This is a genomic window from Pseudoxanthomonas daejeonensis (genome assembly GCF_010093205.1).
In the GTDB taxonomy this organism is placed as follows: domain Bacteria; phylum Pseudomonadota; class Gammaproteobacteria; order Xanthomonadales; family Xanthomonadaceae; genus Pseudoxanthomonas; species Pseudoxanthomonas daejeonensis.
The window spans coordinates 55,381-110,580 of record NZ_PDWN01000014.1; the positions used below are offsets into that span (position 1 = coordinate 55,381).

Annotated in this window: 39 protein-coding genes, 1 pseudogene and 1 riboswitch (1 of these 41 only partly in view); of the genes and pseudogenes, 14 read left to right on the top strand and 26 right to left on the bottom strand. The window is 69.8% G+C overall.

Translation table 11 applies throughout. The features are described 5' to 3' along the window. The 3 genes in view from minD to CSC65_RS13655 are tightly spaced (at most 60 nt apart) and all read left to right on the top strand, a layout consistent with a single transcriptional unit that may run on beyond the window. Nucleotides 1-216, top strand: partial view of a septum site-determining protein MinD gene (gene minD / locus CSC65_RS13645; RefSeq protein ID WP_162411129.1) — the 3' portion only. It extends 594 nt beyond the left edge of the window; the window shows 216 of its 810 coding nt (coding positions 595-810); its start codon lies off the left edge, out of view; it ends in the stop codon at nt 214-216. Nucleotides 217-218: 2 nt separating this feature from the next. Beyond that, nucleotides 219-473 (top strand): cell division topological specificity factor MinE, encoded by a 255-nt coding sequence (minE, locus tag CSC65_RS13650; RefSeq protein ID WP_162411130.1) that lies wholly within the window; start codon nt 219-221, stop codon nt 471-473. A gap of 60 nt (nt 474-533) precedes the next feature. After that, a complete protein-coding gene (locus tag CSC65_RS13655) occupies nt 534-1,010 on the top strand; it encodes a hypothetical protein (protein WP_162411131.1) in 477 nt (158 codons plus the stop codon). A gap of 147 nt (nt 1,011-1,157) precedes the next feature. On the opposite strand, the gene CSC65_RS13660 is transcribed toward CSC65_RS13655, so the two are convergent. Beyond that, on the bottom strand, nt 1,158-2,444 hold the full coding sequence (locus CSC65_RS13660) for a sensor histidine kinase (RefSeq protein WP_238390406.1): 1,287 nt from the start codon (nt 2,442-2,444) through the stop codon (nt 1,158-1,160). After that, nucleotides 2,437-3,144, bottom strand: coding sequence for a response regulator transcription factor (locus CSC65_RS13665; protein ID WP_162411133.1), 708 nt, complete (start codon nt 3,142-3,144; stop codon nt 2,437-2,439). Before CSC65_RS13665 ends, CSC65_RS13660 begins: the two co-directional genes overlap by 8 nt. 198 nt (nt 3,145-3,342) lie before the next feature. Between CSC65_RS13665 and CSC65_RS13670 the strand changes: the two genes are divergently transcribed. The 3 genes from CSC65_RS13670 to CSC65_RS13680 all read left to right on the top strand — a co-directional run bounded on the left by CSC65_RS13670 (nt 3,343) and on the right by CSC65_RS13680 (nt 7,859). Continuing rightward, nucleotides 3,343-4,113, top strand: coding sequence for a phosphatase PAP2 family protein (locus tag CSC65_RS13670; RefSeq protein WP_162411134.1), 771 nt, complete (start codon nt 3,343-3,345; stop codon nt 4,111-4,113). Then, a complete protein-coding gene (locus tag CSC65_RS13675) occupies nt 4,110-5,765 on the top strand; it encodes a phosphoethanolamine transferase (RefSeq protein ID WP_162411135.1) in 1,656 nt (551 codons plus the stop codon). The genes CSC65_RS13670 and CSC65_RS13675 overlap by 4 nt, the downstream gene beginning before the upstream one ends. A gap of 84 nt (nt 5,766-5,849) precedes the next feature. Next, nucleotides 5,850-7,859, top strand: coding sequence for a M2 family metallopeptidase (locus CSC65_RS13680; RefSeq protein ID WP_162411136.1), 2,010 nt, complete (start codon nt 5,850-5,852; stop codon nt 7,857-7,859). A 231-nt stretch (nt 7,860-8,090) separates the two neighbouring features. Here the strand turns inward: CSC65_RS13680 and CSC65_RS13685 are convergent, their stop codons facing one another. Further along, entirely contained in the window at nt 8,091-8,516 is a 426-nt protein-coding gene (locus CSC65_RS13685) for a hypothetical protein (RefSeq protein WP_162411137.1), read from the bottom strand. 21 nt (nt 8,517-8,537) lie between these two features. Further along, nucleotides 8,538-9,770, bottom strand: a complete 1,233-nt coding sequence (locus CSC65_RS13690) for a multidrug effflux MFS transporter (RefSeq protein ID WP_425501370.1) — start codon at nt 9,768-9,770, stop codon at nt 8,538-8,540. A gap of 336 nt (nt 9,771-10,106) precedes the next feature. After that, nucleotides 10,107-10,226, top strand: a riboswitch (glycine riboswitch). Between the two features lie 46 nt (nt 10,227-10,272). Here CSC65_RS13690 and gcvP point away from each other — a divergent pair. Both gcvP and CSC65_RS13700 read left to right on the top strand, forming a co-directional pair. Beyond that, nucleotides 10,273-13,149: an aminomethyl-transferring glycine dehydrogenase gene (gcvP, locus tag CSC65_RS13695; protein WP_162411139.1), complete on the top strand. Its 2,877-nt coding sequence runs from the start codon at nt 10,273-10,275 to the stop codon at nt 13,147-13,149. Nucleotides 13,150-13,369: 220 nt separating this feature from the next. Next, nucleotides 13,370-14,923: a S1 family serine peptidase gene (locus CSC65_RS13700; RefSeq protein WP_162411140.1), complete on the top strand. Its 1,554-nt coding sequence runs from the start codon at nt 13,370-13,372 to the stop codon at nt 14,921-14,923. 93 nt (nt 14,924-15,016) lie between these two features. Here the strand turns inward: CSC65_RS13700 and CSC65_RS13705 are convergent, their stop codons facing one another. Together CSC65_RS13705 and CSC65_RS13710 are read right to left on the bottom strand one after the other, a co-directional pair. Next, on the bottom strand, nt 15,017-15,277 hold the full coding sequence (locus CSC65_RS13705) for a hypothetical protein (RefSeq protein WP_162411141.1): 261 nt from the start codon (nt 15,275-15,277) through the stop codon (nt 15,017-15,019). A gap of 138 nt (nt 15,278-15,415) precedes the next feature. Then, a complete protein-coding gene (locus CSC65_RS13710; protein WP_162411142.1) occupies nt 15,416-17,380 on the bottom strand; it encodes a TIR domain-containing protein in 1,965 nt (654 codons plus the stop codon). A 221-nt stretch (nt 17,381-17,601) separates the two neighbouring features. On the opposite strand from CSC65_RS13710, the gene CSC65_RS13715 reads away from it, so the two are divergent. The 3 genes from CSC65_RS13715 (at nt 17,602) to CSC65_RS13725 (ending at nt 21,671) form a co-directional block, all read left to right on the top strand. Next, entirely contained in the window at nt 17,602-18,549 is a 948-nt protein-coding gene (locus tag CSC65_RS13715; protein ID WP_162411143.1) for an aminotransferase class IV, read from the top strand. Continuing rightward, entirely contained in the window at nt 18,546-19,295 is a 750-nt protein-coding gene (locus CSC65_RS13720; RefSeq protein WP_162411144.1) for a sulfotransferase, read from the top strand. Before CSC65_RS13715 ends, CSC65_RS13720 begins: the two co-directional genes overlap by 4 nt. 204 nt (nt 19,296-19,499) lie before the next feature. Next, nucleotides 19,500-21,671 carry a catalase gene (locus tag CSC65_RS13725; protein WP_162411145.1) on the top strand — a complete coding sequence of 724 codons (2,172 nt, stop codon included), beginning with the start codon at nt 19,500-19,502 and terminating at the stop codon, nt 21,669-21,671. A gap of 78 nt (nt 21,672-21,749) precedes the next feature. Here CSC65_RS13725 and CSC65_RS13730 read toward each other — a convergent pair whose 3' ends face one another. Further along, complete coding sequence (locus CSC65_RS13730) at nt 21,750-23,114, bottom strand: amino acid permease (RefSeq protein ID WP_162411146.1); 1,365 nt, start codon at nt 23,112-23,114, stop codon at nt 21,750-21,752. Between the two features lie 189 nt (nt 23,115-23,303). On the opposite strand from CSC65_RS13730, the gene CSC65_RS13735 reads away from it, so the two are divergent. After that, nucleotides 23,304-23,867: a HupB gene (locus tag CSC65_RS13735; RefSeq protein WP_162411147.1), complete on the top strand. Its 564-nt coding sequence runs from the start codon at nt 23,304-23,306 to the stop codon at nt 23,865-23,867. A 48-nt stretch (nt 23,868-23,915) separates the two neighbouring features. Here the strand turns inward: CSC65_RS13735 and CSC65_RS13740 are convergent, their stop codons facing one another. From CSC65_RS13740 to CSC65_RS13795, 12 genes and pseudogenes are all read right to left on the bottom strand, one after another. Continuing rightward, on the bottom strand, nt 23,916-24,527 hold the full coding sequence (locus CSC65_RS13740; RefSeq protein WP_162411148.1) for a GIY-YIG nuclease family protein: 612 nt from the start codon (nt 24,525-24,527) through the stop codon (nt 23,916-23,918). Nucleotides 24,528-24,742: 215 nt separating this feature from the next. Then, nucleotides 24,743-25,321 (bottom strand): annotated as a pseudogene (locus CSC65_RS13745) (alpha-ketoglutarate-dependent dioxygenase AlkB family protein); the annotation flags it as partial. Between the two features lie 2 nt (nt 25,322-25,323). Next, nucleotides 25,324-28,635, bottom strand: coding sequence for an error-prone DNA polymerase (locus tag CSC65_RS13750; RefSeq protein WP_162411150.1), 3,312 nt, complete (start codon nt 28,633-28,635; stop codon nt 25,324-25,326). Then, nucleotides 28,632-30,098 (bottom strand): Y-family DNA polymerase, encoded by a 1,467-nt coding sequence (locus CSC65_RS13755; protein WP_162411151.1) that lies wholly within the window; start codon nt 30,096-30,098, stop codon nt 28,632-28,634. Before CSC65_RS13755 ends, CSC65_RS13750 begins: the two co-directional genes overlap by 4 nt. A gap of 9 nt (nt 30,099-30,107) precedes the next feature. Next, nucleotides 30,108-30,740: a translesion DNA synthesis-associated protein ImuA gene (imuA, locus tag CSC65_RS13760; protein ID WP_162411152.1), complete on the bottom strand. Its 633-nt coding sequence runs from the start codon at nt 30,738-30,740 to the stop codon at nt 30,108-30,110. 1 nt (nt 30,741) lies between these two features. Continuing rightward, nucleotides 30,742-31,398: a transcriptional repressor LexA gene (gene lexA, locus CSC65_RS13765; protein WP_162411153.1), complete on the bottom strand. Its 657-nt coding sequence runs from the start codon at nt 31,396-31,398 to the stop codon at nt 30,742-30,744. Between the two features lie 300 nt (nt 31,399-31,698). Beyond that, nucleotides 31,699-33,108, bottom strand: coding sequence for a glycoside hydrolase family 30 protein (locus CSC65_RS13770; RefSeq protein WP_238390409.1), 1,410 nt, complete (start codon nt 33,106-33,108; stop codon nt 31,699-31,701). 122 nt (nt 33,109-33,230) lie between these two features. Continuing rightward, nucleotides 33,231-35,570, bottom strand: coding sequence for a patatin-like phospholipase family protein (locus CSC65_RS13775; protein WP_162411154.1), 2,340 nt, complete (start codon nt 35,568-35,570; stop codon nt 33,231-33,233). Between the two features lie 253 nt (nt 35,571-35,823). Continuing rightward, nucleotides 35,824-36,357, bottom strand: a complete 534-nt coding sequence (locus CSC65_RS13780) for a DUF4199 domain-containing protein (protein ID WP_162411155.1) — start codon at nt 36,355-36,357, stop codon at nt 35,824-35,826. Between the two features lie 206 nt (nt 36,358-36,563). After that, a complete protein-coding gene (locus tag CSC65_RS16300) occupies nt 36,564-37,019 on the bottom strand; it encodes a helix-turn-helix transcriptional regulator (RefSeq protein ID WP_162411156.1) in 456 nt (151 codons plus the stop codon). A 115-nt stretch (nt 37,020-37,134) separates the two neighbouring features. After that, nucleotides 37,135-37,392, bottom strand: a complete 258-nt coding sequence (locus CSC65_RS13790; RefSeq protein ID WP_162411078.1) for a hypothetical protein — start codon at nt 37,390-37,392, stop codon at nt 37,135-37,137. Beyond that, the gene (locus CSC65_RS13795; protein WP_162411157.1) at nt 37,389-46,124 is read right to left on the bottom strand and encodes a glycoside hydrolase family 94 protein; all 8,736 of its coding nucleotides are present in this window, start codon (nt 46,122-46,124) and stop codon (nt 37,389-37,391) included. Before CSC65_RS13795 ends, CSC65_RS13790 begins: the two co-directional genes overlap by 4 nt. A 293-nt stretch (nt 46,125-46,417) precedes the next feature. Between CSC65_RS13795 and CSC65_RS13800 the strand changes: the two genes are divergently transcribed. Then, the gene (locus CSC65_RS13800; protein WP_052630207.1) at nt 46,418-46,627 is read left to right on the top strand and encodes a cold-shock protein; all 210 of its coding nucleotides are present in this window, start codon (nt 46,418-46,420) and stop codon (nt 46,625-46,627) included. Between the two features lie 114 nt (nt 46,628-46,741). Here the strand turns inward: CSC65_RS13800 and CSC65_RS13805 are convergent, their stop codons facing one another. Together CSC65_RS13805 and CSC65_RS13810 are read right to left on the bottom strand one after the other, a co-directional pair. Next, nucleotides 46,742-47,062, bottom strand: a complete 321-nt coding sequence (locus tag CSC65_RS13805) for a YkgJ family cysteine cluster protein (protein ID WP_162411158.1) — start codon at nt 47,060-47,062, stop codon at nt 46,742-46,744. Then, a complete protein-coding gene (locus CSC65_RS13810; RefSeq protein ID WP_162411159.1) occupies nt 47,059-47,727 on the bottom strand; it encodes a class I SAM-dependent methyltransferase in 669 nt (222 codons plus the stop codon). Before CSC65_RS13810 ends, CSC65_RS13805 begins: the two co-directional genes overlap by 4 nt. Nucleotides 47,728-48,051: 324 nt before the next feature. Here CSC65_RS13810 and CSC65_RS13815 point away from each other — a divergent pair, with 324 nt between their 5' ends. Next, complete coding sequence (locus CSC65_RS13815; RefSeq protein WP_162411160.1) at nt 48,052-48,654, top strand: ferritin family protein; 603 nt, start codon at nt 48,052-48,054, stop codon at nt 48,652-48,654. Between the two features lie 309 nt (nt 48,655-48,963). Here CSC65_RS13815 and CSC65_RS13820 read toward each other — a convergent pair whose 3' ends face one another. The 5 genes from CSC65_RS13820 to CSC65_RS13840 form a co-directional block, all read right to left on the bottom strand. Then, nucleotides 48,964-50,661: an ATP-binding protein gene (locus tag CSC65_RS13820; RefSeq protein ID WP_162411161.1), complete on the bottom strand. Its 1,698-nt coding sequence runs from the start codon at nt 50,659-50,661 to the stop codon at nt 48,964-48,966. Next, nucleotides 50,648-52,165: an ATPase domain-containing protein gene (locus tag CSC65_RS13825; protein WP_162411162.1), complete on the bottom strand. Its 1,518-nt coding sequence runs from the start codon at nt 52,163-52,165 to the stop codon at nt 50,648-50,650. Before CSC65_RS13825 ends, CSC65_RS13820 begins: the two co-directional genes overlap by 14 nt. A 238-nt stretch (nt 52,166-52,403) precedes the next feature. Continuing rightward, on the bottom strand, nt 52,404-52,712 hold the full coding sequence (locus CSC65_RS13830) for a hypothetical protein (protein ID WP_162411170.1): 309 nt from the start codon (nt 52,710-52,712) through the stop codon (nt 52,404-52,406). Nucleotides 52,713-52,739: 27 nt separating this feature from the next. Beyond that, the gene (locus CSC65_RS13835) at nt 52,740-53,138 is read right to left on the bottom strand and encodes a hypothetical protein (RefSeq protein WP_238390407.1); all 399 of its coding nucleotides are present in this window, start codon (nt 53,136-53,138) and stop codon (nt 52,740-52,742) included. Between the two features lie 202 nt (nt 53,139-53,340). Beyond that, on the bottom strand, nt 53,341-55,200 hold a 1,860-nt coding region (locus tag CSC65_RS13840), incomplete at its 5' end, for an autotransporter outer membrane beta-barrel domain-containing protein (RefSeq protein WP_162411163.1).

Sequence of the window (55,200 nt, forward strand, 5' to 3'; positions counted from 1 at the left end):
GAGGAGGTGCTGGGCCTGAAGGCCGTCGGCGTCATCCCCGAGTCCTCGGACGTGCTCAACGCCTCCAACAAGGGCGAGCCGGTGATCCTGGAGTCCGAATCGGAGGCCGGCCAGGCCTATGACGATGCGGTCGCCCGCCTGCTCGGCGAAGAACGGCCGATGCGCTTCATCACGCTGGAGAAGAAAGGTTTCTTCAGCAAGCTGTTCGGAGGTTGAGCATGGGACTGTTCGATTTCCTGAAGGCCAAGAAGGACACCGCGGCGACGGCGAAGAACCGGCTGCAGATCATCATCGCGCAGGAGCGCAGCAGCCGCGGCGCGCCGGATTACCTGCCACTGCTGCGGCGCGAGCTGCTGGAAGTGATCAAGAAGTACGTCAATGTCGACGTGGACGCGGTCAAGGTCGACGTGATCAAGGACGGCGACCACGACGTGCTCGACATTTCGGTGGCGCTGCCCGAAGGCCAGGGCTGACGCGACGGCGCGCATTCCGGTGCGCGCCAGTCATTGCCCGCCGCCGGACCGCTCCGCCCGATGGACCCCGCGCCCCCGCCCGGCATCCTGTGCCTGCGCGACATCGCGCTGGCCGATGCCACCGCGCTGCTCGACGGTCACGGATTGACCCTGGTGGCGGTGGAGGACGGCGCGCCGATCCCGGGCAGCTACTGGGGCGAACCGGAAGCCGGGATCATCGGCAGCACGGTCCATGTGCGCGGCGACACGCCGGTGCACTCGATGCTGCACGAGGCCTGCCACCTGATCGTGCTGCCGCCCGAACGCCGGGCCGCGGTGCACACCGACGCGACCGATTCGGTCGCCGAGGAAGACGCCACCTGTTACCTGCAGATCGTCCTGGCCGACACGCTGCCCGGCGTGGGCAGCGCGCGGCTGATGGCCGACATGGATGCATGGGGATACACGTACCGCTTGGGATCGACGCGGGCGTGGTTCGAGGGTGATGCCGAAGACGCGCGGCGGTGGCTGGTCGAACGCGGGCTACTGCCGGCCTGAGCGTCGCATGGCGGCCGTTCCGCCGCGCGTGGCGACGCGCCAATCCTGGACAGCGCCTGCGTTCCGCAGCACCGCGGTTCGCGAAGCCGGCGAAAGCCGCCTGCCGGGACCTGCCGCACGCGCGGCCCCTCGTGCCGCCAACCCGGACTAGCCTGCCGGCGCCCCGCCCAGGTCGAGAACCGCCCGGGTTCCCTGCGGCTGGCGCGAGGAGATGTGCAGCTTCCAGCCCAGGTGTTCGCAAAGCCGCGCGATGAGTTCCAGGCCGATGCCATCGGCCGCCCCGCCAGGGGACTGGCGTGCAAGGCGCGCGTGGATGGCGCTGATTTCCTCCGGACCCATGCCATGTCCCGGATCCTCGATGGTCGCCACCCCCGCCGGCGACAGCGACACCGTGACCACACCGCTGTCGCTGTTCTCGATCGCGTTGCGCAAAAGGTTGCCGATCGCCGCCCCCACCACGCCGGGGGGCGCCACGATCGTGCAGGGACTCACCTGGCCGTACTCGATCGCCAGCTGCTTGTCCCCGAGCAGGTGGCGATGGTCGTCCACGATGGCGGCCAGCAGGCTGTCCAGTTCGATCTTCTCCGACATCGCGGCCAGGCGCGCCGGATCGCGCGCCAGCACCAGCAGCAACTGGAACAGCTGCTCCACGCCCTGGAGCGTGTGCAGCACGCGCCGCATCTGCTGTCCCGCCCGCGGCGGCAGGCCCGGCTGTTCGAGCGCCAGCTCCGTCGCGCCTGCGATCACCGCCATCGGCGTACGCAGCTCATGGCTTGCCGAGGTGATGAACGCGCGTTCGCGCTCCACGAAATGCGCATTGCGCTCCAGGTAATCGTTGAGCGCACCGGCGATCACGTACAGCTCCGAGCTGGCGCCGCGCGGGACCTCGATCCGCTGCCTCGGCGCACCGGGCCGCAACTGGCCGATGTCGGCGGCCAGCGCCGCCAGCGGCCGTACGATGCGTCCGACGCCAAGCCAGGCGGCGAGCCCGGTCACCACGATCAGGACCAGGCTGCCCAGCAGCGCCGAGCGCTCGGCGAAGGATTCCAGCTCATGGAAATCCTCGATATCCAGCACCAGCGCCAACCGCCCCATCCTCTCCGATGGACGCACCATGACTACGCTCAACCGGTCCCCGACCACCACGTTGTCGTGCAGCCCGTCATGCAGTCCGCGCAAACTGGCCGGAACCCCGGAGGCATCGTCCAGCCGGTAAAGCCTGAGCGTGTCCGAGTCCTGCCAGCGATAGTCGGGGTCGCGCGCGCTGTGCTCCTCGATGGCGGCCAGCTCCGATCGCAGCAGCGAGCGCCAGGCCGCATGCTCGGCGTGCTCGTGCACATTCGTGCCGATCGCGAACACGAGCAGCGAGACCACGCTGCTGAAGACCAGCAGCCACAGCACCATCCGCCGCCGCAAAGACATCGGGCTACGCATCCGCTGCTCCGCCATCGGATGCCGCATCGACGATGGCCAGGCGATACCCGACGCGCGGCAAGGTGTGGATCAGCTTGGCCTCGAACGGTCCGTCGACCACCCGGCGCAGCTCGTAGACGTGCGAACGCAGCAGGTCGCCCTGCGGCGGCTCGTCGCCCCACAACGCGAACTCCAGTTCGCCGCGCGCGACGGCGGCGGGACTGGCGCGCATCAGCACTTCCAGTACCTTGCGGCACGCGGGATAGAGGTGCAGGAGCTGGCCGTCGCGACGCGCCTCGAGCGTGGCAAGGTCCAGCACCAGCCCACCGACCTCCAGCACCTTCCTCTGTTGCCGGCCCCGGGCGCGCGTCAGCAATGCCTCCAGGCGGATTTCCAGTTCCGGAAGCGCGAACGGCTTGGTCAGGTAATCGTCGGCGCCGGCCCGGAAACCAGCGATCTTGTCGGGCAGTTCGTCGCGCGCGGTCAGCATGACCGCCGGAAGTTCGGAGTGGTGCTGTTCGCGCAACAGGCGGAGCACCTCCGGCCCCTCCATGCGCGGCAGCATCCAGTCCACCACCATCGCGTCGTAATGCTGCGTGGCGGCCAGGTGCAGGCCGGTCACGCCGTCGGGAGCCACGTCGAGCACGTGACCGCGCGCCTCGAAATAATCGAACAGGTTCGCGACCAGCTGTCGGTTGTCCTCGATGACCAGCAGCCGCATGTGCGGAACGCTCCCGGGTGGCGAAGGGCCATCTTACCGCCGCAGCCGTCGGAATCCGGTCGGAATGCCGGGGGTCGACAGGAGTCCTCGCGCCTTCGCTGAACCGCCACCTGGCCGTTAACCGGAACGGAACACTGCTCCGACTGCTGTCCGACAGCGGCAGCCACAGCATGGCCGCACCTTTCCAGACCAGTACCCATGAGTACTTCGTTGCCCGTGCTGCGCTTCCGCGACGATGCCAGCGCCTTCCCGCCCGGCTTCTTCTCCCGCCATCTGCTGGTCCCGCTGGCCCTCGCCCTGCTCTGCAGCGCTGCACTCAGGCAGGCAGGCGGCGATCTCTGGCTGGCCGACGCGATCTTCGACCTGGAAGGCGGTCGCTGGATCCTGCGCGAACACTGGTTCACCAGCGGCGTCATCCATCAAGGTGGAAAGTGGGCCAGCGCGCTGGGCGCCCTGCTGGTCCTGGGTGCATACGCGTTCGCGGCGCGCCGCCACGACTGGCGGCACCTGCGGCAGCCGTTGCTGTACCTGGCGCTGGCCACTGCACTCGGTGCCGGCTCGGTATCGCTGCTGAAATCGCTCACGCACGTCGCCTGCCCCTGGGACCTGGCGCGTTACGGAGGACCGCAGGCGACGGCGGCGCCCCTGTACGCCACGCGCGAGGCGGCAGGTGCGGCGGGCCACTGCTTCCCTGCCGGCCACGCCAGTGCGGGCTATGCATGGGTGGCGCTCTATTTCGCCGCATTGCTGTGGCGGCCACGGTGGCGCTGGCATGGCCTGGCGATCGGCGTCGCCACGGGCCTGCTGTTCGGCGCGGGCCAGCAGTTGCGCGGGGCGCACTTCCTGTCCCATGACCTGTGGACCCTGGTCGTGTGCTGGACGATGTCGCTGGCCCTGTACTGCGTGTTCGTCCGAGACCAGCCGCATCCGGTGATGTCGCCGGCCAGCCCCCCTGGAACCACGCCATGAGCACCCGGATCCAGCGCCGGCCCGCACGGCAGGCACTTTCGGGCCTGCGGCACTGGCGCCCGCAACTGTCGACCGAGCACGCGATCCTGGGCGCGGCGCTGTTCTTCAGCCTGGCCTGCAACGGGTTGTTCTGGCGCAGTGCCCTGGTCGTCCATCCGGGCAACCTGCGCCTTGCACTCGCCCTGTTCGGCACCCTCACCGGCTTGCACTGCCTGCTGATGGGGCTGGTGGTGTGGCGCTGGAACGCCAAGCCCGTCCTGGGCGCACTGGTGATCGTGTCCCTGCTGGCCGCGCACTACATGGGCCGCTACCACCTGTACCTGGACGTGGACATGCTGCGCAACGTGCTGGCCACCGACCGCAGGGAATCGGGAGAACTGCTTACGCCTGCCCTGCTGCTGCCCCTGCTGCAGGCCACGATCCCCCTCGCCCTGCTGTGGCGCATCCGGCTGCGCCCCGCTCCGCTCGCACGTGCCGTGCTGCGCCGCTCCGCCTTTCTCCTCGGGGCGCTCGTGGTCACCGCCGGCAGCGCGCTGCTCGCGCAGCAGGACCTGTCGGCGCTGCTGCGCAACCAGCGCGAAGTACGCTACCTGGCCACGCCGGCCAACGTCCTGGTCGGGCTGCCGCGCGCGCTGCAGGGGGACAGTCCGCTCCGGCACGCGCCGAAGCTGCCGATCGGAACCGATGCCCACGCCGTGCCGCGCGAAGCGGGCGGAAAGCCGCGACTGCTCGTGCTCGTCGTCGGCGAAACCGCGCGTGCGGCCAACTGGGGACTGGACGGCTACGCGCGCCAGACCACGCCGGAACTGGACCGCATGGGCGTGGTCAACTTCCCGGACATGCATGCGTGCGGCACGGCGACGGAAGTCTCGCTGCCGTGCATGTTCTCGCCCTGGGGCCGGCACGATTACGACGAGGACAGGATCCGCGGCCACCAGTCGCTGCTGCACGTGCTGGAAACGGCGGGCATCACGACCCTGTGGCGCGACAACCAGTCAGGCTGCAAGGGCGTGTGCGAGGGCCTGGCGGTGCAGCGCCTGGATGCCGGCGACGATCCGGCGCTGTGCCCGGGCGGACGCTGCCTGGATGGGATCCTGCTGGACGACCTGCCCGCCCAGGCGCGGGCGCGCCCGGGCGACCGGGTCATCGTGCTGCACCAGCTCGGCAACCACGGGCCCAGCTACTTCGAGCGCTATCCCAGGCAGTTCCGCCACTACACGCCGACCTGCGACACCCCCGAGCTGGGCGACTGCAGCCGCGAGCAGATCGTCAACAGCTACGACAACGCGCTGCTCTACACCGACCACCTGCTGGCCCGCTCCATCGAGCAGCTCGGTCGGATGGACGACTACGATACGGCGATGATCTACCTGTCCGACCACGGCGAGTCGCTGGGCGAGAAGGGGCTTTACCTGCACGGCGTGCCCTACGCGATCGCGCCGGACGAGCAGACCCGGGTTCCGATGGCGATGTGGTTCTCCTCGGGCTTCGCCGCCAACCGCAAGCTCGACGTGGCATGCCTGCGCGCGCGCGCGGAGCGTGCCGCCGACCACGACAACCTGTTCTCCTCGGTGCTGGGCCTGATGCAGGTGGATACCGCGCTGTACGACCGGAGCCGGGACCTGTTCGCCGGCTGCGTGCCCGCGGGCTGACCCGGCAACGCCCCCCCTTTCGCGCTTGCGGCGACCGCCGGCAGCCACTAGCCTGCCGGCACTGCATACCTCCGGGGAACCTTCGTGAAACAACGCCACCTGCTGCTCCCGCTCGCGATCGCCGCGTGCGTGCTTTCGCTGTCCGCCTGCAAGAAGGAAGCCTCGCCCGAAGGCGCACCGACCGCCGCGACCCCGGCCAGCTCCGGCGAGACCGCCGACGAGTTCGTCGCCCGGATCAACGCCGAATACAAGACCGCCCTGCCGGAGATCAGCGCGGCGCAGTGGCTGTCGCAGACCTACATCACCGAGGACAGCCAGCGGGTGGCGGCCAAGGCCAACGAGCGCGCGCTGACCCAGCTCAACGTGTGGATCGAGGAAGCCAGGAAGTTCGAAGGCCAGCCGATGTCGGAGGACAGCAAGCGCACCCTGGAGCTGCTGAAGCTCATGAGCGCCATGCCCGCGCCCAAGGATCCGGCCAAGCTGGCCGAGCTGACCACCATCGCGGCCAAGATGGAGGGCGCGTACGGCGCCGGCAGCTACTGCACGGGCGAGGGCGAGGCGAAGAAGTGCCGCCAGCTCGGCGAGCTCGAGGACGTGCTGCGTTCCAGCCGCGACTACGACGCCCAGCTCGACGCCTGGCAGGGCTGGCACTCCACCGCCATGCCGATGCGACACGACTACGCGCGCTTCGTCGAACTGGTCAATGAAGGCGCCAAGGAACAGGGCTACGCCGACGCTGGCGCGATGTGGCGCAGCGGCTACGACATGGCCCCCGACGCCTTCGCCGCCGAAACCGATCGACTGTGGGACCAGGTGCGACCGCTGTACGAGCAGTTGCACTGCTTCGCGCGTGACCGCCTGCAGCAGACCTACGGCGTGGAGAAGGGCCAGGTCGGCGCCGGGCTGGTGCCTGCGCACCTGACCGGCAACATGTGGCAGCAGGACTGGGGCAACCTGTGGGACATCCTGCAGCCCTACCCGGGCGCCGGCAGCCTGGACATCACCAGTTCCCTGGAGAAGCAGTACCAGCAGGACCTGGGCGCGGCGCTGTACAAGCGCGGCCCCGGTGCCGATGCCAAGGCCCGCTTCGAGGCCGAGCGCGAAGCGCAGCTGCAGGTCGCCAAGCAGATGACCGAGCGGGCGCAGGATTTCTACGTGTCGCTGGGCATGCCCAAGCTGCCTGAGAGCTACTGGGCCAAGACCCAGTTCATCAAGCCGCTGGACCGCGACGTGGTCTGCCACGCCAGCGCCTGGGACCTGGACATGGCCGGCGACGTGCGCACCAAGATGTGCATCAAGCCCAACGAGGAAGACTTCACCACCATCTACCACGAGCTGGGCCACATCTATTACGACCTGGCCTACAACCCGCAGCCGCCGCTGTTCCAGGGCGGTGCCAACGATGGTTTCCACGAGGCCATCGGCGACACCATCGTGCTGGCGATGACCCCGAAGTACCTGGAGTCGATCGGCCTGGTCGGCGCGCAGCAGCAGAGCCAGGAGGCGCTGATCAACGCGCAGATGCGCATGGCCCTGGCCAAGGTCGCGTTCCTGCCGTTCGGCCTGATGATCGACCGCTGGCGTTGGGGCGTATTCGACGGTTCGATCGCCCCGGACCACTACAACCAGGCCTGGTGGGACCTCAAGGCCAAGTACCAGGGCGTTGCGCCGGCCGGCGCGCGCGGCGAGGAGTTCTTCGATCCGGGCGCCAAGTACCACGTGCCGGGCAACACCCCGTACACGCGCTATTTCCTCTCGCACGTGCTGCAGTTCCAGTTCTACAAGTCGCTGTGCGAAGCCGCCGGCCAGACCGGCCCGCTGTACGAATGCACCTTCTACGGCAACCCGGAAGCGGGCAGGAAGTTCCAGGCCATGCTCGCCCATGGCTCCAGCCAGCCGTGGCAGGCCACGCTGAAGGAACTGACCGGCAGCGAGCAGATCGACGGCGGCGCGGTGCTGGAGTACTTCGCCCCGCTGCAGGAATGGCTCAAGCAGCAGAACCAGGGCAAGCAGTGCGGCTGGCAGGCGACGGCGGCCATCCCCGCGGCTCCGCAGGCGCCGGCGGCGCCGGAAGCGCCGGCCAAGAAAGGCTGAGCCAGGGCGTCACCCGTGGAAACGACGAGGCCGGCATTGCCGGCCTCGTTTTTTGCGGCTGGCGGGCTGCTCCTGTAGGAGCGGGCATGACCGCGACACCGAGGTGGCCGGAGTCGCGGGGACATCGCCCGTGCAGACGGCGTCGGTGCGCGGTCATGCCGCTCCTACACAGAAACCATGCTGCGACCTGCCATTGCAGGCCCCGCCCACTCGTGTACGAAAGAAGATCCTTCAGTGCGCCGGTGATGCCGGCGCGTCGTCTCCGGTCACCGGCTGCGCCGCGGCCATCTCATCTTCCAGCTGCTTCTCGTAATCGGCCAACGACTTGCCCTGGGTGGCGGCCTCGAGTTCGGCGTCGTCGCGCAACGCATCGGAGTAGACCAGTTTCACCGGCATGCCCTGCTCGTCATGCAGGCGTTGCGCGCGCCGGATCAGCATCAGCATCTGCGCCGCGCTGTCGCTGCTGCCGACGATGCGCCCGTCCATGCCCAGCACCCATACCCCGGACTGGCGCACGACGCCGGCCAGAAGGTTGCCATCGCGGTCGCGCAGTTCGGCATGCGGCTCGATCGGCTGTGCTTCGCCGCGCGACTGGTTGCGCTCGCGCAGTTCCTTGCGCTTGCGTGCATCGCGCTTGGCCTTGGACTGGATCGACATCGAGGTACTCCGTGGGGAAGGTCAGAGCTGTTCGCCCGGTTCCAGCGTAGGCGAGGATGGCGGCGGCGGGAACCGCGCCGAGACCCGTGCCTCCCAGCGCCAGAACAGCCAGCCCAGCAAGGTGAACCCGGCCATGCCCAGCGCCAGGTGAAGGCCATGGTGGCTGAGCAGCGGGGACAGCACGCCGGCAACGGCCGCGTTGAGCGCCAACTGGGTGAAGGCCTGCAGCGAGGACGCCGATCCGCGCTGGCGCGGATACATGTCGAGGATCGCCAGGGTCAGCACCGGGAACACCAGAGCCACGCCGAACGCGGCCAGGCTCATCGGCATCACCGCCCAGGGCAGCGCCAGTCCGCTGGCGAAGGCGGTGTAGAGGACATTCCCCAGTGCCGCCGCGCCCATGCAGGCATAACCGACGCCGACCTGGTACTGCGGCTGCCAGCGCCCGGCCACGCGCCCGGAGACGAACGCGCCCAGGGTCATGCCGCCGATGGTCGGGATGAACAGCCAGGCGAACTGCTGCTCGCCCAGCCCCAGCAGGTCCATCACGAACGCCGGCGCCGAGGCGATGTACAGGAACAGCCCGGCGAAACCGAAGGCACCGGCGGCGGCCAGGCGCTGGAAGCGTGGATTGATCGCGATGGCCACGTAGTCGCGCGCCAGCCGGCCCGGACGCAGCGGCATGCGCGACTGCGGCGGATGGGTTTCCGGCAGCCACAGCGCGGTGCTGGCCAGCAGCAGCACCGAGAACGCGGCCAGGAACCAGAAGATCAGCGGCCAGCGCCCGGCGCCCAGCATCCAGCCGCCGATGATCGGCGCGATCGCCGGGGCGATGCCGAAGACCATCGACACATGGCTCATCAGCCGCTGTGCGTCGCTGCCATGGAGCACGTCGCGGATCACCGCGCGGCCGACGATCAGCCCCACGCCCGCCGACAGGCCCTGCAGCGCGCGGAATGCCAGCAGCGTGGCCAGGTCGCGCGACAGCGCGCAGCCGACCGAGGCGACGATGAACACCGACAGCCCCGCCAGGATCACCCGGCGCCGGCCGATCGCATCGGACAGCGGCCCGTGGACGATGCTCATCAGCGCGTAGGCGGCCAGGTAGACGCTGATCGTCTGCTGCATCGCCAGCTTGTCGGCGCCGAACTGCGCGGCCATCTGCGGGAAGGCCGGGAAGATCGTGTCGATCGAGAACGGGCCGAACATCGCCAGCCCGCCCAGCAACAGGGCCAGGCGGCGGTTGGAGGGCATGGGGCGCCCGATCATGGCCACACCGCCCCCCGCCCGCGGCGGGCAGGCACGACGACACCCGCCCCGGGCCATGCGGCCGGTGCCTGCGGGGGCGGTACGGTGGAGTCCTGCATGCGGTCCCTCGGCAGATTCCCGCCACCCGGGCGGGCCGGCGCCGGCGATGGCCCCCGGGCGGACCGGTGGCGGCGCTGAATACGGCGCCATGGTAAGCCATCGTCCCGAGCCGGCGGGCGACGGTGGGGCGTATAATTCCGGCATACGGTGGGAGAAGCGGGGCGACCCGCTGCCGAAGGCGCAAACGCCCGTAATCGCTCAGGCTCCCATACCACCGTACCGAACACACACTCTGGAGAGACCGGCCACCCGCGAGGGTCGCGCCGGCGCCGAAGGGGCACGAAGCCGCGACCTCGTCCGCGCAGCTTCCAAACTCTCAGGCAAAAGGACAGAGGGGCACCCTGTCGCGCGACCGCGCGGCATCCCTGCCCCTGTCCGGACCGCCTCCATGTCCCAGAACGCTTCCTCCCTGCGCGAACTCGAGCAGCACGACGCCTTTGTCGGCCGTCATATCGGCCCCAACGACGCCGAGATCGCCACGATGCTCGAATCCGTCGGCCATGCCTCGCTCGAGGCGCTGACCGACGCGATCGTTCCTTCCAGCATCAAGTCCGCCGCGCCGCTGGCGCTGCCCGACAGCCTCACCGAGGAAGAAGCGCTGGCCCGGATCCGCGCCATCGCGCTGAAGAACCAGGTGTTCCGCCACTTCATCGGCCAGGGTTACCACGGCACGCACACGCCCAAGGTCATCCTGCGCAACATCCTCGAGAACCCGGCCTGGTACACCGCCTACACCCCGTACCAGGCGGAGATCTCGCAGGGCCGCATGGAAGCGCTGATCAACTTCCAGACGATGTGCGCCGACCTGACCGGCATGGAGATCGCCAACGCCTCCCTGCTGGACGAAGCCACCGCCGCCGCCGAAGCGATGACCCTGGCCAAGCGTTCGGCCAAGTCGAAATCCGACACCTTCTTCGTCCACGATGCGGTGCATCCGCAGACCCTGGAAGTGCTGCGCACGCGCGCCGAGCCGCTGGGGATCGTCCTGCGCGTGGGCACGCCGCAGGAGGCGCTGGAGGCCGAATCCTTCGGCGTGCTGCTGCAGTACCCGGATACGTTCGGGCACATCGGCGACCACAAGGCGCTGGCCGAAGCCGTGCACGCGCGCGGCGGCCTGGTCGCCGTGGCCACCGACCTGCTCGCCCTGACCCTGATCGCCGCGCCCGGCGAATGGGGCGCCGACATCGTGGTCGGCAACTCGCAGCGCTTCGGCGTTCCGTTCGGCTTCGGTGGCCCGCATGCGGCGTTCATGGCCTGCCGCGACGCCTACAAGCGCTCGATGCCGGGTCGCCTGATCGGTGTGTCCGTCGATGCGGCCGGCAACGCGGCCTATCGCCTGACCCTGCAAACGCGCGAGCAGCACATCCGCCGCGAGAAGGCGACCTCCAACATCTGCACCGCGCAGGTTCTGCTGGCGGTGATGGCTTCGATGTACGCCGTGTACCACGGCCCGGACGGCCTCAAGCGCATCGCCACGCGCACCCATCGCCTCGCGGCGATCCTGGCCGCGGCGCTGCGCGCGGCCGGCGTGCAGGTTGGCGAGCGCTTCTTCGACACCCTGCACGTCAAGGATGTCGACGCGACCGCGATCCATGCCAAGGCGCGCCAGGCCGGCATCAACCTGCGCGAGATCGACAGCGAGGCCGTCGGCATCAGCCTGGACGAGACCACCACCCGCGCCGACGTCGTCGCGCTGGCGGCGCTGTTCGGCGCCACGGCCGACGTGGACGCACTGGACGCGGCCACCGCCGACGCGCTTCCGCCCGCGCTGCTGCGGAGCAGCGCGTTCCTGCAGCATCCGGTGTTCAACACCCACCACAGCGAACACGAGCTGCTGCGCTACATGCGCGCCCTCGCCGACAAGGACCTGGCGATGGATCGCACCATGATCCCGCTGGGCAGCTGCACGATGAAGCTCAACGCCACCGCCGAGATGATCCCGGTGACCTGGCCCGAGTTCGGCGCGATCCATCCGCTGGCCCCCGCCGCGCAGACCGTCGGCTACCGCCAGCTGATCGGCGAACTGGAAGCGATGCTGGCCGAATGCACCGGCTACGACGCGGTAAGCCTGCAGCCCAATTCCGGCGCGCAGGGCGAGTATGCCGGCCTGCTGGCAATCCGCGCCTACCACCGCTCGCGTGGCGAAGGCCATCGCGACATCTGCCTGATCCCGGATTCGGCGCACGGCACCAACCCGGCCTCGGCGCAGATGTGCGGCATGAAGGTCGTGGTCACCAAGACAGATGCCAACGGCAACGTCGATGTCGAGGACATCCGCGTCAATGCCGAGAAGTACAGCGACCGCCTGGCCGCGATCATGATGACCTACCCGTCCACGCATGGCGTGTTCGAGGAGGAAGTGGTCGAGATCTGCGAGATCATCCACAAGCACGGCGGCCAGGTGTACACCGACGGCGCCAACATGAATGCCCTGGTCGGCGTGGCCAAGCCTGGCAAGTGGGGATCGGACGTCTCCCACCTCAACCTGCACAAGACCTTCTGCATTCCGCACGGTGGCGGCGGCCCCGGCGTGGGTCCGTGCGCGGTGAAGTCGCACCTGGCCCCGTTCCTGCCGCGCACGCTCGGCGGCGAAGGCGACGTCGGCATGGTCAGCGCGGCCAGCTTCGGCAGCGCCTCGATCCTGCCGATCAGCTGGATGTACGTGACCATGATGGGCGCGGGCGGCCTGCGCAAGGCGACCCAGGTCGCGCTGCTCAATGCCAATTACATCGCCAGGCGCCTGGCCCCGCACTTCAAGACGCTGTACACCGGGCGGAATGGTCTTGTCGCGCACGAGTGCATCCTCGACGTGCGGCCGCTGGAAAAGACCAGCGGCATCGGCGCCGAGGACATCGCCAAGCGCCTGATCGACTTCGGCTTCCATGCCCCGACCCTGAGCTTCCCGGTCGCCGGCACGCTGATGGTCGAACCGACCGAGAGCGAGTCGCTGCACGAGCTCGACCGTTTCATCGACGCGATGATCCAGATCCGCGACGAGATCCGCGCGATCGAAGACGGCCGCCTGGACCGCGAGGACAATCCGCTCAAGCACGCCCCGCACACCGCGGTGCAGGTGTCGGGCAGCGAGTGGACCCACGCCTACCCGCGCGAACTGGCCGCCTTCCCGCTGCCGTCGCTGAAACTGCAGAAGTACTGGCCGCCGGTCGCGCGCGTGGACAACGTCTACGGCGACAAGAACGTGTTCTGCGCCTGCATCCCGATCAGTGAGTTCGCCGAAGCCGAGGCTTCCAGCGACGCCGGCTGACGCGGCACGCGACGTCGATGCGTCGAGCAGGGGCCCCGCGATGCGGGGCCTTTGCTTTCCCAGGCACCGGCACTCACCCGCGCATCGGGCAGGGTAAGAAAAACGCATGTTGCAACGGGCGGCGGCCACGCTCTCCGAAGCCATCGCTTTTCGTCCGGATGGGCTTGACTCCCCCTTGGCCGCGGCGCCCAATCGGCGCACTCCCGGGGAGGATGTCGCAATGCTCAGGCCCATGCATGCCGGCAGCCGACTGCTGGTCACCGGTCTGGTGACCGCGCTGCTCGGCGTCCCGTATCCCGCAAGTGCGGTGTCGCCACTGTCGACTCTTTACTTCTCCGCTTCCGTCCAGGACGAGGACGACGAAGGGATCGAAGAGGAGGAAGAGGTCCAGGACGAGGAAGACGCGCAAGAAGAGCAGGACGAGGAAGACGCGCAAGAAGAGCAGGTCGAGGAAGACGCGGAAGAGGAGGCCGTCGAAGAAGAGGCGGAAGAAGAATCCGTCGCGGAGGAAGACGATGCCGCGGACGCCGAAGACGAGGCGCAGGAAGAGCTTCCCTTCGTGGACGAAGAAGACGACGCCCAGGACGACGCGACCGCCGCCACGGATGAGGAAGACGCCGATACCGATACCGTCGCTGGAGAAGACGGAGCTGACGACGTCGACGACGAAACCCTGGCCTACGAGGCCGACGAGGCACCGGGTGACGACTACGAGGACGACGCGTCGTGGGCGACCACCTGGGCTTCCGTGGAGAGCAACGAAGCCGACGACGCCATCCCGGTGGACCACGGTCGCTACGGCCGCGACACGATCTGGGAAGTCGTCGAGATCGACAGCGCGGACCGAGGCGACGAGGACTCCGTCGGCAGCGGTTCGCTGCTGTCGGTGCGTTCGGGCAAGCAGGCGCCACGCGGCAAGGGCAAGCCCCGTCGTGCGCAGCGCGATCCGGGCGACGACGACGTCCCCTACTCGTTCGGTGGCCTTCCCGTCGCCGCGCTGTCGGTGCCGTGGCAGGCGCAGATCTTCTATCCCGCCGCGCCGGCGAAGCCCGGCGACACGCGCGCCGCATGGCAGCGCCAGCACTACTGCGGCGGCGCGCTGATCGCCCCGGACTGGGTGGTGACGGCCGCGCACTGCATCACCCAGCAGATGGTCGACCTGGGCTTCAAGGTGCGACTGGGCATGCAGGATCTCTCCAAGGGCGATGGCGTCACCTACAGGATCGACCGCATCGTGCGCCATTCGCAGTACAACGCCGAAAGCAACGACGTGAACCATCCGCCCAACATGTACGCCAACGACATCGCCCTGGTCAGGATCGTGCCCGAGACCGGTGCCGCACGCGTCGATCCCAGGCGCATCCGCCAGATCCCGATCAACCGCAAGCCGCTGGCCGGCGGCGTGCCGGTATCGGCGACCGGCTGGGGCGTGACCGGCGACGGCAGCGCCGATGCGATCAACGCGGTGATGCTGCGCGTGGACCTGCAGGCGATGCCCAACGCGGTCTGCCAGAAGCGTCCCGGTTACAGTCCGCAGAAGATCCAGGACGCGGTCTTCTGCGCGGCCAACCCGGTGCAGTCGACCTGCCGCGGCGACAGTGGCGGTCCGGTGGTGCTGACCAACGGCAGCCCGACCCTGGTCGGCCTGGTCAGCTGGGGCAAGCGCAAGTGCGCAAGCGACGGCCGGCCCGGCGTCTACACACGGGTGGACCGCTACGCGCAGTGGATCGACCAGGCGATGAAACTGCCTCCGGGCAAGAACAGCCTGCCCTGATCCACGGACCGGCGGGCAGGCGCCCCGCCGGGTTCAACGCGGGCCGGTGGGTGCGCAGCGCACCTTCCCGGCCCGCCACCTCCACGCCGGATATCAGTTCGGCGCGACCTTGTCGCCGCCCGAATGCGGCGTGTCTTCCTCTTCCGCGGTTGCGTCGGCCGGCGCGGTGGCCGGTGCGGCCGGATCGGTCACCGGCGCAGTCGCCGGCGCCGGCTCGACCTCGGCAGGTTCGGCGACCACCGGCGGAGTTTCCACGGCAGGAGCGGCCGGCTCCGGCGGTTTGCAGGCGGACAACGCGCCACCCGCCAGGACAGCAAGCAGAAGCAGCGACCACTTCGAGTCCACGATCTTCATGACGTACCCCTTGGTGACGAGAGTCCAGACCGGTACAGCCCCGTTTGCGGCGCCACGCAGTGCGTGATGCGCATCGCATTCTTGCACTAATGGATTCACCGCTGCCATAGCGGGAACGGACGACGCGAACGCGCCCGCTCAGGCCTCGAAACCGATCCCGTCCAGCAGCGCACGCATCCGGGAATCGCCGCGCAGCGGATCCAGGAACGGATCGTTGCGCGCATATACCAGCCCGGAGTCGCCCAGCTCCCGCGCCTTGAGCAGGCGCCCGATGGCGGCCTCGACATCGCCCCACTGCGCGAACACCTGCGCCTGCTGGTAGAGCACCCGGTCGCCCAGCTCGGTGACCAGCCGGTCCATCGCCTTGCGCGCCGCTCCACTGTCGCCGTCGAGGTGTTCCACGATCGCCAGCCCGGCCAGCTGGAAATCGCCGACCGGCTCGCTGGCGTACTCGTCGCGGGCCTGCGCCAGCTGGTCCAGGTTGACCAGCGCATCGCCGATGGCCGCATGCGCGCGCGACATGTGCGAGTTCATCTGCAGGGCCTGCCGCAGCGGCGCGATGGATTCGGCGAAGCGGCGCGCGGCGTACTCGATGGAACCGGCGGCACGGTGGATCAGCGGATTGAGGCGATCGCGCGCCAGCGCGTGCTGGATCGCCTCGGCGGCTTCGGCGGCGCGACCGGTCCGCGCGCAGTACTGCGCCCAGCGCGCCTGCACCGTCGCCTCGCCGGCGCCGAGCACGGCCGATTTTTCGAAAGGCGCCCGCGCCGCGCGCGCATCCAGGCGGCCCTGGAACAGCACGAACCCCAGGGTGGAATGGCCATCGGCGAAGGCCGGCGCCAGTTCCACCGCGCTTCCGGCGGCGGCCACGGCCTGCGCGTAGAGGTCGGCATGCTCCTCGACCGCGGCGTACTGGTTGGCGATCGCGGTCAGCGAACGCGCGCGTGCGGCATGGGCCGCCGCATAGCCCGGATCCAGCGCGATGGCCATGTCGAACTGCGCCAGCGCCGCCCGTTCGGAAGCTTCGTCCGCGCTCAGGTCGTAGAGCGAACGGCCGCGCAGGTAGGCATCGAATGCGGCCAGGTGCGCAGTGCCACCGGAGGCCGCGCGCTCGTCCTCGGGCGTGCCCGGCGTGGCAACCTGCACGGCCAGCGCCGAGGCGACCGTGTTGGCGATCTCGCTCTGGACGGCGAACACATCGTCGATGCGCCGCTCGAAGATCTGCGTCCACGTACTGAAACCGGTGCGTCCATCGATGAGATCGGCCGCCACGCGCACCTCTTCGCCCGACCAGCGCACGCTGCCATCGAGCAGGTACGCCACGCCCAGTTGCTCGGCGATGCGGATCGCATCCTCGTCGCTGTCGCGGAACTTCCCCGACGAGGTCTGCGCCATCACTTTCAGCCCCTGGTTGCGGGCCAGGGTCGCGCGCACTTCTTCGGACAGGCCATCGGAGAAATAAGCCTGGTCGGGATCCCCACTGAGGTTCTCGAACGGCAGCACGGCCACGCTGCTGCCCAGCGCCTTCGCCGTGTCGAACCAGCCACGGCGCCAGCCCAGCAGCCCGACGGCGGCCGCGGCCACGGCGACACCGCCGCCGACCAGCAGGCCTCGGCGCGTGGCATCGGGCCTCGACGCCGGCACCGGGGCCAGCGATGGACGCGGCAGGGCCTCGCGACCGGCCAGCGGCAGCACGGCGCGCAGGACGGCATGCAGCGACGCTTCGCTGATGGCGGCCCCCTCGGGTCCGCCCAGGGTGATCGACTGGTACTGGCGGAAGCCCAGCGGCGGCTCGGTTCCGTCGATCGACAACGGCACCAGCTTCTTCAGGTCGCGTCCGCGCGCGGCCTCGTCCAGCACCCAGTCCGACCGGATCGAATGGCGGGACCAGAGCACGATCACCGCATCGCAAGCGGCCAGGGCGTCTTCGATCGACTTGGCGAAAGCCGCACCGCCCTCGATCAGGGTGTCCCACCACACATCCAGGCCGGCCTGTTCGAGCGCCTGCGCCAGGTGGCGCGCCTGGGCCTGGTCGGAACGGGAATAGCTGAGGAACACGGTCGGGCGCGCGCGCTCCTGCTCGATTCCTTCCCCGCTGGACATGTCGTTGCCGCCGCCCCAGGAAGCGGCCAGCTTACTCCTACGCCGTCGCGCGGGGGCATTCCGGAACGGCCGGGAAATGCACGCCCCGACAGGGCATCCGCCCGCACCCGTAGCCGCTGGCCGTTCCATCGGACCGCCGCCGATCACGGACCCGTACGACAACCGCAAGCGCCTGCGGCTACCATCGAACGGACGCAAAGGCACGCCACAGGAGCGCACGCATGACACAGGGCACCCAGCATTCGGCCGAGGACGCGCGAAACGCCGACGTCCGCATCTACGTCAACGGAGCGCTGAAGCACCGCAGCGAGGCGATGGTGTCGGTGTTCGACAGCGGCTTCGTGCTCGGCGATGGCGTATGGGAAGGCTTCCGCGTCGTGGGCGGGCACCCGGCGTTCCTCGATGCCCACCTGGACCGCCTGTACGAGGGCGCAAGGGCGATCATGCTCGACATCGGCCTGGACCGCGCCGGGCTGACCCGCGCGATCTACGACACGCTCGACGCCAATGGCATGCACGGCGATGGCGTGCATGTGCGGCTGATGGTCAGTCGCGGGGTCAAGAGCACGCCCTACCAGGATCCGCGCGTCACCATCGGCCCGGCCACGGTGGTGATCATCCCCGAGTACAAGACCGCATCGGCCGCTTCCACGCGCCGCGGACTGTCGCTGTACACCGTGCACGTGCGCCGTGGCTTCCCCGACGTGCAGGATCCCAAGCTCAACTCGCACAGCAAGCTCAACTGCATCACCGCCTGTATCCAGGCCTATGGCGCCGGCGCGGACGAGGCACTGATGCTCGACCCGCACGGCTTCGTCGCCACCTGCAACTCGACCCACTTCTTCATCGTGCGCAAGGGCGAGGTCTGGACCTCGACCGGCCAGTACTGCCTGGGCGGCATCACCCGCGCCAACGTGATCGCGCTGTGCCGCGCCAACGACATCCCGGTGTTCGAGAAATCCTTCAGCCTCACCGACGTGTACGGCGCCGACGAGGCCTTCGTCACCGGCACGTTCGCCGGCGTGGTCCCGGTGCGCACGGTCGACCATCGCGACATCGGCTGGGAGCCGCCAGGAGAGGATGCCCGTGGTCCGATGGTGCAGAAGCTGCAGGCGCTGTACCAGGCGCTGGTCGCCAGCGACGTCGCCGCGCGCGGACCGCGCACATGAGCGCGGCGCCGGTACGGGTGGCGATGTGGTCGGGCCCGCGCAACATCTCCACGGCGATGATGCGCGCCTGGGAGAACCGCGGAGACTGCGCGGTCAGCGACGAACCGCTGTACGCGCACTACCTGGATCACACCGGCCTGGACCATCCGGCGCGCGATGAAGTCATCGCCGACGGCGACACCGACTGGCGACGCGTGGTCGATGCCCTGCTCGGCCCGGCGCCCGGCGGTGCCGCGGTCTGGTACCAGAAGCACATGACCCACCACCTGCTGCCGCACATGGACCACGACTGGATCGCCGGCTTGCGCAACGTGCTGCTGATCCGGGATCCGCGCCAGGTGGTCGCTTCCTACGTCAAGTCGCGCGCCACCGTCACCGCCGCGGACATCGGCCTGCCGCAGCAGGTCGCGTTGTACGACGAACTGGCGGCGCGCGGCGCGGCGCCACCGGTGATCGATGCGGGTGATTTCCTGCACGCCCCCGAAGCGCACCTTCGGGCCCTGTGCGACTGGCTGGGCATCGCCTTCACTCCGCGCATGCTGTCCTGGCCGAAGGGGCCTCGCGCCAGCGACGGCATCTGGGCGCCGCACTGGTACGCCCAGGTCTGGGACTCCACCGGTTTCGCGACACCACTGGAACGGGACGACGAACTGGCCGGAGTCGCCGCGCAGGTCGCCGGAGAGTGCCGTGGCCACTACGAGCGCCTGCATGCGCTGCGCCTGCACGTGGATGCCGCGCCACGCTGACCGGCCGCCATGCGTTGACCGCCGCTGCGCCGGCGAGCGCCCGGGAGCTGCACCGCATTCGATCACGCCCACCAGGGGCACCCTTGCGTGGCACGTGCAGGACGTACCGACAAGCGCGTGTGCCATGCTTCGGCACGCCCACCCAGACACCGCCTTGACGCCGCACTGGGGACTATGGGGGCCCCGCGTCGCAGAGGTGATCCCATGGCCAGCCGCAAGACTCCCACCGCCACGGCCCCGGGCCGCAAGCCCGACCGCAGCCCCACGCCGGCCAAGCCCAAGGCGGCGGGAACCACCGGCCGCAAGGCCGGCCCGGATCCGGATGCCGGTGGTCCGCGCGGCGATGGCGACGAACTGCAGCAGCAGGCCGGCGGAACGCATCCGCCGCTGACCACCAACCAGGGCGTGGTCGTCGCCGACAACCAGAACTCGCTCAAGGCGACCCCGAAAGGTCCAACGCTGCTGGAGGATTTCATCCTCCGCGAGAAGATCACCCATTTCGACCACGAACGCATTCCCGAGCGCATCGTGCACGCGCGTGGCTCGGCCGCGCACGGCTATTTCGAGCTGACGAAATCCCTGAAGCGCTACACCACCGCCAGCCTGTTCACCGAGGTGGGCAAGCGGACGCCGGTGTTCACCCGCTTCTCGACCGTGGCCGGCGGCGCCGGTTCGGTCGACACGCCGCGCGACGTGCGCGGGTTCGCGGTGAAGTTCTATACCGACCAGGGCAACTTCGACCTGGTCGGCAACAACATCCCGGTGTTCTTCATCCAGGACGCGATGAAATTCCCGGACGTGGTCCACTCGGTGAAGATGGAACCTGACCGCGCCTTCCCGCAGGCGGCCAGCGCGCACGACACGTTCTGGGACTTCATCTCGCTGACCCCCGAATCGATGCACATGATCATGTGGGCGATGAGCGACCGCACCATCCCCCGCTCGCTGCGCATGATCGAGGGCTTCGGCGTGCACAGCTTCCGGCTGCTCGACAAGGCCGGGCGCAGCACCTTCGTCAAGTTCCACTGGCGACCCCGGCTGGGCATCCAGTCCACGATCTGGGACGAGGCGTTGAAGCTGCAGGCGGCCGACAACGATTTCCACCGGCGCGACCTGTTCGAGTCGATCCAGGCAGGCGCCTACCCGGAGTGGGACCTGGCGGTGCAGCTGTTCACCGAAGAGGACGCCGAGGCCTTCCCGTTCGACCACCTCGATCCGACCAAGCTGGTGCCCGAGTCGCTGGTGCCGCTGCAGGTGATCGGCCGCATGGTGCTGGACCGCTGGCCGGACAACTTCTTCGCCGAGACCGAACAGGTCGCGTTCTGCCCGGCCAACCTGGTGCCGGGCATCGACTTCTCCAACGACCCGCTGCTTCAGGGCCGGCTGTTCTCCTACCTGGACACCCAGCTCATCCGCCTGGGCGGCCCCAACTTCCACCAGATCCCGGTCAACCAGCCCCGTTGCCCGTTCGCCAACCACCAGCGCGACGGCCACATGCAGATGCAGGTGCACCGGGGGCGGGTCAACTACGAACCCAGCTCGCTGCAGGAGGACAGCCCGCGCGCCGACCGGCGCGCGGGTTTCCAGAGCCACGCCACGCAGCCCGACGACGGCGCCAAGGGCCGCATCCGCCCGGAAAGCTTCGCCGACCACTACAGCCAGGCGCGGATGTTCTTCACCAGCCTGGAGGCGCCCGAGCAGGCGCACCTGGCATCGGCGCTGGTCTTCGAGCTTTCCAAGGTGGAAACGCCGAAGGTGCGCGAACGCATGGTCGGGCACCTGCGCAACATCGACGACGGACTCGCGCAGCGCGTGGCCGATGGCCTGGGCCTGGACGCACTGCCGCCGCAGCCGCCGTGCGCGGTCCCGGCCCAGCGCATGCCCGCCGCGCCGGAGGTGCGGATCATCGGCCGCATGAAGCAGACCCTGGAAGGCCGCTGCGTCGGCATCCTGTTCGACGAGGGATCGGACGCGACCGTGCTGCGTGCCCTCGTGCGCGCGGCAGAGGGCGCCGGCGCGATGGTGAAGCTGGTCGCTCCGCGACTCGGGGGCGCGGTCCTTTCGGATGGACGCCGCCAGGCCGCCGACGGCCAGCTGGCAGGCACGCCTTCGGTGCTGTTCGACGCGGTGGCCGTGGTGCTGTCGGCGGAGGCCGGCGCGAAGCTGTCGCGCGAGGCGGCAGCGGTGGATTTCGTTCGCGATGCGTTCGGCCACCTCAAGGCCATCGCCGCCGATGCCGGTGCGCAGGCGGTGCTCAAGGCCGGCGGCATCGGCAAGGATGGCGGCGTGCTTGAAGCGACCGATACCCGGGCGTTCGTCGATGCCGCCGCGACGCGCCAGTGGGCGCGCGAGACGAAGGTGCGCACCTTGGCGTGATCGGGGACGGGTGCGGCGATTGCCGCACCCGTCCATGCCTGGCGACGCAGGTTCGGCCGCCACGCGATGTGGCGGCGGCTATCGCCCGCGTCGGGCCAAGGCGCTGCCTGCGGCAATCAACGCGGTCAGTGCCACCATCGACAGGAACTGCGCTCGCGTCTGTGGACCGGCCAGCAGCAGGACGAAGATCACGACGAGGATCGCCAGCGCCATCAGCGTCAGCACGGGGAAGCCGGCCATGCGGAACGGCAGCCGGGTCCCGGCCCGGTCGGCGCGACGACGCAGGATCAGTTGCGACAGCAATGCGATGGTCCAGACCAGCAGGCAGGTCGAGCCGACGATGTTGAGCAGCGTCGGCAGCACCCGTTCGGGAAACATCAGTTCCAGGCCGGCGGCGACGAAGCCGAACAGCACGCTGGCCAGCACCGCGGCCACCGGCACCAGGCGCGCGTCGGTACGACCCAGCAGCGCAGGCGCCTCGCCGCGCTGGCCCAGCGACTGGATCATGCGTGAGGCGCCATAGAGGTTGGCGTTGAGCGCCGACAGCAGCGCGATCACCGCCACCAGCGTGATCGCGGCGGCGGCACCCGGGATGTTCGCTATCTGCAGCACGGCCGCGAAGGGCGACTTCAGCGCAGGGCTGGTCCACGGCACCACGGCGACGATCACGCTCAGCGAGCCCAGGTAGAAGACCACGATGCGCCAGGCCACGGTGCGGATCGCGCGGGCGACGCTGCGCTCCGGATCCTCGGTCTCGGCCGCGGCCACGGCCACGATCTCGGTACCGCCGAACGCGAACACCACCACCAGCAGGGCCGCGCCGATCCCGGCCAGGCCGGCCGGAGCAAAGCCGCCATGCGCGGTGAAGTTGGACAGGCCGGGGGAAGCCACGTCCGGAAGCCAGCCCAGCAGCAGCGCGACGCCGACCAGGATGAAGGCGATGATCGCCGCGACCTTGATGATCGCGAACCAGAATTCGAACTCGCCGAAGTTGCGTACGCCCAGCAGGTTGATCACGGTGAACGCCGCCATGAACAGCAGCGCCAGCGCCGGCACCGACAACCCGGGCCACAGGCTGGCGAGCAACCCCGCCGCGCCCACCGCTTCGGCGGCGATCACGATCACCAGCTGCACCCACCACAGCCAGCCCACGGTCGCGCCGGCGGTGGCACCCATCGCATCGGCGGCATACACCGAGAACGCACCGCGGTTCGGGCGCGCGGCGGCCATCTCGCCCAGCGCGTGCATCACGATGATCACCAGTGCGCCGGCCACCACGTAGGACAGCAGCACCGCCGGGCCGGCCAGCTGCACGCCCACCCCGGACCCCAGGAACAGTCCGGCGCCGATCGCGCTGCCCAGGCCCATCATGACCAGCTGGCGCGGCTTGAGCGTGTGCGTGTTGCGCCCGGTGTCGGAGGTGCTGGAACGGTCGGCGGACATCACGCGGCTACTCGCTGAAAGACGGCACACGATACAGGCACGACGCCTGGATCCGCAGCCCGGCGACGGGCCAGCCCGGGCGCTCCCCTGGCCTGCCCCCTCGGCAACCCTGCCCGGATTTTTCACGACCGCCTTACCGCGCGTTGCGTTAGCTGGGCCTGCACGATGGGTGCACCCCGGAGACCCCCCATGCCCCGTGGAGACAAGTCCAGCTACACCGGCAAGCAGCAACGCCAGGCCGAACATATCGAGGACAGCGAGAAGGAGCAGGGCCGCAGCCAGGAAGATGCCGAACGCATCGCCTGGGCAACCGTGAACAAGCAGGATGGCGGCGGCAAGCAATCGGGCAGTGGCCGCAAGACCGCGACGAAGAAGGCTGCGAAGAAGGCCACGAAGAAGGCTGCAAGCAAGGTCGCGCCCCGGAAGGCCACCCGCAAAGCCGCGAAGAAGGCGACGAAGAAGGCGACAAAGAAGACGGCAAGGAAGGCGACGACGAAAGCGGCCAGGAAAACGACCGGGACGGCAACCCGATCACCGGCGAAGACGGCGACCCGCAAGACTGCAGAGAAGACCGCGAAGAAGGCAGCCAAGACTACGAGTGCAACAAAGAAGGTCGCCCGCAAAGCGGCCACGAAAGGCACCAAGGCCACGAAGAAGTCCGCGACCGGTAAGGCGCCGCGCAAGGCAGCGAAGAAGACCGCGAGCCGGAGCACATCGGCGCGCAAGACCCCCGCCCGCAAGGCTGCGCGCTGAAGCCCGCGCCCCGCACTCTGAGACCGTCAGCGCTTCGCACCAACGCCTTTACCTTCCGTCGACGCGAAAGAACCAGTCGCGAACCGCCGGCGGAAGGCGCGCCTCGACCGGGATGTGCAGCGCGACGCAGGCATCGAGCGCATCGCGCACCCGTCGTTGCGCGAAGGTCGGACCAGCCCGGTTCTCCAGCTCGTCCACCGAAAGCTGGGCCAGGGTCCATTCGTGCAGCCGGTCGGCACGATCGAGCAGCGCGGCCCGCAGCCAGCCCTCGAGCGGATGCACGCGATAGCCACGCCCGTGCAGGGCCGCCACGCGCGCCTCCACTGCGGCTTCCGCACCGCGGAACCACTCGGTATGGCCGCCGGCGCCGGTGGCGATGGCCAGCGGCGCCGGCGCGTTGTGCTCGCCCAGTCCGCCGCGCAGTTCCAGCTCCAGGTCGCGGGCATCGCGCGTGGATTCGGCTTCGACCAGCGTTCCGCGCTCCAGGTCGAAGAATTCGAACCAGCGCGGATGCAGCGCGTTGATGCGCGCAAGCGGATCGTTCGAGAACCCGATCTTGCAGTGATCTTCCCAGCGACAGGGGAACACATAGGCGAAACAGCGGCCGTCGGTCGGGACGGCACCGGCCCGGTCGCCCCCCGCTGCTGCGCGCGCGCTCACGGGATCGACGAGAGCGGCGCAACGCCCCGTCCTCATTGCCCGCCGACCCTGGAGGGCGGCGCGGCCGAGGGCGTCCCTGCGTCCAACCTCTGTGCATCGGCCTCCTGCCGCCCCTGCCCCGCCGATGCGGGCCGCTGGCGGTGCAGCGCCTGCGCCGGGGTGAAGCTGCGACGCATCTCCCCGTTTTCCGGACGCGCCTGCAGGTGCGGCGACATCGCCGGACGCGCCCGGTACACCGCGCTCATCCGTGGCGCCGCCGGCCTCGCCGTCTTGGGGATGCCGTGTTCGTGGGTGACCTGGCTGGCATGGCTCATCACCAGCAGGCTGCCCGGTTCCAGGTCGATCCCGAGCGCACGCCCGCCGGCCTTGGCGCGGATGTTCATCCGGCGCGGGGCGCCCAGGGACACCAGCGCGATCGGCTGTCCCGGCACCAGCATGTGCAGCTTGTCGTTGTGCATGGCGACGCTGTCGTGGCCGTCGCGATAGAGATTCAGCCCCACCGAGTTGTAACCGCCGGGCACGGAGGCCTGCACGCGCGCCAGCATCTTCGCCAGCGGCAGGCTGGCGGGGAGGCCCTCGTGCGAGTCCTGATCGAACGGGTACCAGGCCTGCAGCCGCGGCACGTCGACCACGCGGTCGTACATCGGCCGCCGCTGGTGCTGCCATTCGCAATGGGCGCACAGGGCCTGGAACCATGCCTCGGCCTCGCCTTCATCGACGAACGCGGGCCAGTAGCGGATGCCGCCCTCGGCATCTTCGACGAGCTGGATCGGGGTGGCGGCGAACAGGTCCATGCTCAATGGAAATCCCTCGAATCGACCGGCAGGCCACCGAGCAGGCCGCTGAGATCCTCCATCTGCCCGGCCACAAGGTGTTCGACGCCATCGACGCGTTCCCAGCGCCCGCGCACGGCCAGCAGTCGCGACTGCAGCAGCGGCTTGCGCTGGCGGATGGCCAGGTGCGGCCACACGATCACGTTGACCATGCCGTGCTCGTCCTCGAGGGTGACGAAGATCGTGCCCTTGGCCGTGGCCGGTCGCTGGCGCTGGGTAACCAGGCCGGCGACATGCACGCCGCTGCCGTGGGGCCGTCCGCGCAGTTCGCGCGAGCCGAGGATGCGCCGCTGCACCATCTGCGCGCGCAGCAGCGCCATCGGATGGGTGCGCAGGCTCAGCCCGGTGCTGCGGTAGTCGGCGGCCAGTTCTTCGCCCAGCCGCGGCGCCGGCAGTTCGATCCGCGCTTCTTCCGGACTGCCGGGCAACAAGGGCCGGTGCTGCTCGACGCCTGCCACCGCCCAGCGCGCGGCGTTGCGGTGGCCGGCCAGTGCGTCCAGCGCACCGGCTTCGGCCAGCGCGTTGCGCGCTTTCGCATCCAGCCCCGCGCGCAGGCACAGGTCGCGTATGTCGGCGAACGGCCGCTGCGCGCGCGCGGCCGTGATCGCATCCGCTACCCGCTCCGACATCCCGGCCACCTGGCGCAGGCCGAGGCGCAATGCGGGCTGCCCGCCATCGTCGGCTCCGGCGCGCACATGTCCGCCTTCCAGCGTGTTGTGCCAGTCGCTGTGGACCACGTCCACCGGCCGCACCTCGATGCCGCGCCGGTCGCCGCGCCCGCGCCGCGCGTCCTGCACGATCTGGCTGGCTGAGTAGAAGCCCATCGGCTGCGCGTTGAGCAGGGCGCAGGCGAACGCCGCCGGCTCGTGCCGCTTCAGCCAGCAGCTGATGTAGACCAGCTTGGCGAACGAGGCGGCATGGCTCTGCGGGAAACCGTAGGAACCGAAACCCTTGATCTGCTCGAAGATCTGGTCGATGAAGTCGGAGGCATAGCCTTTGCCTTCCATCAACTCGCGGATGCGGATGCGGTGCGGCTCCATGTCACCGCCGCGCTTCCAGGCGGCCATCGAGCGGCGCAGGCCGTCGGCCTGGTCGGCGTCGTAGCCGGCATGCATCACCAGCTCCATCACCTGCTCCTGGAACAGGGGGATGCCCAGGGTGTCGCCAAGGATCGCCTTCACTCCTTCGGACGGATAGGTGACGTCCTCCTTGCCCATGCGCCGGCGCAAATAGGGGTGGACCATGCCGCCCTGGATCGGGCCGGGACGCACGATCGCCACCTGCACCACGATGTCGTAGAACTTCGCCGGCCTGAGCCGCGGCAGCATGCTCATCTGCGCGCGCGATTCGATCTGGAACACGCCGACGGTGTCGGCGGCCTGCATCATTTCGTACGTCGGCACGTCGTCGCCCGGGACGGTGGCCATGTCCAGCGCCAGCCCGCGATGCCGCTCGACCAGGTCGAAGGCCTTGCGGATGCAGGTCAGCATGCCCAGCGCCAGGCAGTCGACCTTTAGTAACTTCAAGGTCTCCAAATCGTCCTTGTCCCACTGGATGATGGTGCGGTCGACCATCGCCGCGTTCTCCACCGGCACCAGCGCCGACAGCGGGGTGTCGGAGATCACGAAGCCACCGACGTGCTGCGACAGGTGCCGCGGCCGGCCCTCGATCATCCCCGCCAGCGCCAGCACCTTGCGGACCATCGGATTGCCGGGATCGAAGCCGGCCTCGCGCAGGCGCTGCTCCATAGGCGTTTCGCCATTGCCCCAGCCAAAGCATTCGGCGAGCAGACCGATCTGGTCCTGGGGCAGTCCGAAGGCCTTGGCCACGTCGCGCACCGCGCTCTTGCCGCGGTAGCTGATCACCGTGGCGGCCAGCGCCGCGCGCTGGCGTCCGTACTTCCCGTAGACGTACTGCATCACCTCTTCGCGCCGCTCGTGTTCGAAGTCGACGTCGATGTCGGGGGGTTCCTTCCGCGCGCGCGACAGGAAGCGGGCGATGAGCAGCCGGGTTTCGGCCGGGTTCACCGCAGTGATGCCCAGCGCGTAGCACACCGCCGAGTTGGCCGAGGAACCCCGGCCCTGGCAGAGGATCTGTTTTTCCCGGGCGAACCGCACGATGTCGTGCACGGTCAGGAAGAACGCCTCGTACTCCAGCTCGGCGATCAGGGCCAGCTCCTCCTCGATCTGCGCGCGCGCTTTTTCAGGCACCCCTCCGGGCCAGCGCTCGCGCATGCCGGCCTCGGTCAATGCGCGCAGGTGGCTGGACGGGGTTTCGCCTTCGGGCACCAGTTCCTTCGGATACCGGTACTTCACCTCGCGCATGCTGAAGGTGCAGCGCGCGGCCAGCGCCGCGGCCGCTTCGAGCAGCTGGGCGGGATGGATATTCCCCAGCGCGCGGCGCGTGCGCAGGTGGCGCTCGCCGTTGCGGAACAGCAAGGCGCCGGCTTCGGCCAGCGTGGTCGTGTGGCGGATCGCGGTCAGCGTGTCCTGCAGCACGCGCTCGCGCCGCTGCGCCATGTGCACGTCGCCGCAGGCCAGCGCCGGCAATCGCAGTTCCGCCGCCAACGCCAGCAGGCGCGACAGCCTGGCCGCGTCGTCGGTCTCGCGATGCAGCTCCACGCCGAGGAAGGCGCGGTCGCCGAACACCTGCTGCAGCCAGCGCCCCTGGGCCGGATCAGGTTCCGCGCCGGGGATCCACAGCGCGAACAGGCCGCAGTGCGCCGAGCCGGGCAAGCCCGGCTCTACGCCAGCTTCACCTGCCCAGTCACCTTGCGCGCCTGCCGCGATCACCCGCTCCACGTCCGCACGGGCCAACCGGTAGCCCTTCTTCTCCACGCTGCGCCGCGCGACGGTGATCAGTTCGCACAACCGGGTGTAGCCAGCGTGGTTCTCCACCAGCAGCACGCACTTCAGCCCATCGACCAGCACGAATTCGCTGCCGACCACCAGCGGCACGCCGGTAGCCTCGGAAGCTTCCAGCGCGCGCACGATCCCGGCCAGCGAGCATTCGTCGGTGATCGCCAGCGCGCTGTAACCACAACGCTGCGCACGCTCGAACAACGCCTCCGCATCGCTGGCGCCGCGCAGGAACGAGAAATCCGACACGCAGTGCAGCTCGGCATACGCCGGCAGGCCGTCGTCGGCGCCCGCAGGGTGGGCCACGTCGTCGTTGGCCGCGCGCAGGCCCAGCCGCTGCGCCACTTCCCAGGCGCGTGGCGGACGCCCGCCGGGGGTGTCGCGGTCCACGCCGTCCACGGCTTCGTCCCAGCTCATCCGAACCACCCGTGCAGCATCCAGCCGCCCTGCCCGCTCCCCTGCTCACCGGGCGGCGCGAAGGCCCAGGCCTGCTGCCCCTGCGCGGTTTCCAGCACGTAGTAGTCGCGGCGCGCGTCGGCATCGTCCCACCAGCCGCTTTCCAGCCGCTCCGGACCGGAGAGGATCCGCGTCGCGCCGCGCAGCGGGACGGGCTGCGGCAACAGCCAGCCCGGGCGCGGCGGACGCGACGGTGCGGTGGCGATCTTCGACTCGTCGCCCTGCACGCGTCGCCAGGCCCGTTCCGGGCGCGGATCACCGCCGGGCGCCAGCCGGTACACCGCCTCGTCGCCCAGTCGCGCGCGCAGGCGTTCGCGCAGCTGCGGCCACGGCAACTGCTGCTGGTTGCGGGTGTCGAACAGGTCGCGGCTGGCCGGCACGAACGGCGGCAGCTGGCGCGCCAGCAGGCGCATGGCGACCACCGGCGCGGGAATCTGCACCCGTTCCAGGCGGCTGCGCGCCAGTTCGAACAGCATCGCCTGCTCGCGCTCGGCGGCGAGCAGGCCGACCTCGACATCGGTGTGCGCACTGCCCGCGCCCATGCCCGCATGCCCTGGCCCCTGCATGCGTTCGTGTTCAAGCCGCAACACGAAGCGCTGCACGCCGCCGTCGCGGATCGACAGGAAGGTGCACAGGTCGCCGACCAGGCGACGCAACGGGAACAGCAGCGCGGTGTGGCTTTCGACCTCGTAGCCCAGCTCGACCCGCGCGTCGAAGTGGTCCGGTGGCTGGTAGTACTCGAGCGGATCGTCGGCCTGGCCGTACATCCGGTCCAGGTGCTCCAGCAACGGCAGGCCGAAGCGGCGGCGCAGGGCATCGCGCGGCAGCGCGCGCAGCGTGCGCAGGTCGGTAATCCCCATGCGTTGCAGGCGCGTGCCCAGCCCGTCCGGCAGGCAGGCGCGGCGCACCGGCACCTGGTCCAGTTGCGTGGCCAGGGTCGCCGCATGCGGGATCGCCAGGCCGTCGCGCAGCCCGGCCAGCACCCGCGCCGCGCGCGGCGTCGGCGCCAGCGCGATGCGGTGGCGGAAACCGAGCGCATCGAGTTCCCCGCGCAGCCGCGCTTCGATCCGTGGCCACGGCCCGAGCAGGCTGAAGCTGCCGCGCACTTCCAGCAGCAGGCAGCCCGGCCACTGCATGCTGACCAGCGAACTGTGCCGGTAGGCCCACGCCGCCAGGAACCGGTGCACGCGCGCGACCGAGGCTTCGTCGTACTCGACCATCGCGAAGTCGCGCAGCAGCGCGTGCGCGGCGACCAGGCGCATGCCCGGCGCCAGGCCGGCCGCAGCAGCGGCGGCATTCACCGCATGCAGGGTGCGCAGCTGCGCCGGACCGTCGACCAGGGCCAGCGGCGCCCGCGGATCAGGCCGGCGGCGGAGGACGGCGTCGAGCGCCAGTTGCGGCAGCAGTACACAGGCCCAGAGCATGGCGCCACCTCACGCCGCGCCCAGGGCGAACGCCTGCGCCGGCGCCGGGCCACCACGGCACTTGCGCACCTGCCACACCGGCCGCTGCGCGGCTGTGTCGCGCACGCATTCCAGGCGCAGCGCCGCCGGCGAAGCATTGACCGCATGCTTGCGGTCGCGCAGGGCGAAACCCAGGCAGGCGCCGCTGTCGGCCGCCACCTGCAGGCGCCGCAGCGCCGCCGCATCGGCCTGCAGCGGCCAGCCCAGCACCGCGGCGCAGGCGCCGCTGCGCAGGCACTGTTCGAATGCCCACAACGCATCGCGCGGTCCGGCCTCGACCACCTGCAACCCCGCCAGGTCCACGCCGGCAGCCTGCCAGGCCGGCGCATACGGGATGTAGGGCGGCGCGACCAGGGCGACGGTGCCGCCGTCGCGGGTGATCCGCGCCAGCGTCGGCAGCAGCAGCGAAAGTTCGCCGACGCCATCGGCCGGCAGCAGCAGCTCGGTCAGCGCACGGCGCGGCCAGCCGCCCTGCGGCAGCAAGGCGTCCAGCGCGGCGTGGCCGGTCGGCTCGCCATCGGCCGGGATCGCGGCCCGGCGGCCGGCATGCCACAGCGTGCGCGCGGCCAGCAGGGATTCGATGGCAACCACGGACGCGGCCATTTCAGCCCTTCCGCACCAGGCCGCAGTACACGCCCTCGATGGCGAAGTCCTGGCCCGGCTCCACCTCGATCGGCGCATGCACCGGATTGCGTGGCAAAAGGCGGATCGTCCGCCGCATGCGCTGCAGCCGCTTGATGGTCAGCTCGCCATCGATCCGGGCGACCACGGTCTGGCCGTCGCGCGCCTCCGGCGTGCGGTGCACGCCGACCAGGTCGCCGTCGAGGATGCCGTCGTCGATCATCGAATCGCCCTGCACACGCAGCAGGTAATCGGGCCGCGGCGAGAACAGGCGCCGGTCCAGCCACAGCTGGCTGTCCGGATCGGTGAAGCCCGCTCCCGCAAGCATCCCGGACCGGGCCATGCCCTCGGCACTGATGGGCGTGCCGGCCGCGACCCGGCCCAGCACCGGCAGCGGCAGCAGGTCGGCGCCACCACCGGGCAGGCGCAGGCCGCGCTTCTGCCCCGGCGCCTGCTCCAGCAGGCCCTCGGCCAGCAAGGCCTGCACGTGCTTCTGCGCGGCGTTGCGCGAGGCGAAGCCGAAGGCCAGCGCGATCTCGGCCAGGCTGGGCGCGCGCCCGGCGGCCAGTTCGGCGCGCAGGAAGGCCAGCACGGCGGCGCGCTGGGGCGGAAGGGTCGGCGGAACGTCGGCGGGGCTCATGGTGTACATTTGTACACCTTCCGGTCTCGCCACGCGAGATCCAGGCCGTTCATGCAGCGTCTTTTCAGCGCAATGCTGGACTCGCCCACCGTGCGGCTGGTGCATGCAGCGCGGAGCACGGGAGGCCTCCCCGCACCTGCTTTGCCCTCGGTGTCGCGGTCATGCCCGCTCCTACAAGAGCGGGATGCAGCAACGCCTGCTTGCCCGGGACGCCCGCTCCTGTAGGAGCGGGCATGACCGCGACACCGACGCCAACCGGAACACCACGCGCCTCCCTACTACCGAGGCGCCACGCCGCGCTCAATGCACCAGCGTCTGGATCGCATGCGCGGGGATGGTCACCCGGGTCGAGGCGGTGCCGACGTAGTAGTTGTAGGTCAGCTCCACGTCGGTCGGGTTCATCACCACGGTGGCCAGCGTGCCGTCGCCGTTGACGAAGGCGGTCGACAGCAGGTTGCTGCGGCTGCTCGATGAGCTGATCCGCTGCGCGCCCGGGCGCAGGAACTTGCTGAAGTGGCCGATGTACCAGTAGCTGGGCGTGTAGACCAGCTCGCCGGTGCGGGTGTCGGCATGGATCGGCGAGAAGCAGTAGTTGCCGACGTGGTTCGGCCCACCGTTCTCGTCCAGCAGCATGTTCCAGTCGATCCAGCCCGACGCCCCGTTGTTGAGGTCGTTGATGATCGAGGTGCCGTAGCGTTCGCCGTTGGCCCAGCGCTGCACCTGCGCCCAGTCGAACTTCTCGACCGTAGCTTCGGTCAGCAGCAGCACCTTGTCCGGATACGACTCGTGCACGCGATGCACGTTCTCGAACATCGGGTCGAAGCCGGCCCAGGTCTCGTACCAGTGGAAGCCCATGCCCCACGCGTACTTCGATGCTTCCGGATCGCCGAAGATCACGTTGGCACGATGGACCATCATGTCGCGGTTGTGGTCCCACACCACGATCTTGGTGTCCGGATGCGCGCTGGCCTTGATGGTCGGGCCGAGGTGGTTCTTGAGGAAGTCGCGCTCCTCTTCGGCCGTGTACAGCATCGACTCCCAGGTCTGCTTGGCCATCGGCTCGTTCTGCAGGCTGATCGACCAGATCGGGATGCCCTCGGCGGTATAGGCGTCGATGAACTTCGTGTAGTACTGCGCCCAGGCTGCGGCGTACTCGGGCAGCAGCTTGCCGCCCTGGAGCATGTGCTTGGTGTCCTTCATGAAGGCCGGCGCGCTCCACGGGCTGGCCATCATCGGCAGCGTGCCGCCGGCGGCGGCGATCGCGCGCTTGATCATCGGGATCCGGAACGTGCGGTCGTGCCCGATGGAGAAGCTCTTCAGCTCCTTGTCGCCTTCCTCGATGTAAGTATAGCTGCCGCTGGCGAAGTCCGAGCTGTGGATCGTGGTGCGCGCCAGCGTGTAGCCGATGCCCTTCTCGGTGTCGTAGTAGGCGCGCAGCAGCTCGGCCTGGCGTTTGGCGTCGAGCTTGGCGAAGGTCTCTGCGGTGGCGTCGGTGATCGCGCCGCCGATGCCCAGGAAATTCTGGAAGCGCCTTCGCGGCTCGACGAAGATCGAATTCTCGCCCTCGGTCAGCGCATGGCCCTGCGCCAGCGGCGCGGTGCGGCTGCGCGCCATCTGCTGCTTCGCTCCCTGCGCCGTGGTGTAGATGGTGACCACTTCGCCTGCACCCGCCTTCTTGGTCTCGGCCGCATGCGCCGGCAGCGCCAGCATGACGAGCGCTGCCATCAGAATGGACTTCACGGCTCCCCTCCTCGTTGTCGTGAACGCACGAGGGTAACCGACCACGTCCGCGCCGTGCTCGCTGTCCACCGGTCGCACTGCCAGGGCCCGCCTCAGAACGGCTTGCCGATCTCCAGGAACATCACGCCCTCGCCGCCTTCGCGCATGCCGTAGCCGAACAGCATCGGCCCGATCCACGAATCGAAGCCTACGTAGGCGCTGCCGTTGAAGATGCCGTCGCTCCAGTCCATGTCGCGGCGCAGGTTCCAGGCGTTGCCATATTCCAGGGTGGAACCGACCACCGCCGAGCGGCCGAAGAACGACGCCAGCTGGTAGCTGTAACCCAGCGTCACCACCGCATAGTTCTGGCCGGTCAGCTCGTTGAAGTGGAAGCCGACCAGGCGCCCGCGCCCACCCATGCTGTAGCGCTCGTACAGCGGCAGTACGCCGGACAGGGTGGTCTGGTAACTGGCCCCGTACTGGACCGCGTGGCGTCCGAACGGCACCGCGCCGAGCACGTCCAGCCCGGCCTCCTCGAACTCGGCTTCGCCGCCCAGCCAGCTGGCGGTGGTGCGGTAATCCAGTCGCGCCGAGTAGCCGCTGCGCGGGAAGTACAGGCTGTCGAGCCGGTCGATCGAGACGAAGCCGAACCAGGCGCCGGTGCCGACCTCCAGGTCCGGCAGCGCCGGGTTGCCGACCTCCAGGTCCGAACGCGACTCCGAACGCTGCACGCCGAGCTCGGCCGCACCGAACAGGCCGAACGTACGACCCAGGCTGAGGCGTGCCTCGCTGACGAGGGTGTCGTAGGTGGCGATGCGGTCGCCATCGTCGTTGAACAGCGGCGTGGTCCGGTTCTGTAGGCCCGCGCGCCCATAGAAGTACCAGCGCGCCTGCGGGTCGAACGGGTGGTAGTACTCGCCCCACAGGCCTGCCTGGCTGCCCAGGGCCGCCAGGATCCTCGCTTCGGCGCCGTACTCGGTGACGGGCGAGCGCAGCAGCGCCACGCGCAGGCTCGATTCATAGGTGCCGCTGAAGTCGGTCTGCAGCAGGAAGCCGGCCTGGACATAGTTCGGGCCCTGCGGCTTCTCCCGCGCCGTGACCACCACGCCGGTGCGGCCGTCCTCCTCGACCACCTCGTAGGTGACGCTGGCGAAGGTGCCCTGGCTGTAGGCGCGCAGGGTCGCGTTCTCCAGTTCCTCCGGATCGACCGGCCGCCCGACGGGCACGTCGATGATCGCGGTGAGGACCTCGTCGGAGTAGCGGCTGTGGTTATCCAGGCGCACGAATTCGACCACCGGCGTCGGCGGCGCCTTGAACGGGGCCGGCGGCTGCGCGCGGTAGCGCGGCAGCGCGGCCAGCCTGTCCGTGGCCGCAGCCGCGGCCTGGTCGCCGATCGCCAGCGCCTCCTTGGCCTTGGCGAAATCACCGGTGGCCACCACCGATCCCAGCTCCGGCACGATCAGCACATCGGGCTCGCGCAGCGCGGCTACCGAGGTGCGGGTGTTGCCGACGGTCAACATGCCGGTCAGCTGCGAGATCACCTGCAGGAGGCTGGCGTCCTCATCCAGGACGGTCAGCGGCGTGCCCACGTCCACCGCGATGACGATGTCGGCGCCCATCCGCCGCACGGTATCGACCGGTACCTGCTCGGCGATGCCCCCGTCGATCAGGACGTGGCCGTCGATGACCACCGGCTGGAAGATGCCTGGCAGCGACATCGACGCACGCATCGCTTGGGCCAGGCTGCCGTGGCCGATCTCCACCACCCGGCCGGTGTTGAGGTCGGTGCCGGTGGCCCGGAACGGGATCGGCAGCTTGTCGAAGTCGCTGACCGTGCTCACCGCCAAAGTCCTGCGTTCGAACATCGACAGGATCCGCTCGCCCTGCAGCATGCCCGGGGAAACCTCGAGCTTGCCCTTGTTCAGGCCCACGCCCAGGGTGGCGACGCTGTCGCGATCATCCTGCTTGCGCCGGTAGGAACGCTCCTCGCGCGGGATGGTGTCGTCGAACAGGCGCTTCCAGTCCGTTTCCAGGACCAGCGCTTCCATGTCCTCGATCGATACGCCCGCCGCGTACAGGCCGCCGACCAGCGAGCCCATGCTGGTGCCGGCGATGCAGTCGACCGGGATCTTCAGCTCCTCCAGCTTGCGCAGCACGCTGATGTGGGCCACGCCGCGCGCACCGCCGCCGCCCAGGGCCAGGCCTATGCGCGGCCGCGAAGTGTCGCCATCGCGCTGCGGGCAGGACTGGCCGGGCGGATGCGCGCCCGGTTGCTGTTCCACCACCGGTGCCGGCGGCACGGGAGCGGCATCGGGCGGCGTTTGCGCCGCCATCGCCGGCGCCAGGCCCAGCAGCAGGCACACGCCTGCCAATACCCTCGCCGCCTGCGTGCCTGCCAGTCGCGCTATTCCCCGGTGACGCCCGCTGCCTTCCGCCATGCTGATGCGCTCCATGATCCTCGAGGGCTCCAATACTGCGTGCGCCGGATTATGCGGATGATGCCGCCCCGATGTACGCAAGGATCCAGCCTGCTTGAAGCCACGCAGCCATCCCATCGGACCAAAGGCGCACGCGCAGGCGCACCGCGTCGCCGACCCCACCCTTTCCACCGGAGCCGCACCCGCCTACGCGCGGCGACCGCCACGCCAGCCGCGTGGAGCCGGGCTCGCCCGGCTGCCGCCGGCGCCCCTCGCCGCGCGCCACGACCTACCGCGCCGGCAGCACCCGCGGATTGCGCAGCACCAGCGCCGAGACCAGCGAGACCAGCACGCCAACCGGGAAGATCTCGGCGAAGGTCATCGGCATGCGCACCAGCGGATTGCGGTACATCGCCTCGAAGGATGCCGCCTCCTCGACCACCCGGGCCAGGTCGGCTCCTTCGACGCCCCTGGCCTTCGCACCTTCGACCATCGAGCTGGCGAAGAACGCGGCGAAGTCCTGGTCCATCAGCACCAGGCACAGCTCCCAGGCCGCCACGTAGAACAGCCCCGCCACCAGGCTGATCCCCAGGCCCAGCCCGAACGCCGGCCAGAACCGGATCACCCCGCCGCCGGCCTGGTCGCGGTGGTGGCGGATGCCCACGAACACCGCGCTCAGCGCGACCAGCATGCTCGCGAACCCCAGCGCCATGCCGTAGCCACCCGCCGGCGGCTGGCCCTGGAAGGCCAGCATCGTGGCCAGCAAAGCGCCACCGGCGACAAGCCCGGCGATCACGCCGTACTTCAGGAGAGTGCGACCCATGGTGATGTCCTCGATGCGTTGGAAGAAGTCCGGATTGAGCCCGGTTGGCGCGGCCCGGGCAATCGTAGGAAAGGGTGATTGGGCCACCCTCACCCGTTTTCGTCCCGAGGCGTGGGCTTGCCCGGCGGTCGTTCCCTCGCGCGGCTGCACCCTTCACCCCTCGCTGCCGGGCAAGCCCGGCCCTGCGGGATCGCCGGCCACACTTCCTACGGCACCAGTCCCAGCTCCCGTGCCCGCCGCAGCGCATCGGTGCGGCGGCGCGCACCCAACTTCTCGAACAGGCGGGCAACGTGGGTCTTCACCGTGTTGGGCGACACGTGCAGGCGCGCGGCGATCTCCTTGTTCGAATGGCCCGCCGCGATTTCCGCCAGCACCGCCATCTCGCGCGGGCTGATGCCCAGCGCCGCCTGCGCCGGCGGATTGCCGTCGAATGCCGCAGCCGGCCCGCGCCGTCGACCCCACAACCGCGCCCCCAGCCACAGGCCCAGGGCCAGGAAGCCGGCGGCCAGCAGGACGTCATAGACCTGCGCCACATGGCTGCGGACCAGGCGCTGGTAATCCAGCCAGGCCAGCAGACCGGTACCGGCGGCCAGCAACGCGCCATAGAGCACGGCGGGCTTCCACCAGGAGGGCAGGCGCGGACGGGGCGGACGGGACAGCATGGCCGCATGCTAAACCGCAGCGGCGCCGGCCCCATTGCCGACATTGCCTGGCCCTTCCAATGCGCAGCGGGGCTCGAGCGCCATCGCCGGACCCGCCCCCCCTCGCCCATCCGGTTCAATGCAGCGGACGCTGCCCGCCCGGACGCGCGTCCCGGCACCTGCGCAGAAGCTCGCGATGCTCGTTCAGCATCTTCAGCAGCCGGTTTTCCACATGGACCCGGTCCTTGGCCTGCGCATGGCCCAGGATCTCGTGCGCCAGCGCGTCGAACTGCGGCCAGAACTGGGCCGGATGGCGAAGCTGCGTCAGCCACGGCGTGAGCATCGCGGCCAGCCGATCCAGCTCCCGGTCCAGCGAAGCGCGATCGGCGATCACGACGCGCTCCGCGGCCAGCTGACATGCACCTCATGGATGGCGCCATCGTCCACCAGCGCCAGCTCGAAGCCCGCTTGCGCCTGCCCATCGACGCTGAGCCCACCGGCCACGCCATCCACCTGCTCCACCTTGATCCGGTAAACGCTGTCGCCGAAGCGGTACTGCATGCCATAGCCGGGCCAGTCCGCCGGCAGGCACGGCTTCAGCGCCAGGCGCTCGCCGATGCGGCGCAGGCCCAGCAGCGATTCCAGCAGCAGCCGGTACATCCATCCGGCCGAGCCGGTGTACCAGGTCCAGCCGCCACGCCCCACGTGCGGCGCCACGGCGTAGACATCGGCCGCCAGCACGTAGGGTTCGACCTTGTAGATCGCCGCCGCCGATGCATCCAGTGCGTGGTTGACCGGGTTGATCATCCGCGCCAGTTCCCAGGCCCGCGACGCATCGCCCTGGTGGGCGAACGCCATCGCCGCCCACACCGCTGCGTGGGTGTACTGGCCTCCGTTCTCGCGCACGCCCGGCACATAGCCGCGGATGTAGCCCGGATCCTTGGGCGTCCTGTCGAACGGCGGGTCCAGCAGCTGGATCAGGCCGGCCTCCGGGCGCACGAGGTGGCGATAGAGCGAATCCAGCGCCTGCTGCGCGCGCTCCGGGCTGGCCACGCCCGACAGCACCGACCAGCTCTGCGAAATCGAATCGATCCGGCATTCGTCGCTCCGGGTGGAGCCCAGCGGGGTGCCATCGTCGAACCAGGCCCGCCGATACCACTCCCCGTCCCAGGCGTGTTCCTCCAGGTTGCCGTGCAGCTGCGCGGCCTGCTCGGCACACCAGGTGGCGAACGCCGCATCGCCGCGCAGGGTCGCCACCTCGCCGAAGCGTCGCAGGGTTTCGTGGAGGAAGAAGCCCAGCCACACGCTCTCGCCGCGGTTGGCCTCGCCGACGCGGTTCATGCCGTCGTTCCAGTCGCCGGTGGCGATCAGCGGCAGGCCGCGCTCGCCGACCAGGCTGCAGCCGCGCCGCAGCGCCAGCACGCAATGCTGGTACAGCGACTGCCGCAAGCGCGAGGACACCGGCAGGTCGTAGTAGCCCTCTTCGTCGGGATTGACCGGACGGCCCTCGACGAAGCCGGCGAGTTCTCCCAGCACGCTGGTGTCGCCGGTCACCTCCAGGTAACGGCACGTGGCCAGCGGCAACCACAGGTAGTCGTCCGAGCAGCGCGTGCGCACGCCGCGCCCTTGCGGTGGATGCCACCAGTGCATCACATCGCCCTGCGGGAACTGGTGCGCGGCACTGAGCAGCAGGTGCTCGCGGGTCAATGCCGGGATCGCATGCAAGGTCGCCATGCTGTCCTGCAGCTGGTCGCGGAAACCGAACGCGCCGCCGGACTGGTAATAGCCGCTGCGCGCGACATAGCGGCAGCCCAGGGTCTGGTACAGCAGCCAGCCGTTGGCCAGCGCATCGACCGACGGATCGGGCGTGCTCACCTGCACGGTGGTCAGCAGCACGCGCCAGTGGATGCGCACCGCATCGAGCGCGTCGTACGCCTGGCCGACACCGCCCACCCGCTGCGCCAGCGCCTGCGCCTCCTCGTAGTCGCGGCCGGCGCCCAGGCGGAACACGGTTTCCTGCGATTGCCCGTCGGCCAGGTCGATCGGCACCTGGATCGCCGCGCACGGATCCAGGCCCACGCCCAGGCGTCCCGACAGTCGCTCGCGTTTCAATGCGGCTGGATCGGCCAGGCTGCCATTGCGGCCGAGGAACTCGCTGCGGTCGGCCGTCCAGCTGCAGTCGCCGGCATCGGTATCGAAGAACGCCACCCGCCCGCCGAACTCGGTGTTGTAGGGATTGCGCGCGAACAGCGCACCGCTGGCTGCATCGCGCTCGCACACCACGTGCATCTGCGACTTGGAGCGCAGGTCGCCCAGCACCCACTCCACGTAACCGGTAGCCGACAGGCGCCGGGTGCGCCCGGACACGTTGCGCAGGCGCAGCACCGAGAACTTCACCGCGTCCTCGACCGCCACGTAGATCCACAGCTCGCTGGCGATGCCGTCTTCTTCGTGCTCGTGGACGGTGTAGCCGAAGCCGTGTCGGGTGCGGTACGCGCCGCGGCCGCGGCACGGCAGCGGCATCGGCGACCAGACCCGCCCGGTCTCCTCGTCGCGCAGGTAGAACGCCTCGCCGCCGGTGTCCGACACCGGGTCGTTGTGCCAGGGCGTGAGCCGGAACTCGTGCGCGTTCTCGAACCAGGTGTAGCCGGGCGAACTCTCGCTGACCACCGTGCCCAGCCGGGCATTGGCCATCACGTTGGACCACGGCGCCGGCGTGGGCGCGCCTTCGCGCGAGATGACCACGTACTCGCGACCATCGGCGGCGAACGCGCCCAGGCCGTTGTCGAACAGCGTGCCGGTGACCAGCGGCAGGAACGGCCACGGATCGTGCACGCCTTCGTGCTGGTCCTCGTCGTCCCACGCAGGCGCCGGCAACCCCGCATCGGCCGACGCCAGTGGTTCGACCGTGGGTACCGCGGTGCTCTCCGGCAGCTTCGCCGGCAGCGCACGCTCGGGCGATGCGTGGCGACCGACCTGCGCGGCCAGCGTGCCGAGCTCGTCGCTGACGATCACCCGCGCCACCGACTGCAGCAGCACCCGGTCTTCCTGCGACATCAACTGCGCCGGGCGCACGAAGATGCCGCCGGGCAGGTCCAGCACGTTGGAGTCCGGATCGGCCGAAACCATGCCCAGGATCTGGTCCTGCAGCTGCTGGCGGTACCCGCTCTTGCTCTCGTTCCAGATCACCAGGTCCGCGCGCAGGCCCTTGAGCCGCCAGTACGCGTGCGCCTGCACCATCTGCCGGACCAGCTCGATGTTCTCCGCATCGGTGATCTTCAGCAGCACGATCGGCAGGTCGCCGGAGATCGCATGCCCCCACAGGCCGGACTGGCCGCGCTGGTTCTGCAGCAGCACCTCCGTGTCCGCGCGCAGCAGCGGACTGGCGTACAGCACCAGGCCGGCCAGGCGCTCGTACAGCTGCGCCTCGGCCTGGCTGGCGTTGATCTGCCGGCGCACCACCTGGCTGTGGGTCCAGGCCAGGTCGAACACGCGGTCGGCCAGGCGCCGGTCGCGGTACTTGTCGACCAGGCCGGCGCAGGCCTCGCGGTCGCCGCCCACGCCGTAGACCATGTCGACCATGGCGGTCTGTCCGGGCGCCAGCTCGATCCGGCAACGGATCGCCACGACCGGATCGAGCACCGAGCCGTCGGTGTCGGACAACTTCGCCTGGCCGGTCAACGCATCCGGTGCGCGCGGGGTGTTGCCACGGCCGAGGAAACGCGCGCGGTCGGTCTCGTATGAGATCTCGGTGATGTCGGCATCGTGGACCGCGATCAGGTGGAACATCCACGGCGGCACTTCATCGTGCGCGCGCGGCCGGCGCGTGCACAGCAGCGCCTGCTTGGGCCGGACGATTTCGGTCTGCACGAACAGGTTGCTGAAGGCCGGATGCACCTCGTCGGAGATCGCCGGCGCCAGCACCACCTCGGCATAGGTGGTGATCTCGATGGTGCGCGTGCGCCGGCTGCGGTTGCTCAGGCGCAGGCGGCGCAGCTCGATGTCGTCCTCGGCCGAGATCGCCACTTCCAGATGGCTTTCGTAGCCGTTCCTGGTACCACGGAACTCGACCTTGGCATCGGAGAAGATCGCCTCGTACTGGTCCATCGCCACGGCCGTGGGCTGCAGCGCGGTCGACCAGAACTGGCCACTCTCCACATCGCGCAGGTAGCAGAACGTGCCCCAGTGGTCGCGGGTGCCGTCCTCGCGCCAGCGCGTGGTGGCCATGTCGCGATGCCGGCTGTAGCCGCCGCCGGCGTGGGTGAGCATGCCGTGGTAGCGGCCGTTGGACAGCAGCTGCACCTCCGGTCGCGCACTGCCCGGGTTGCGCAGGATCCGCAGCTGGGTCTCGGTTTCGCCCGAGGTCGCGCGCGCGCCCTGCACCTCGGCCTCGTGCGGATGGAACAGCCCGGTCTGCGGGATGCGCTCCTGCAACAGCAGCACCGTGGCCTGGAACTCGGCATCGGCCAGGAAACGCTGCTGCATGGGCTGCCGACGCAGCAGGTAATCCAGCGCCAGGAACCCCATGCCCTGGTGGTGGGCCATGAACGAGCGGATCAGCACGTAGTCCTGGCCGGGCGGCACCCGCGCGGCGGTGTAGTCGACCGCCTCGTACATGCCGAACGCGCCGGAGAAGCCCAGCGCTTCCATCCGTTGCAGGTTCTGGCAGGCCGCCTCGGGCGCGACCATCAGCGCCATCATGCTGGCGTAAGGCGCGATCACCCGGTCCTGGCCCAGGCCGCGCTTGAGGCCGAGCCCGGGTACGCCGAAAGCGCGGTACTGGTAGTTCATCCGCGCATCGACCGCGTTGTAGCCGGACTCGGAGATGCCCCACGGCACGTCCAGGCTGCGGCCGTGCAGGATCTGCGCTTCCACCGCGTGGCGCGCGGTCTGGTCGAGCAGCGTGTCCGGATAGCTGGGCATCACCAGCTGCGGCATCAGGTATTCGAACATCGAGCCGCTCCACGACAGCAGCGTCGCATAGCCATCGACGTCGGTCAGCAGCCGGCCCAGCGCGAACCAGCTCTCCTGCGGCAGCTGGCCCTGGGCGATGCCCACGAAGGTGCACAGCCGTGCCTCGGAGGCGAGCAGGTCGTAGTAGCCGGCGTCCAGGCGATGCTCGTCGAGGTTGTAGCCGATGGCCAGCAGGTGGCGGGCGCGGTCGTACAGGAACCCGTACTCCATCAGCGAGAACTGGCCGGCCATATGCGCCAATCGTTCCAGCTGGTGGATGCGATCGCGTGCGCGCATGCCTGCGGTCGATTGCGGCGCGTACGCATGCAACGCGCGCAGGCTGGGCATGGGCGCACTGGATTCGTCGGCGCCGGCGCCATCGCTGGCCAGCAGGTCGGGCATGAAGAACAGCAGCTCGGCATGCGCGGCCTGGCAGCCCTCCAGCAGCGCGACCGGCCAGTCGCGCTGGCCATCGACCGGCGCCAGTGCTGCGGGCCATGCAGCCACGATCGCTTCGGCATGCGCCATCAACTGGGCGAGCCGGCGCTCGGCCTGGCCGACCGCATGCGTGCGCTGCTCCAGTGCAGGCGCAAGCACCTCGCGGAATCCGGACAGCGCGGCGGTCAGTGCATCGGCCTGCGGATCGCTGGCGAGTGGACGCCTGGCCAGTTCGTCCTCCAGTACGCCCAGCGTGTCGGCCAGGCCACGGAACGTATGCGGCGCCAGCACCGGCGCATCGGCCAGCGCGAGCAGCCCCTGGCGCAGGGTCAACAGGTGCCCGGCCAGGTTGCCGCTGTCCACGGTGGAGATGTAGCGCGGCGGCAGCGGCTGCAGGGTCTGGGTGTCGTACCAGTTGCAGAAATGGCCGCGATGCCGCGGCAATTCTTCCAGCGTGCCGAACACCCGCTGCGTGCGCTCCATCACCGCGCCCACCTGCGCATAACCGAAGTCGTACGCCGACAGGTTGGCCAGCAGCGACAGGCCGATGTTGGTCGGCGAAGTGCGCCGCGCCACCACCAGCGACGGATGCTCCTGGATGTTGTCCGGCGGAAGCCAGTGGTCCTCGGCGCGCACCCACGTTTCGAAGAACGCCCAGGTCCGCCGCGCCAGGCGGCCCAGGAACGCCCGCTGCGTGCCGGACAGTTCCGCGCCCTGCGTCCGCGGCGGCCAGCCCAGCCACGCCATCAGTCCCGGCGACAGCAGCCACAGCAGCAGCAATGGCGTGGCCACCGGCAATACGCCCGGGCGCACCCATGCCAGCGCCGCGGCCACGCCCAGCGCGAACAGCGGCGCCAGCGCCATGCTGCGCCACTCGGCGCTGCGGTCGCTGCCCAGGCTGCGCTCCACTTCACTGGACGGGTTCCATTGCAGCAGGTGGCGACGGCTGAGCAGCAGCCGCCAGAGCGTGCGTGCGATCGCCAGCAGGTTGACCGACGCTTCGTACGGCAGGCAGGCCAGCGTCACCACCGCACGCTGCAGTTGGCGCAGGCTGTCCTTGCCCACCTGGGCCAGGTGCGCTTCCCACGGCATGTCCAGCGGCAGCGCAATCATGTTGCGCAGCGCCTGCAGCAGTACCGGCAGCAGCCACAAGCCCAGCACCGCCGTCGTCCATGCCAGCGGCTGCGGCGACCACGCCCAGCCCAGCAGCAGCAACGCGACGGCCGCCGGTGCGACCAGGCTGCGGCGCAGGTTGTCCAGCAGCTTGCCGCGCGAGAGCCAGCTCAGCGGATTGCGTTCGAACCCGCCGCCACGGCGCGGCACCCACGGCAGCAGCCATGGCAGCAGCTGCCAGTCGCCGCGGATCCAGCGCGCCCGGCGCTTGATGTCGGCGGCATAGCGCTCGGGATATTCCTCGTACAGGCGCACGTCGCTGACCAGGCCGGCGCGCGCGTAGCAGCCTTCGAGCAGGTCGTGGCTGAGGATGGCGTTGTCCGGGAAGCGGTCGCCCAGCGCGTACTCGAACGCATCCACGTCGTAGATGCCCTTGCCGACGAACGAGCCCTCGCCGAACAGGTCCTGGTACACGTCCGAGACGGTGCGCGTGTAGGGATCGATGCCCGGCTCGCTGCCGAACAGGCGTGCATAGCGCGAACTGCGCCGCCCGCCCAGGCTGGTGCCGACGCTGGGCTGGAGGATGCCGTAGCCCTCCACCACCCGGCGCCGGGCCACGTCGAAGCGCGGCCGGTTGAGCGGATGGGCCAGGGTGGCGACGAACTCGCGCGCCGCATCGCGCGGCAGCCGCGTATCGGTATCCAGGGTGATGACGTAGCGCACCTGCGCCAGCGGCTCGATCTTGCCGACCACGCGCATGAACGCGCCCTCATCGCCCCCGCGCAGCAGCCGGTTGAGCGCGGCCAGCTTGCCGCGCTTGCGCTCGTGACCCATCCAGCGGCGCTCGCGCGGGTTCCATTCGCGCGCCCGGTGCAGCAGGAAGAACCGGTCGCCCTGCTCGGGCGCATAACGGTCGTTGAGCCGCTCGATCTGCCGGGCCGCATGCCCGAGCATCTCCCCGTCGCCGGGCATCGCTTCCTGGTCGGCGTCCAGGAAGTCGGTGAGCAGGGCGAAGTGCAGCTGCGTGTCGCGGTTGGCGAGGAAGCGCACCTCCAGCCCTTCGACCAGCGCATCGATCGAATCGGCGCTGGACAGCATGCTCGGCACCACCACCAGGGTGCGGAACTGGACCGGGATGCCGCGCGAGAAATCCATCCGCGGCAACGGGCGTGGCGGTACTCGCAGGGTGGCCGTCCAGTTGACCAGGGCGATGCCCAGCTCGCTGAACACCACCACCGCCAATGCAGCGGCCAGCCATACCGGTATCGGCCCGGTGCCGGCCGACAGCAGGCCCCAGGTGCTGATCGCGATGACCACCGCGATCGGCAGCAGGTAGGCCGGCAGGCGCACGCGGCGCGGTGGCAGGCGCGCGGGCCGGTAGCGCGGGGCGGCCGCGGCGACCTCGGCCTGGGTCTGCGCCACGCCGTCGTCCAGCAGGTAGTAGCCCACGTGCGCACGGCGGTCCTGTGGATCAGTGTCGGCGACGGCCTGGGCCAGGCGCAGCGCCACCGCGGCCACTTCCGGCTCGGACGCGCGGCTGCGGCGGGCGATCTTCTCCACCACGTGCCGATACGCGTCGCGGGTGCTGAAATCCATCAGCGCATAGGTCCCGGCCGGATCGGTGCCCAGCGCGTGCTCGACCACGCTCATCTCTTCGACGAACAGGCGCCAGTCCATGTTGGCCAGGAAGCGCAGGCTGCCGATGCTGTTGCTGATCGAGACCTGGTCGGCGGCCTGCTGCTGGCTCTCGCCGTGGACCAGTTCCTCGATGCGATGGCCGCCCTCGGCGGCCCACTGGTCCAGCCACGACAGCGGCATCGCCAGCACCGAGCCCTGCCCTTGCAGCGCCCGGGTCAGCTCGGAGACGAACGCCCCGGTCAACGGCGGCCGCGAGCGCGCCATGTCGGCGACCACCAGGACCACGTCCACCGGGTTCCGCGCGGCGGTGCTGTTGAGCGCCTCCACCCACATGCTGGCCAGCTGCCGGTCGGCGCCGTCGCGCATCACCCCGGCCGCCATGCGCCGCAGGTTGTCGATCAATGCCAGCCTGAGCATGATCGGCACGGCCCACAATTCACCCAGCCGCAGCGGCGTGACCTCCTGGTAGGCGGCAACGAAGCGGCTGATGGCCTCCGCATCGACCCGTCCGTCGCCGTGCGCGATCGCCTGCAGGGACAGGTCGTAGACCCGCGGCAGCCCGGCCGACGGCCCCTGCGCCAGCGTCGGGAGCTGCTGGCTGTAGGCCCTGGGCAGATGCCTGCGCGCGGTGTGGATCTGCTCCTGGATCAGGTAGAAGTTGTCCAGCAGCCACTCGCCCGCCGGCGTGATCCGCATGTCGTCCTGGACCATGCGCGTGAGCAGGTCGCTGGCGTCGTCGAGCAGGCGTTCGTTCTCCTGCAGCCGATCGAGCAGCCTTACCGGCCCCGGCCGCGGCTGCAGGTGATGCATCCGTGCCAGCGCCCGTCCGTGCAGCTCCATCTGCTCGACGTTGAACAACGCCGAGCGCAGCGGCTCTTCGACCATGGGCACCGGGGCGGCGGCCGCGCGACGGATGCGCCAAAGGCGCCGCAGACGACGGCGCAAGCGCAGCCAGCGACCGAACATTCGGCGCGATTCGGGCATGGAGCATCCGTGGGAGAAGCAGGTGATGCCTCGGGCTTCATCCTCGCACCGCCGTGGCAACCGTCGCGTGAAAGCGGCGTCGCGCGGCGTGTGGCACATGAACGGAACCGGCGCTCCGGTTTGCTATTGCGCCGGCATGGGCATACCGTGGCGATGCTGAGTTACAAGGGTCACTCGAATCCGTGACCCGATGCCGTCGACATCGTTCCACTGCACCGTTGCACCCATTCCCTCCTTGCAGCCAGCGTCCTGCCGCATAAGCGGCTTTTTTCCATGCTCCAAGGAGATACACCATGTCCCAGACCCAGACCGGCACCGTGAAGTGGTTCAACGACGCCAAGGGCTTCGGCTTCATCACCCCGGAAAGCGGCCCGGACCTTTTCGTCCACCACAATTCCATCCAGTCCTCGGGCTTCCGCAGCCTGCAGGAAGGCCAGCGCGTGCAGTTCGTCGCCGTGCAGGGCCAGAAGGGCATGCAGGCCGACCAGGTCCAGCCGCTCTGACCGCAGCCTTCACCGGCTGATGGAAGCGGCCGTCCGGCGCAAGCCGGACATCCGCACGAAAAAGCCCGGCGCATGCCGGGCTTTTTTCTTGCCTGTCGCCGCGGCCATCGCCGTTCATTCCAGCTGCATCGGGATTCCCCGCGCGCGGTCGCGGCTGTAATCGATGCGCAGCGCCCGGCAGTGCGGGCCGTTCATGACGAAGCGCCGGCACGCCTCCGGGCGATGTTCGTAGATGCCACAGTTCATGTGTTCATGGTCCAGCGCCGCGCACCAGCCGGACGCACCCTGGGCCATGACCCGCACGCCGGTCGGCAACTGGGCGACCAGGTGTTCGGGGATGTCGTCCCCGGGCTGCAGCACCACCGTCAGCTGGCAGCACAGCGCGACACAGCGCTCGCACTGGGTGCCGGGCGTGGGCAGCGGCAGGCGGTTCATCCCGCCCCGGCCCCGACGCGGGTGTAGTGCAGCAGCCGGCCCCGGTATGGCGCCTCGTCGCGATCGTCCATCGGGCAGCGCTCCTCGGCCATGCCGAATCCACGCGCCTCCAGCAGGCGGCTGAAGCGCGCGCTGTTGCCGCGGCCCGGATCGGTCACCAGCACCTCCGCCGCCGGATACGCATGGCGGTCGACCACGCCGGCCAGCAGCGCGGCCTGGTCGGTCTCGTACAGCACGTCGCTGGCGATGATCAGGTCGAAGTGGCCCAGCGCCGGCAGCGGCGCGTCCCAGCGCAGCTGGCGGTAGTGCACCACCGGCAGCGCGTTGAGCGCGGCGTTGTAGGCCAGGAACGGTTCGGCCAGCGGATGCATGTCCGAGGCGATGACGTCGGCGCCGCGCTGCTGCAGGACCAGGCTGGCGAGGCCGATGCCGCAGCCCAGTTCCAGCACCCGCTTGCCGGCGATGTCGAAGCGCTGCATCGCCTGCGCCAGCAGGCGCCCGGCCGGCCACAGCTGGCCGAACAGGCTCCATTGCGCCGAGGAGATGCCGAGGCGGTCGGCATGCCCGTCGGGATCGGAGAACTGCTGCTTGTCGCTGAGCACGCGCAACCGCCAGGCGTGCCCGCCGATGGAGAGGGATTCATTGCGGGTGGTGTAACCGGGCATGGAGGCTCCCGTCAGGCGCCACCCCGCGAAAGCAGGATGGGACACGCATGAAAGGGAGCGAAGCGAGGGCCAGGCGAGTGCGGCGTGGCCGTGCGGAGCGCGCGAGGCAGGCCAAGGGACCTGCGCGCCCATCGTACTCCATGCGTCCCCCGACGAGCCGACGGGCCGCCTGCGCACCCGCGCGCGTGAACGCGCCGTGGAGGTTCAGGTCGTGCAACCCCCGAAGCCGGCGGCGTCGCGGAATTGACGCGATGTGCGCCAATTCGTCACACGGTCTCCCGCAGGCGCGGAGTACACAGAAGCCCCCCCGAGGAGGACACACCCATGGCGAAGAAAGTCGATTCCGCCCAAGTCACCGAACTGCTGCTGCAGGCGCTGGAAACCGAGCGCGGCGGCATCAAGATCTACACCGCCGCGATCAAGGCCGCGCAGAACGAAGACCTCAAGAAGGAATGGGGCGAGTACCTGGACGAGACCCGCACCCACGAGAAGGTGCTGACCACGGTCTTCACCGAACTGGGCCTGGATACCGAAGCCAGCAGCCCGGGCCGGGAGATCGTCGCCCATCACGGCAAATCGCTGGTGGCCGCGATCGAAATGGCGATCGCCAAGGCCACCCCGGAGGCCGCCGAACTGGTCGCCGCCGAATGCGTGGTACTGGCCGAAACCAAGGACCACCAGAACTGGGAACTGATCGGCCGCGTCGCCGACCAGGGCGGCCCCCACGCCAAGGTGCTCAAGGCCGCGCACGATGCGGTCGAACAGGACGAAGACCACCACCTCTACCACACGATGGGCTGGTGCCGGGAACTGTGGATCCAGAGCCTGGGCATGCCCGCGGTGCTGCCGCCGCCGGAAGAAGAGAAGAAGGTCGAGACCGCGATCGGCGCGGCGCGCGCCGAGCAGGCGCGCGAGGAATACCTGTAAGCGACGGACCGGGGCGCAGCCGCCATCCTTCGGCTGCGCTTCGCTGCCCATGCAGGCGGATGCAGCGGGCACGCTTGCGCTGGGGCAAGCGATACGCACGCCGATGGACCTGGCTCTCCTGGCCGCGGCCTGCAACGCTTCGGCGGGCGTTGGATATTCGGCGACGTGATCGCGCGTCGTTACCACGGGTGACGTGCGCGCCTGCCTGATCGCGACGGGAATCAGCTTCGTACCGAGTGCCGCCAGCGCCCCCGGCGTGGCCTTCCACCTTCGCATCGATGCCGGCCCCGCGTCCCTCACGCACCTCACTCACGGCGACGCAATGTGCTCCGCCGCCGGCCCCGCACCCCGCACCCGCGCGACGGCCGCGCGCAGGTCATCCAGCCCGTACGGCTTGCGCAGGATCTCGATGCCAAGTTTCGCGGCTTCGTCGCCACCGGCGCCGGCAAACCCGCTGGTGAGCAGCACCGGCAGTTCCGGCCGGCGCTGGCGGATCTCGCGGGCCAGGTCGATGCCGCTGGTGCCGCCGGGCATCATGATGTCGGAGAACACGAACGCCACCTGGCGGTTGTTGGCCAGCGCACCCAGCGCGGCCTTCGCGCTCGCCGCGTGGATCACCTCGTAGCCGATGCCGTGCAGCAGCTCCTCGACGAACGCGGCCACCTCGGCGTCGTCTTCCACCAGCAGGACGCAATCGGTCGAGCTGCCGGTTGCCTCGGCCACGTGCGACTCGATCCCGGCGCTGGCGGTCGGTGTCTGGTGCGAGCGCGGCAGGCGCAGGGTGATCGTCGCCCCCTGGCCGGGCTCGGAATCGATCGCCACCGAGCCGCCGGACTGGCGCGCAAACCCATAGACCTGGGCCAAACCCAGGCCCGAACCCTTGCCCACGTCCTTGGTGGTGAAGAATGGTTCGAACACCCGCGCCTGCACCTCCTCGCTCATGCCCGAGCCGGTATCGCGGATCGCCAGGTGCACGAACTCCCCGGTCTCGTTGATCGCGTCCTCCACGACGTTGCGGCCGCTGATGGTGATGGTTCCGCTGCCGGCCATCGCATCGCGCGCGTTCACCGCCAGGTTGAGGATCGCCAGTTCCAGTTCGCCCGGGTCGACGAGCACCGGCCACAGGTCCGGCGACAGCTCCAGCTGCAGGCGGATGTCGCCACGCAGGCTGCCGTGCAGCAGCTCGGCCATGTCGCCGACCAGCCTGGGCAGGTGGACGGTCTCGGGCCGCAGCGCGCGGCTGCGCGAGAACGCCAGCAGCTGCCGGGTCAGCCCGGCACCGCGCTGGGTGGCCTGGCGCATGCCGCGCAGCATCCGTTCGCGGCGCTCGGGGCGGTCGCTCATCTCCAGCATTTCCAGGCCGGCGGAGATGACCATCAGGATGTTGTTGAAATCGTGGGCGACGCCACCGGTCAGCTGGCCCAGCGATTCCAGCTTCTGCGTGTGGCGCAGGGATTCCTCCACGCGGGCGCGCTCGGCCATCTCGTCGCGCAGCTGCAGGTTGACCGCCTGCAGCTGCGCGGTGCGCTGTTCCACCAGCGCCTCCAGGCCGGCCGCCGCCGCCGCATGCGCCTCCATGAAGTCGCGGATCTCCAGCTGGCGCTTGCGCGCGCGCAGCGCCGCCTGCATCACGCTGACCAGGGTGATCGGCTCCACCGGCCGCTCGATCAGCGACACGTTGCCCAACCGCGCGACCTGGTCGCGGCGCCACGCGGTCACCTGCGGATGGCGGTGGCGGCTGCTGAGCATGGCGATGGGCAGGTCCGACCACGGCGGCTGTGCGGCGACCCAGCCGGCGAGCCGGTCCAGGTCATGGCCGAACAGGCCTTCCTCGGCCACGAACGCCGCGCCGGCGCCCTCGCCCAGGCCGGCCAGCAGCGCGTCGTAGTCCGCGCAGATGCACGCGACGATGTCCGCGCGGGCGAGCAGGTCGGCCACCGTGCTCGCATCGCGTCCGATCGGGGCCAGCACCAGTACCCGCCGGCCGATCTCCTCAGTCGCTTGCACGGGAGTCGCCTTGCAACAGGGGCTCCGCGCTGCCGATGTAGGAAGGTGTACCGGAGAAGATGCCGCTGAACTCGCGCAACGGCGGACCCAGCGACAGTCCCTGGTGGCTCAGGCCGAACTCGCGGATGGTGTGCTCGTGGTCGCCGCTGCGCTTCTTCACCACCGACAGCGCGCGCCGCACCACGCCGCCATGTTCGAAGTAGCGCAGCATCAGCACCGCGTCGCTGAGGTAGCTGATGTCCAGCGGCGTCTCGATCGGTCCGACCAGGCCGTGCTGGGCCAGCACCAGGATGGTCAGCACGCCCTGCTGGGCCAGGTAGCTCAGCAGCTCGTGCATCTGCAGGATCAGGAAGCGGCCGTCCGGCATCGCGTTGAGGTAGCCGTTGAGGCTGTCGATCACCACCACGCGCGCGTGGTCGCGGTCCACCCGCTGGCGCACGATCGCGGCGAACTCGCCCGGCGACATTTCCGCCGGGTCGATCTGCTGGAACAGGATGTGCCCGCTGTCGATGGCTGGCTGCAGCGGTATGCCCAGCGTCCGGGCGCGCGCCTCGATGGTGCCGCGGCCCTCATCGAAGGCGAAGATCGCCGCCATCTCGCCGCGCTGCGCGGCGGAGATGGCATAGGTCAGCGCCAGCGACGACTTGCCCACGCCGGCCGCGCCGATCAGCAGCGCGTTGGTGCCGCGCTCCAGTCCGCCGCCCAGCAGCCGGTCCAGCTCGGCGTTTCCGCTGGGCGTGAACTCGCCGACGAAGGTGGCGTGATGCTCGGCCGCGACCAGGCGCGGGTAGATCTGCAGGCCGCCCTGCACGATCTTCATGTCGTGGAAGCCGCCGCGGAAGCCGATCCCGCGCATCTTGACCACGCGCAGGCGGCGGCGCTCGGAGCCGTAGTCGATGGCCAGCTGCTCCAGCAGCACCACGCCGTGGCAGATCGAATGCAGCTGCAGGTCGTTCTCCTGCGAGCTCATGTCGTCGAGCATGATCACCGTGCACTGGCGGCTGGCGAAGAAGTGCTTGAGCGCCAGCACCTGGCGCCGGTAGCGCAGCGAGTTCTGCGCCAGCAGGCGCAGCTCGGACAGGCTGTCGATCACCACCCGGGTCGGGCTGGTCTCGGCGATGCGGTCCAGGATCAGCTTGGTGGTCTCGGCCAGCTCCACCTCGGCCGGATGCAGCACGGTGATCTCCCGGCCCGGATCGAGCGTGGTCTCCGGCGGCACCAGCTCGAAGATGTCCACGCCGGCCAAGTCCCAGCCATGGCGGTTGGCGACCAGGTGCAGCTCGCTCTCGGTCTCGGACAGGGAGATGTACAGCACCCGCTCGCCCTTGCGCGCCCCCTCCAGCAGGAACTCCAGCGCCAGGGTGGTCTTGCCGGTGCCCGGCCGACCCTCGTAGAGGTACATGCGGTTGGCGTCGACGCCCCCACCGAGGATGTCGTCCAGTCCCGCGTTGCCCGTGGAGATCCGCGAGACGTTGTCAGTCGTGGCGCTGGAACCGCTTTGCATGGTGACTCCTTTGTCCTGCCCGGATCCGCAGCGGCGTCCGCTGCTGGACCCTCGATGCCGGTGCGTGCCAGGCGGGAGACTCCCCACCGCCGGTCGACCGTTGCGGCGCGACCCGGGTGCATGACCCGGATAACGGGGGCCCCGTGTACGACGTCGGTGTCCCGTTGACGACTATGAACGGGCAGGCGTGAAGGCGGCATGGGCGCCGCGCGACACGCGCCGATCGTCGCAACGGGCGCTACAGCCGCTCCACCGCGCTCGCGCGGATCAGCACCGTGTCCTGGCGGAAGCGCCGTTGCAGGTCTTCGCGGTAGGCCGCCCACCAGCCGTGGTCGACGTGCTCGGCCATCACCTCCAGCAGCACGACCTCGTCGCGCTGCACCGCGCCGCGGTCGTCCTCCCATGCTCCCGCCGCGGGCGAACGCAGGAACGCGGTGACGCCACCGAAGCGTTCGGTAAGTTCGGTGCGGACCCGGTCGTAGAGCGCCTTCGGGAAGGCGCTGCCGGCGTTGTCGTAGAGCGGAAGGAAGAGCTGGACGAGGTGCATCACGGATGGCCTGTTGCGCGGGATGTCTCAGCCGCCGGCCAGGCCGCCGCCGGCGCGGCCGGGCAAGGCGCCCTTCTTCTCCGCGTCCGGGTCGTCCAGGTCACCGACTTCGCTGTCGACACCGGCCTTGGGATCGGGACGGCCAGCGTTGTCGGTTTGACTCTGAGCGCCAGGCTTCTTTCCGTCCTGCGGCGTGGCCTGCGGCCGCGGATGCGGCTTCTGGTCGCCGCCGACCGGACGGTCATGGCCGCCCTGTTCGCGGCGCACCTGCGTTTCCGACGCCGACGGCTGCCGGCGGTGGTCTTCCAGTGCGCTGTCCTGGCGCTGCTCGGCGGTGTCCTGCTGCGCCTCCCGGTCGGTCCGGCCGTGCGTGCCGGCCGTGCCAACGCTCTTCTGCCCGCTGCGCGTGCCGCTGTCGATTCCCATGGGAGTTCCTGGTGGGCGCGGCGATGTGCGCGCCCGGCCACCCTCGCAGACGACGCGTTACCGCACGCGCGTTCCGGCGTGAAAACCCGCTTTACGAATGACCGCTGCACGACCGGCGTCGCGACGGGCACCGCGATGCCGGCGCATGGCGAAGCGACGCGCGCGGCAGGCGCGACGCAGGAACAGCGGGGCAAGCCCCGCCCTACGGCGCCAGCGTCGCCCTCGCCGGGCGCAGGTCCGCGCCCAGGTCGCGCTGCAGCAGGACCGACCAGGCGGTGTCGTCGTAGCGTCCGCCCAGTGCGCGGGTGCCGTCGAAGGTCCAGCGCCAGCCTGCACCGATGTCGCCGGCCAGCGCCACGCGCAGCGCGCCCTGGCTCTCGTCCCACGGCGCGTCCAGCGCGAAGGCCGCCTGCGGCGTGCCGGCGAACGCGGCGCGCACGGTCGCGTCATTGCCGCCCAGCCACTGCCGGTAGCGCAGGTCCAGGTCCAGGCCGATGCGGCCGCGCCTGGGCAACATCCAGTCCTTCGCATAGCGCACGCCGGCCAGGCCGGACCACGCTTCCCGCGATGAAGCCCCGGCGACCAGTTCCAGTCCGGTCGAACCCTGCTCGCGGAACGCGTCGCCGTGTTCGCGCACGTAGTCCATGCCCACGAATGGCGACACGCGTCCGCCGCCGACCTGCAGGTCGCGCCGCGCTTCGCCATACATCCGCCCCTGCCGCAGCGTGCGCTCGGACCCGGCCAGCGAAGACCGGCCCACGCCCAGTTCGATCGGACGCCGCACGAGCAGGTCCGCATCGACATACGAAGCGATGGCGGTCGCCTGCCAGCCGTCACCGCCATAGCGCGCGTGCACGCTGGCCACCGGCGTGCGCGCATCGACCACGCCGCCCATGCCGTCGAGCTGGGTGCGCGAGTCCAGCTGCGCCACGCTGCCACCGACCTGCCAGGCCGCGTCGAGCCGCCAGGTCTGCCCCGCGCTGAATCCGCCGCTGGACTGCCAGCCGCCGACGTAACCCACGTTGGCGATGGGTTCGGCCCAGCTGCCCTGCGCCTGCACCGCGGGCAGCGCATCCAGCTGCCGCTCCAGGTGCAGCGACAGGTCGGTCAGTTGCCGGTCGAGCATCCGCGGCGCCAGCGCGTGCGCCTGGCCGGACAGGCTGTCGAACGTGCGCCGCGCCTGGTCGATCGAATCGAGGTGCTGGATCGCCGCTGCCGATTCGAGGAAGCGCTGCTGCGCCACGTCCAGCCCACCCGGTGGACGCCCGGCCAGGCCATCGCCGATGCGGAACGCATCGTCCAGGCGCGCGCCGACGCCCACCTGCAAGGCGGTCGCGCCCGCCGCGACCATGGCGCTGGACAGCGACACACGCGTGGCATCGAAGATCACCTCGTTGGCGGTGTAGCGCAGGCTGCCTTCCAGGAACAGCGTGCGTGCGCCATTGAGATCACGTCCCCACGCGACGAACGTGCCGCTCACGCCGCCGTCGGCGCGCAACACCTGGATCGCCGATGGCGCGGTCGGCAGCACCCAGCCTTGCGAGGTGCCGCCGGCCAGCAGCAGCGCGCCATCGAGGGCGGCGCTGCCGGTGACCTGCAACGGGTCGCCGAGCACGGCGACCATCGTCCCGGTCGCGCCCTGCGTGTAGTTGCCCTCGATCCGGCGCGGGCTGTCCTTCGCGCACAGGTTCAGGCCGGTGCCGCAGCGATGGCGCAGGTTGAGCACTTCCTCGTTGACCACGTTGCCGCGCACCGTGCCGGTCAGCCACAGCTCGCTGGTGCCCACGAAACCCATGCCGGTGAAGTCGTGATGGACGAACACATCCGAGACCAGCGTGTCCCACACGACCAGCGAGGTCCCGGCGATCTCCGTCTTCCTGAAGCGGTAGTCACCGTCGGCCAGGTTGACCCACCCGCCGCCGGCAGCGCCGCCATGGACGAACAGGTTGAAGTCGCTCTGCCGCCCCCCGGTCATGCCGAACTCGGGCCAGGTCAGCGGATACACCGCCTCGATCGTGCAATCGGCGGTCACCGGTGCCGGACACAGCACGCTGGCGACGGG

Bases quoted from the DNA above. Each gene is read 5' to 3' on its own strand.
- minE (WP_162411130.1), top strand. From the start codon at position 219: ATGGGACTGTTCGATTTCCTGAAGGCCAAGAAGGACACCGCGGCGACG.
- CSC65_RS13655 (WP_162411131.1), top strand. From the start codon at position 534: ATGGACCCCGCGCCCCCGCCCGGCATCCTGTGCCTGCGCGACATCGCG.
- CSC65_RS13660 (WP_238390406.1), bottom strand. From the start codon at position 2,444: ATGCGTAGCCCGATGTCTTTGCGGCGGCGGATGGTGCTGTGGCTGCTG.
- CSC65_RS13665 (WP_162411133.1), bottom strand. From the start codon at position 3,144: ATGCGGCTGCTGGTCATCGAGGACAACCGACAGCTGGTCGCGAACCTG.
- CSC65_RS13670 (WP_162411134.1), top strand. From the start codon at position 3,343: ATGAGTACTTCGTTGCCCGTGCTGCGCTTCCGCGACGATGCCAGCGCC.
- CSC65_RS13675 (WP_162411135.1), top strand. From the start codon at position 4,110: ATGAGCACCCGGATCCAGCGCCGGCCCGCACGGCAGGCACTTTCGGGC.
- CSC65_RS13685 (WP_162411137.1), bottom strand. From the start codon at position 8,516: ATGTCGATCCAGTCCAAGGCCAAGCGCGATGCACGCAAGCGCAAGGAA.
- CSC65_RS13690 (WP_425501370.1), bottom strand. From the start codon at position 9,770: ATGCCCTCCAACCGCCGCCTGGCCCTGTTGCTGGGCGGGCTGGCGATG.
- gcvP (WP_162411139.1), top strand. From the start codon at position 10,273: ATGTCCCAGAACGCTTCCTCCCTGCGCGAACTCGAGCAGCACGACGCC.
- CSC65_RS13700 (WP_162411140.1), top strand. From the start codon at position 13,370: ATGCTCAGGCCCATGCATGCCGGCAGCCGACTGCTGGTCACCGGTCTG.
- CSC65_RS13705 (WP_162411141.1), bottom strand. From the start codon at position 15,277: ATGAAGATCGTGGACTCGAAGTGGTCGCTGCTTCTGCTTGCTGTCCTG.
- CSC65_RS13710 (WP_162411142.1), bottom strand. From the start codon at position 17,380: ATGTCCAGCGGGGAAGGAATCGAGCAGGAGCGCGCGCGCCCGACCGTG.
- CSC65_RS13715 (WP_162411143.1), top strand. From the start codon at position 17,602: ATGACACAGGGCACCCAGCATTCGGCCGAGGACGCGCGAAACGCCGAC.
- CSC65_RS13720 (WP_162411144.1), top strand. From the start codon at position 18,546: ATGAGCGCGGCGCCGGTACGGGTGGCGATGTGGTCGGGCCCGCGCAAC.
- CSC65_RS13725 (WP_162411145.1), top strand. From the start codon at position 19,500: ATGGCCAGCCGCAAGACTCCCACCGCCACGGCCCCGGGCCGCAAGCCC.
- CSC65_RS13730 (WP_162411146.1), bottom strand. From the start codon at position 23,114: ATGTCCGCCGACCGTTCCAGCACCTCCGACACCGGGCGCAACACGCAC.
- CSC65_RS13735 (WP_162411147.1), top strand. From the start codon at position 23,304: ATGCCCCGTGGAGACAAGTCCAGCTACACCGGCAAGCAGCAACGCCAG.
- CSC65_RS13750 (WP_162411150.1), bottom strand. From the start codon at position 28,635: ATGAGCTGGGACGAAGCCGTGGACGGCGTGGACCGCGACACCCCCGGC.
- CSC65_RS13755 (WP_162411151.1), bottom strand. From the start codon at position 30,098: ATGCTCTGGGCCTGTGTACTGCTGCCGCAACTGGCGCTCGACGCCGTC.
- imuA (WP_162411152.1), bottom strand. From the start codon at position 30,740: ATGGCCGCGTCCGTGGTTGCCATCGAATCCCTGCTGGCCGCGCGCACG.
- lexA (WP_162411153.1), bottom strand. From the start codon at position 31,398: ATGAGCCCCGCCGACGTTCCGCCGACCCTTCCGCCCCAGCGCGCCGCC.
- CSC65_RS13770 (WP_238390409.1), bottom strand. From the start codon at position 33,108: ATGCTGGCGCTGCCGGCGCATGCGGCCGAGACCAAGAAGGCGGGTGCA.
- CSC65_RS13775 (WP_162411154.1), bottom strand. From the start codon at position 35,570: ATGGAGCGCATCAGCATGGCGGAAGGCAGCGGGCGTCACCGGGGAATA.
- CSC65_RS13780 (WP_162411155.1), bottom strand. From the start codon at position 36,357: ATGGGTCGCACTCTCCTGAAGTACGGCGTGATCGCCGGGCTTGTCGCC.
- CSC65_RS16300 (WP_162411156.1), bottom strand. From the start codon at position 37,019: ATGCTGTCCCGTCCGCCCCGTCCGCGCCTGCCCTCCTGGTGGAAGCCC.
- CSC65_RS13795 (WP_162411157.1), bottom strand. From the start codon at position 46,124: ATGCCCGAATCGCGCCGAATGTTCGGTCGCTGGCTGCGCTTGCGCCGT.
- CSC65_RS13800 (WP_052630207.1), top strand. From the start codon at position 46,418: ATGTCCCAGACCCAGACCGGCACCGTGAAGTGGTTCAACGACGCCAAG.
- CSC65_RS13805 (WP_162411158.1), bottom strand. From the start codon at position 47,062: ATGAACCGCCTGCCGCTGCCCACGCCCGGCACCCAGTGCGAGCGCTGT.
- CSC65_RS13810 (WP_162411159.1), bottom strand. From the start codon at position 47,727: ATGCCCGGTTACACCACCCGCAATGAATCCCTCTCCATCGGCGGGCAC.
- CSC65_RS13815 (WP_162411160.1), top strand. From the start codon at position 48,052: ATGGCGAAGAAAGTCGATTCCGCCCAAGTCACCGAACTGCTGCTGCAG.
- CSC65_RS13825 (WP_162411162.1), bottom strand. From the start codon at position 52,165: ATGCAAAGCGGTTCCAGCGCCACGACTGACAACGTCTCGCGGATCTCC.
- CSC65_RS13830 (WP_162411170.1), bottom strand. From the start codon at position 52,712: ATGCACCTCGTCCAGCTCTTCCTTCCGCTCTACGACAACGCCGGCAGC.
- CSC65_RS13835 (WP_238390407.1), bottom strand. From the start codon at position 53,138: ATGGGAATCGACAGCGGCACGCGCAGCGGGCAGAAGAGCGTTGGCACG.